General features: G+C 68.0%; 57 protein-coding genes (2 of these 57 only partly in view). 33 read left to right on the top strand and 24 right to left on the bottom strand.

The window, feature by feature from the left end; genetic code table 11:
- On the top strand, positions 1–213 hold the 3' portion of the coding sequence (locus BLR19_RS07150; protein ID WP_255366486.1) for a TraB/GumN family protein. The gene continues 717 nt to the left of window position 1, outside the view; only the last 213 of its 930 coding nucleotides appear in the window; its start codon lies off the left edge, out of view; the stop codon is at positions 211–213.
- Between the two features lie 3 nt (positions 214–216).
- Here the strand turns inward: BLR19_RS07150 and BLR19_RS07145 are convergent, their stop codons facing one another.
- Genes BLR19_RS07145 through BLR19_RS07125 form a run of 5 tightly spaced genes read right to left on the bottom strand, consistent with a single transcriptional unit; the run spans position 217 to position 4,867 of the window.
- Positions 217–504, bottom strand: coding sequence for a hypothetical protein (locus BLR19_RS07145; RefSeq protein WP_045809440.1), 288 nt, complete (start codon positions 502–504; stop codon positions 217–219).
- Positions 505–563: 59 nt separating this feature from the next.
- Complete coding sequence (gene tldD / locus BLR19_RS07140; protein ID WP_066552576.1) at positions 564–1,994, bottom strand: metalloprotease TldD; 1,431 nt, start codon at positions 1,992–1,994, stop codon at positions 564–566.
- A gap of 60 nt (positions 1,995–2,054) precedes the next feature.
- Entirely contained in the window at positions 2,055–3,128 is a 1,074-nt protein-coding gene (locus BLR19_RS07135; RefSeq protein ID WP_091748837.1) for a hypothetical protein, read from the bottom strand.
- A 42-nt stretch (positions 3,129–3,170) separates the two neighbouring features.
- The gene (locus BLR19_RS07130; protein WP_091748835.1) at positions 3,171–3,938 is read right to left on the bottom strand and encodes an ABC transporter permease; all 768 of its coding nucleotides are present in this window, start codon (positions 3,936–3,938) and stop codon (positions 3,171–3,173) included.
- Positions 3,935–4,867, bottom strand: a complete 933-nt coding sequence (locus BLR19_RS07125; RefSeq protein ID WP_091748833.1) for an ABC transporter ATP-binding protein — start codon at positions 4,865–4,867, stop codon at positions 3,935–3,937. Before BLR19_RS07125 ends, BLR19_RS07130 begins: the two co-directional genes overlap by 4 nt.
- Positions 4,868–5,032: 165 nt before the next feature.
- Between BLR19_RS07125 and BLR19_RS07120 the strand changes: the two genes are divergently transcribed.
- From BLR19_RS07120 to BLR19_RS07060, 13 genes are all read left to right on the top strand, one after another.
- The gene (locus BLR19_RS07120) at positions 5,033–6,388 is read left to right on the top strand and encodes a hypothetical protein (RefSeq protein ID WP_091748830.1); all 1,356 of its coding nucleotides are present in this window, start codon (positions 5,033–5,035) and stop codon (positions 6,386–6,388) included.
- A 44-nt stretch (positions 6,389–6,432) separates the two neighbouring features.
- Positions 6,433–7,251 carry a c-type cytochrome biogenesis protein CcmI gene (ccmI, locus tag BLR19_RS07115; protein WP_091748829.1) on the top strand — a complete coding sequence of 273 codons (819 nt, stop codon included), beginning with the start codon at positions 6,433–6,435 and terminating at the stop codon, positions 7,249–7,251.
- 70 nt (positions 7,252–7,321) lie between these two features.
- Positions 7,322–7,807 (top strand): cytochrome c maturation protein CcmE, encoded by a 486-nt coding sequence (ccmE, locus tag BLR19_RS07110; protein ID WP_066552566.1) that lies wholly within the window; start codon positions 7,322–7,324, stop codon positions 7,805–7,807.
- Positions 7,804–9,792, top strand: coding sequence for a heme lyase CcmF/NrfE family subunit (locus BLR19_RS07105; RefSeq protein ID WP_091748827.1), 1,989 nt, complete (start codon positions 7,804–7,806; stop codon positions 9,790–9,792). Before ccmE ends, BLR19_RS07105 begins: the two co-directional genes overlap by 4 nt.
- Entirely contained in the window at positions 9,789–10,295 is a 507-nt protein-coding gene (locus tag BLR19_RS07100) for a cytochrome c-type biogenesis protein (RefSeq protein WP_091748824.1), read from the top strand. Before BLR19_RS07105 ends, BLR19_RS07100 begins: the two co-directional genes overlap by 4 nt.
- 108 nt (positions 10,296–10,403) lie before the next feature.
- Positions 10,404–11,942, top strand: coding sequence for a Do family serine endopeptidase (locus BLR19_RS07095; RefSeq protein ID WP_091748820.1), 1,539 nt, complete (start codon positions 10,404–10,406; stop codon positions 11,940–11,942).
- Positions 11,943–12,026: 84 nt separating this feature from the next.
- Entirely contained in the window at positions 12,027–12,698 is a 672-nt protein-coding gene (locus tag BLR19_RS07090; protein ID WP_017504381.1) for a response regulator transcription factor, read from the top strand.
- A gap of 143 nt (positions 12,699–12,841) precedes the next feature.
- Positions 12,842–14,269: a sensor histidine kinase gene (locus BLR19_RS07085; RefSeq protein ID WP_091748818.1), complete on the top strand. Its 1,428-nt coding sequence runs from the start codon at positions 12,842–12,844 to the stop codon at positions 14,267–14,269.
- A 4-nt stretch (positions 14,270–14,273) separates the two neighbouring features.
- The gene (locus tag BLR19_RS07080) at positions 14,274–17,210 is read left to right on the top strand and encodes a bifunctional [glutamine synthetase] adenylyltransferase/[glutamine synthetase]-adenylyl-L-tyrosine phosphorylase (protein WP_091749192.1); all 2,937 of its coding nucleotides are present in this window, start codon (positions 14,274–14,276) and stop codon (positions 17,208–17,210) included.
- Between the two features lie 47 nt (positions 17,211–17,257).
- Entirely contained in the window at positions 17,258–17,899 is a 642-nt protein-coding gene (locus BLR19_RS07075) for an EF-hand domain-containing protein (protein WP_218119331.1), read from the top strand.
- Positions 17,900–17,964: 65 nt separating this feature from the next.
- Positions 17,965–18,537, top strand: a complete 573-nt coding sequence (locus BLR19_RS07070) for an RNA polymerase sigma factor (protein ID WP_091748812.1) — start codon at positions 17,965–17,967, stop codon at positions 18,535–18,537.
- The gene (locus BLR19_RS07065) at positions 18,534–18,935 is read left to right on the top strand and encodes a hypothetical protein (RefSeq protein WP_091748808.1); all 402 of its coding nucleotides are present in this window, start codon (positions 18,534–18,536) and stop codon (positions 18,933–18,935) included. The genes BLR19_RS07070 and BLR19_RS07065 overlap by 4 nt, the downstream gene beginning before the upstream one ends.
- Positions 18,932–19,444 carry a periplasmic heavy metal sensor gene (locus tag BLR19_RS07060; protein WP_091748806.1) on the top strand — a complete coding sequence of 171 codons (513 nt, stop codon included), beginning with the start codon at positions 18,932–18,934 and terminating at the stop codon, positions 19,442–19,444. Before BLR19_RS07065 ends, BLR19_RS07060 begins: the two co-directional genes overlap by 4 nt.
- Before the next feature lie 14 nt (positions 19,445–19,458).
- Here the strand turns inward: BLR19_RS07060 and BLR19_RS07055 are convergent, their stop codons facing one another.
- The gene (locus tag BLR19_RS07055; RefSeq protein WP_091748803.1) at positions 19,459–20,139 is read right to left on the bottom strand and encodes a bifunctional 4-hydroxy-2-oxoglutarate aldolase/2-dehydro-3-deoxy-phosphogluconate aldolase; all 681 of its coding nucleotides are present in this window, start codon (positions 20,137–20,139) and stop codon (positions 19,459–19,461) included.
- 148 nt (positions 20,140–20,287) lie between these two features.
- On the opposite strand from BLR19_RS07055, the gene BLR19_RS07050 reads away from it, so the two are divergent.
- Complete coding sequence (locus BLR19_RS07050) at positions 20,288–20,644, top strand: hypothetical protein (RefSeq protein WP_091748801.1); 357 nt, start codon at positions 20,288–20,290, stop codon at positions 20,642–20,644.
- A 101-nt stretch (positions 20,645–20,745) separates the two neighbouring features.
- Here BLR19_RS07050 and BLR19_RS07045 read toward each other — a convergent pair whose 3' ends face one another.
- Positions 20,746–21,612 carry an alpha/beta hydrolase gene (locus tag BLR19_RS07045; RefSeq protein ID WP_091749189.1) on the bottom strand — a complete coding sequence of 289 codons (867 nt, stop codon included), beginning with the start codon at positions 21,610–21,612 and terminating at the stop codon, positions 20,746–20,748.
- Here BLR19_RS07045 and BLR19_RS07040 point away from each other — a divergent pair.
- Positions 21,599–21,856, top strand: a complete 258-nt coding sequence (locus BLR19_RS07040) for an Lrp/AsnC ligand binding domain-containing protein (RefSeq protein ID WP_039244189.1) — start codon at positions 21,599–21,601, stop codon at positions 21,854–21,856. The genes BLR19_RS07045 and BLR19_RS07040 overlap by 14 nt on opposite strands.
- Here BLR19_RS07040 and BLR19_RS07035 read toward each other — a convergent pair.
- Positions 21,853–22,356, bottom strand: a complete 504-nt coding sequence (locus BLR19_RS07035; RefSeq protein WP_091748798.1) for a GNAT family acetyltransferase — start codon at positions 22,354–22,356, stop codon at positions 21,853–21,855. The two genes, BLR19_RS07040 and BLR19_RS07035, sit on opposite strands and share 4 nt — an antisense overlap.
- A gap of 114 nt (positions 22,357–22,470) precedes the next feature.
- Here BLR19_RS07035 and hmgA point away from each other — a divergent pair, with 114 nt between their 5' ends.
- Together hmgA and BLR19_RS07025 are read left to right on the top strand one after the other, a co-directional pair.
- A complete protein-coding gene (gene hmgA, locus BLR19_RS07030) occupies positions 22,471–23,766 on the top strand; it encodes a homogentisate 1,2-dioxygenase (RefSeq protein WP_176758283.1) in 1,296 nt (431 codons plus the stop codon).
- Positions 23,763–24,125, top strand: a complete 363-nt coding sequence (locus BLR19_RS07025; protein ID WP_055803365.1) for a hypothetical protein — start codon at positions 23,763–23,765, stop codon at positions 24,123–24,125. Before hmgA ends, BLR19_RS07025 begins: the two co-directional genes overlap by 4 nt.
- Positions 24,126–24,205: 80 nt before the next feature.
- On the opposite strand, the gene BLR19_RS07020 is transcribed toward BLR19_RS07025, so the two are convergent.
- The 13 genes from BLR19_RS07020 to BLR19_RS06960 form a co-directional block, all read right to left on the bottom strand.
- Positions 24,206–24,511, bottom strand: coding sequence for a hypothetical protein (locus BLR19_RS07020; RefSeq protein ID WP_055752822.1), 306 nt, complete (start codon positions 24,509–24,511; stop codon positions 24,206–24,208).
- 89 nt (positions 24,512–24,600) lie between these two features.
- Positions 24,601–25,572, bottom strand: coding sequence for a glucokinase (gene glk, locus BLR19_RS07015; RefSeq protein WP_066623911.1), 972 nt, complete (start codon positions 25,570–25,572; stop codon positions 24,601–24,603).
- Positions 25,573–25,602: 30 nt separating this feature from the next.
- Positions 25,603–27,492, bottom strand: coding sequence for a phosphogluconate dehydratase (edd, locus tag BLR19_RS07010; protein WP_091748793.1), 1,890 nt, complete (start codon positions 27,490–27,492; stop codon positions 25,603–25,605).
- A gap of 1 nt (position 27,493) precedes the next feature.
- Positions 27,494–28,210, bottom strand: a complete 717-nt coding sequence (gene pgl / locus BLR19_RS07005) for a 6-phosphogluconolactonase (RefSeq protein WP_091748790.1) — start codon at positions 28,208–28,210, stop codon at positions 27,494–27,496.
- Positions 28,203–29,663, bottom strand: coding sequence for a glucose-6-phosphate dehydrogenase (gene zwf, locus BLR19_RS07000; RefSeq protein ID WP_091748787.1), 1,461 nt, complete (start codon positions 29,661–29,663; stop codon positions 28,203–28,205). Before zwf ends, pgl begins: the two co-directional genes overlap by 8 nt.
- Positions 29,664–29,711: 48 nt before the next feature.
- Complete coding sequence (gene hisIE / locus BLR19_RS06995) at positions 29,712–30,335, bottom strand: bifunctional phosphoribosyl-AMP cyclohydrolase/phosphoribosyl-ATP diphosphatase HisIE (RefSeq protein ID WP_091748784.1); 624 nt, start codon at positions 30,333–30,335, stop codon at positions 29,712–29,714.
- Positions 30,332–31,099: an imidazole glycerol phosphate synthase subunit HisF gene (hisF, locus tag BLR19_RS06990; protein WP_091748781.1), complete on the bottom strand. Its 768-nt coding sequence runs from the start codon at positions 31,097–31,099 to the stop codon at positions 30,332–30,334. Before hisF ends, hisIE begins: the two co-directional genes overlap by 4 nt.
- Positions 31,096–31,833 (bottom strand): 1-(5-phosphoribosyl)-5-[(5-phosphoribosylamino)methylideneamino]imidazole-4-carboxamide isomerase, encoded by a 738-nt coding sequence (gene hisA / locus BLR19_RS06985; RefSeq protein ID WP_091748778.1) that lies wholly within the window; start codon positions 31,831–31,833, stop codon positions 31,096–31,098. The genes hisF and hisA overlap by 4 nt, the downstream gene beginning before the upstream one ends.
- Complete coding sequence (gene hisH / locus BLR19_RS06980; protein ID WP_091748775.1) at positions 31,827–32,429, bottom strand: imidazole glycerol phosphate synthase subunit HisH; 603 nt, start codon at positions 32,427–32,429, stop codon at positions 31,827–31,829. Before hisH ends, hisA begins: the two co-directional genes overlap by 7 nt.
- Complete coding sequence (gene hisB / locus BLR19_RS06975; RefSeq protein ID WP_091748772.1) at positions 32,426–33,850, bottom strand: imidazoleglycerol-phosphate dehydratase HisB; 1,425 nt, start codon at positions 33,848–33,850, stop codon at positions 32,426–32,428. The genes hisH and hisB overlap by 4 nt, the downstream gene beginning before the upstream one ends.
- A gap of 202 nt (positions 33,851–34,052) precedes the next feature.
- On the bottom strand, positions 34,053–35,360 hold the full coding sequence (gene hisD, locus BLR19_RS06970; protein WP_091748769.1) for a histidinol dehydrogenase: 1,308 nt from the start codon (positions 35,358–35,360) through the stop codon (positions 34,053–34,055).
- Positions 35,360–36,241 (bottom strand): ATP phosphoribosyltransferase, encoded by an 882-nt coding sequence (hisG, locus tag BLR19_RS06965; protein ID WP_055752833.1) that lies wholly within the window; start codon positions 36,239–36,241, stop codon positions 35,360–35,362. The genes hisD and hisG overlap by 1 nt, the downstream gene beginning before the upstream one ends.
- A gap of 10 nt (positions 36,242–36,251) precedes the next feature.
- On the bottom strand, positions 36,252–36,542 hold the full coding sequence (locus BLR19_RS06960; RefSeq protein ID WP_017504407.1) for a YerC/YecD family TrpR-related protein: 291 nt from the start codon (positions 36,540–36,542) through the stop codon (positions 36,252–36,254).
- A 150-nt stretch (positions 36,543–36,692) separates the two neighbouring features.
- On the opposite strand from BLR19_RS06960, the gene BLR19_RS06955 reads away from it, so the two are divergent.
- The 12 genes from BLR19_RS06955 (at position 36,693) to BLR19_RS06900 (ending at position 49,957) form a co-directional block, all read left to right on the top strand.
- On the top strand, positions 36,693–37,898 hold the full coding sequence (locus BLR19_RS06955; protein ID WP_091748766.1) for an NAD(P)/FAD-dependent oxidoreductase: 1,206 nt from the start codon (positions 36,693–36,695) through the stop codon (positions 37,896–37,898).
- A gap of 231 nt (positions 37,899–38,129) precedes the next feature.
- The gene (locus BLR19_RS06950; RefSeq protein ID WP_017504409.1) at positions 38,130–39,551 is read left to right on the top strand and encodes a circularly permuted type 2 ATP-grasp protein; all 1,422 of its coding nucleotides are present in this window, start codon (positions 38,130–38,132) and stop codon (positions 39,549–39,551) included.
- On the top strand, positions 39,551–40,489 hold the full coding sequence (locus BLR19_RS06945; RefSeq protein ID WP_091748762.1) for an alpha-E domain-containing protein: 939 nt from the start codon (positions 39,551–39,553) through the stop codon (positions 40,487–40,489). The genes BLR19_RS06950 and BLR19_RS06945 overlap by 1 nt, the downstream gene beginning before the upstream one ends.
- 2 nt (positions 40,490–40,491) lie before the next feature.
- On the top strand, positions 40,492–41,334 hold the full coding sequence (locus tag BLR19_RS06940; protein ID WP_091748759.1) for a transglutaminase family protein: 843 nt from the start codon (positions 40,492–40,494) through the stop codon (positions 41,332–41,334).
- A 61-nt stretch (positions 41,335–41,395) separates the two neighbouring features.
- Complete coding sequence (locus BLR19_RS06935) at positions 41,396–42,181, top strand: proteasome-type protease (RefSeq protein WP_091748756.1); 786 nt, start codon at positions 41,396–41,398, stop codon at positions 42,179–42,181.
- 95 nt (positions 42,182–42,276) lie between these two features.
- Positions 42,277–44,637 carry a TonB-dependent receptor gene (locus BLR19_RS06930; protein ID WP_091748753.1) on the top strand — a complete coding sequence of 787 codons (2,361 nt, stop codon included), beginning with the start codon at positions 42,277–42,279 and terminating at the stop codon, positions 44,635–44,637.
- 74 nt (positions 44,638–44,711) lie between these two features.
- Positions 44,712–45,398, top strand: coding sequence for a Fe2+-dependent dioxygenase (locus tag BLR19_RS06925; protein WP_091748750.1), 687 nt, complete (start codon positions 44,712–44,714; stop codon positions 45,396–45,398).
- Positions 45,399–45,465: 67 nt separating this feature from the next.
- A complete protein-coding gene (locus tag BLR19_RS06920; protein WP_091748747.1) occupies positions 45,466–46,143 on the top strand; it encodes a PepSY-associated TM helix domain-containing protein in 678 nt (225 codons plus the stop codon).
- A gap of 11 nt (positions 46,144–46,154) precedes the next feature.
- A complete protein-coding gene (locus tag BLR19_RS06915) occupies positions 46,155–46,667 on the top strand; it encodes a DUF2271 domain-containing protein (RefSeq protein ID WP_055752840.1) in 513 nt (170 codons plus the stop codon).
- 11 nt (positions 46,668–46,678) lie between these two features.
- Positions 46,679–47,479, top strand: coding sequence for a DUF4198 domain-containing protein (locus BLR19_RS06910; RefSeq protein WP_091748744.1), 801 nt, complete (start codon positions 46,679–46,681; stop codon positions 47,477–47,479).
- A 10-nt stretch (positions 47,480–47,489) separates the two neighbouring features.
- Positions 47,490–48,596, top strand: a complete 1,107-nt coding sequence (locus tag BLR19_RS06905) for an FAD:protein FMN transferase (protein WP_091748741.1) — start codon at positions 47,490–47,492, stop codon at positions 48,594–48,596.
- Positions 48,593–49,957: a sulfite reductase subunit alpha gene (locus BLR19_RS06900; protein WP_091748738.1), complete on the top strand. Its 1,365-nt coding sequence runs from the start codon at positions 48,593–48,595 to the stop codon at positions 49,955–49,957. Before BLR19_RS06905 ends, BLR19_RS06900 begins: the two co-directional genes overlap by 4 nt.
- A 22-nt stretch (positions 49,958–49,979) precedes the next feature.
- On the opposite strand, the gene murC is transcribed toward BLR19_RS06900, so the two are convergent.
- The gene (murC, locus tag BLR19_RS06895) at positions 49,980–51,377 is read right to left on the bottom strand and encodes a UDP-N-acetylmuramate--L-alanine ligase (protein WP_091748735.1); all 1,398 of its coding nucleotides are present in this window, start codon (positions 51,375–51,377) and stop codon (positions 49,980–49,982) included.
- Between the two features lie 69 nt (positions 51,378–51,446).
- On the opposite strand from murC, the gene BLR19_RS06890 reads away from it, so the two are divergent.
- Entirely contained in the window at positions 51,447–52,283 is an 837-nt protein-coding gene (locus BLR19_RS06890; protein ID WP_091748731.1) for an LD-carboxypeptidase, read from the top strand.
- A gap of 222 nt (positions 52,284–52,505) precedes the next feature.
- Here the strand turns inward: BLR19_RS06890 and BLR19_RS06885 are convergent, their stop codons facing one another.
- Positions 52,506–52,883: a winged helix-turn-helix domain-containing protein gene (locus BLR19_RS06885; protein WP_091748728.1), complete on the bottom strand. Its 378-nt coding sequence runs from the start codon at positions 52,881–52,883 to the stop codon at positions 52,506–52,508.
- On the bottom strand, positions 52,778–53,431 hold the full coding sequence (locus BLR19_RS14805; RefSeq protein WP_176758240.1) for a hypothetical protein: 654 nt from the start codon (positions 53,429–53,431) through the stop codon (positions 52,778–52,780). Before BLR19_RS14805 ends, BLR19_RS06885 begins: the two co-directional genes overlap by 106 nt.
- A 110-nt stretch (positions 53,432–53,541) precedes the next feature.
- Between BLR19_RS14805 and dnaG the strand changes: the two genes are divergently transcribed.
- The gene (gene dnaG, locus BLR19_RS06875; RefSeq protein WP_091748722.1) at positions 53,542–55,401 is read left to right on the top strand and encodes a DNA primase; all 1,860 of its coding nucleotides are present in this window, start codon (positions 53,542–53,544) and stop codon (positions 55,399–55,401) included.
- Between the two features lie 74 nt (positions 55,402–55,475).
- Positions 55,476–55,620 carry the 5' end (the start) of an RNA polymerase sigma factor RpoD gene (gene rpoD, locus BLR19_RS06870; protein ID WP_091748719.1) on the top strand. 1,802 nt of this gene lie beyond the right edge of the window, so the window shows 145 of its 1,947 coding nt (coding positions 1–145); the start codon lies at positions 55,476–55,478; its stop codon lies off the right edge, out of view.

Here is a 55,620-nt window from a genome sequence, read left to right as displayed (position 1 = left end):
TACTGGTCGGTGATGGCCCAAGCGGACGATCTGCGTCGGATATGGAATAGGGCGGTGGACAAGGCGCTGGCCGAGGCCGGGGTCACCGTCGCTATCGCGCCCTTGCGGCTATTGGCCGAGCCGAACGGCGTATTGGATCGGTTGGAGGCGGAGGGGCTGGAACCGATCGGTCCCGAATGGCGCCCCTCCGCCCCCGCTCAATCGGCGCGCTAGAGCTTACTTGCGTTCCGGAACGGCGTCGCGGGCGGCTTCGCCGATGTTGTCGGCGGCGTTGCCAACGCTCTCGGCCGCACCGGCGATGGCGTTGTCCTTCACCGCGTCGCTGCGGTTCATGTTCATCAGGAAGTAGCCGATCACCAGCACGGCCAGCAAGCCGACGATCAGGGCGACGATGGCGCCCATTCCGCTGCCGCGACGCTCGACGACCGTGGTGGGCGCCGCGCTGGTTTCAGTGATGCGTTCAACCCGGCCATCGGGATGTTGGACTTCGCGTTCAGTAGGCATGGTGTTTCCTCTCCAGTGTGGCGGGGAAACACCCTTTGCAGCGATACGGTTCCGCTCGCTCAGACGGCGGTGCCGCCGACCGTCAGGCCGCCGATCTTGAGGCTGGGCTGGCCGATGCCGACGGGGACGCCCTGTCCGGCCTTGCCGCAGACGCCGACGCCCGGATCGAAGGCGAAGTCGTCGCCGACCATCTGGATCTTGGTTAGGGCTGTGGCCCCGTCGCCGATCAGGGTGGCGCCCCGAACGGGTGCGGTGATCACCCCGTCCTCGATCAGATAGGCCTCATTGCACTGGAACACGAACTTGCCGTTGGTGATGTCCACCTGGCCGCCCGAGAAGTTGGCGGCGTAGAGGCCGCGCTTCGTATTGGCGATCATGTCGGCCTTGGAATCCTTGCCCCCTTCCATGAAGGTGTTGGTCATGCGCGGCATCGGCATATGGGCGAAGGACTGGCGCCGGCCGTTGCCCGTTGCGGCGACGCCGAGCTGCCGCGCCGACAGCCGGTCGTGCATCAACCCGACCATGATCCCGTCCTCGATCAGCACGGTGCGCGAGGTGGGCGTGCCCTCGTCATCCACGGACAGCGATCCGCGCCGTCCGGCGATCGAGCCGTCATCGACCACGGTGACGCCGGGGGCGGCGACCCGCTGGCCCATCATGCCGTTGAAGACCGACGAGCCCTTCCTGTGGAAGTCGCCCTCGAAGCCGTGGCCGATGGCCTCGTGCAGCAGGACGCCGGGCCAGCCGGCGCCCAGGACCACGTCCATCTCGCCCGCCGGACAGTCGACAGCGTCCAGATTGACCAGGGCCTGACGCAGGGCCTCGTCCACCTGGGCCTGCCAGCGTTCGGGCGCGACCCAGGCCTCGAATCCGGCCCGGCCGCCGGCGCCGGACGAGGCGCTCTCGCGCTTGCCGTTCTGTTCGACGGTAACGGAGACGTTCAGCCGAACAAGGGGGCGAACATCGCGCACCGCCCGTTCGTCGGCGCGCAGGATTTCGATGGCGCGACGTTCGCCGATCAGGGAGGCGGATACCTGAACCACGCGCGGATCGCGGGCGCGGGCCCAGGCGTCAATCTCGGCCAGCAAGGCGATCTTGTCGGAGAAGGCGGGCGAGGCGAGGGGATCGACCTCGCCATACAGTTTCTGATTGGTGGCGCGGGGGCCTTCGGCGACTCGGGCCTCATGCCCCTGTTTGGCCAGGGCGGCGCTGTCGGCGGCGCGACGCAGGGCGGCGGCCGAAATCTCGTTGGCGTGGGCGTACCCGGCGGTCTCGCCCGCCACGACCCGCAGGCCGAAGCCCTCGGTCGCGTCATAGGCGGCGGACTTCAGCCGGCCGTCGTCGAACACCAGGCTCTCGCTCTCGGACCGCTCCAGGAACAGTTCGCCGTCGTCGGCGCCGGCCAGGGCCGTCTTCAGGATCGACAGGGCTTCATCGGTGTCGACGCCGGCGGCGTCGAGGATGGGCGGCGGGGAGGCGTGAACGGTCATGGCCTGTAGGTAGGGGCTGAAGGCCGTTTCGTCACCTGCCCCGGCGCGCGAAACCGCCGATCAGTCCAGCGGCTGAGGCCGCGTCACCACCGGACCGTCGGGATCGCTGATCGACGGGCGTGCAGCGGTCGGGGCGGGCGTCGGGGCCGTCGGCACGATCACCAGCGGCTCGGTCGTGACCGTCGGCGCCGGCGTGGACGGCGCCGGGGTGGCCGTCGTCGGCGCACGCGTCGTCGGTTGCGTCGTTGCGGCCGGCGCCTGGGTCTGGGTCTGGGTCTGGGTCGGCGTCTGCGTGCGGGGCGCGGCCGTCGTCGCGCGCGGCGTCGTCGTCGTTGCCGGCGCGGAAGCGGCGGGGGCGGGCGTCGCGGGGGTCGTCGCAGCGGGCGCGGGTTGTTCGGTCGCGACGACAGGGGCGGCGTCGGCAGGAATCGTATCGGCTGGCGGGGCGGTCAGAGGCGCATCGGCGACCATGGCGGGCGTGGACGCCGGCGGGGTCGAGGCGGGACGCATCGCGAACCACAGGCCGCCTCCGGCGACCAGAAGGGCGACGACCCCGACTCCGACATAGAGCGGCAGGCGCGAGGTCTTGGCGGGCGCACGGGCGAAGCTGGGCGTGATCGGCGCAGCCGCAGGCGAAACAGCGGGTCTGGCCGCGACCGCTGGGGCGGCGACAGGTTCGGCCGCGACCGGCTTCGGCGCAGGGGCGGGCGTCGTCTCTGGCGCGGGCAGGGGCCGCACGGTCAGATCGGGTTGAGCGGCAAGCGCCGGCTGCGGCCTGGACTGCGGCGGCATCGGAGCCTGGGGTTGAGGCTGGGCTTGGGCCGGGCGCGCCGTCGGGATCAACGAACCGCCCAAGATGCTTGTCCCCTGCGGACGGGGCGCCGGACGCGGGGCGGGATTGGCGGGCGTCGTCTGACCCTTGGCCGGCGCGACGCCAGAGGCCAGGCTCTGGGTGTGGATCGAGGCCTGCTGCTGTTGCGGCGTGGGCTTGCGCGGCGGCGGATTGGGAATGCGGTCCAGCGGATTGGGCGCGACCGGCACCGGCCCGACGTGGAAGGTCGTCGCGGGCATACGGCCCCAGGTCACCGGCTTGCGGGCGAAGGGCTGGGGCGGGGTCTTCTGGTCGTCGGACATGGTCTTCTCAATCGCTGGCGATCTGGCCCGTTTCGTGACGGATCAGTTCTTGAGCCGGTAGCCGGTCTTGAACATCCACATGACGATGCCCAGGCAGACGGCGAAGAAGGCCAGGGTGGCGGCGACGCTGACGCCGATGGCCACATCCCCCTGACCATAGAAGGCCCAGCGGAAGCCCGAGATCAGATAGACCACAGGGTTGAACAGGGTCACCGTGCGCCAGCCGTCCGGCAGCATGTCGATGGAATAGAAGGCGCCGCCCAGGAAGGTCAGGGGCGTCACGACCAGCATCGGGATCATCTGAAGCTGCTCGAACCCATTGGCCCAGACCCCGATGATGAAGCCGAACAGGCTGAAGGTCACCGAAATCAGGACCAGGAAGGCCATCATCCAGACTGGATGCAGGATCTGCAGCGGCACGAAGAAGGCCGCCGTCGCCAGAATGATCAGGCCCAGCACCGCCGACTTGGTCGCCGCCGCGCCGACATAGGCCAGCACGATCTCCAGCGACGACACCGGCGCCGACAGGATCTCGTAGATCGTCCCCGTGAACTTGGGGAAATAGATGCCGAACGAGGCGTTGAAGATCGACTGTGTGAACAGGCTGAGCATGATCAGCCCCGGCACGATGAAGGCGCCGTAGGGCACGCCGTCCACTTGCTGCATCCGGCTGCCGATCGCGCCGCCGAAGACGACGAAATACAGGGCCGTGGTGATGACCGGGGTGACCACGCTCTGCCACAGGGTGCGCAGCGCACGCGCCATCTCGAAGCGATAGATGGCCCAGACGCCGTATCCGTTGAAGGTCATGCCGCGGCTCCGTTCTGGTGAACCAGGCTGACAAAGATGTCTTCCAGCGAGCTCTGGCGGGTGTTCAGGTCCTTGAAGCCGATGTTCAGCGCCTCAAGCCGGCGGATCAGCGACGGCACGCCTGTGTCGTCGGCGTTGGCGTCGAAGCTGTATTCCAGCTCGCCGCCCTCGTTCTTCAGCGTCAGGTCCCAGTCGGACAGGTCGGCGGGCAGGGCGCCCAACGGCTCGATCAGGTTCAGCGTCAGGGTCTTCTTGCCCAGCTTCTTCATCAGGGCCGACTTTTCCTCGACCAGGATCAGCTCGCCCTTCAGGATCACGCCCACCCGGTCGGCCATTTCCTCGGCCTCCTCGATGTAGTGAGTCGTCAGGATGATGGTGACGCCGCGCTCGCGCAGCTTTCTGACCATAGCCCACATGTCGCGGCGCAGCTCGACATCGACCCCGGCGGTCGGCTCGTCCAGGAACAGGATGTCCGGCTCGTGGCTCAGGGCCTTGGCGATCATCACCCGCCGCTTCATCCCGCCTGACAGGGTCATGATCTTGGCGTCACGCTTGTCCCAAAGCGACAGGTCCTTCAGCACGCCCTCGATGAAGGCGGGGTTCGGCGCCTTGCCGAACAGGCCCCGACTGAAGGTGACGGTGGCCAGCACGGTCTCGAAGGCGTCGGTGGTCAGCTCCTGCGGCACCAGACCGATCTTGGTGCGGGCCGCGCGGAAATCGGATTGGATGTCATGGCCGTCGGCGACCACGGTCCCGGTGGTGGGCGTGACGATGCCGCAGACGATGGAAATCAGCGTGGTCTTGCCCGCGCCGTTCGGTCCCAGCAGGGCGAAAATCTCGCCCTTGTTGATCGTCAGGTCGATGCGCTTCAGCGCCTGATGCCCCGACTTGTAGGTCTTGGTCAGGCCGTCGATCTCGATTACGGGCATGGGCTTTCCTTTCCGGCGCGCGCGGCGGCGCGGGCCGGGTGTGGCGGCAATATGGCGTGCCTGACGCCTGACTCAAGTGGCGGCGCCGTCTCAATAGACGCCAAGTCGTTGTTAACCCGATTGTCGCACGGTGCCGGCCTGAGTTGAGTTTTGGCAGGAGCTTTCGTGCCGTCCCTGTCCGCCGCCCACCACGCCGCTCTGACGGCGATCGTCGAGGCCTGTCCCGACGCATCGCTGGGGATGCTGGGCGCGGCTGTGGCGGCGCTGAAGGGCGACAAGGCGGCCGAACTGGCGAACATCGTCGCCGCAGAGGCGCGCGATCGCGCCCGTCGCGGCACGGCCTTCGCCCCACTGCTGCCGCTGTTTCAGCCGCGCGCCGACGGCGTGCCGGCCCTGGCCTTTCCGCCTCTGGTCCTGAAACGGGTCTGGCGCGAGGCGGTGCGGGGCGAGGAGGATTTCCTGCCCCTGCTTGACGGCGCCGTGGCCGTGGACGGGGAATGGACCCTGGCCGCCGATCGGCTGTGCGCAAAGGCGGCCGCCGTGCTGCGCGACCGGCCGCGCGACGTCTGGCCGGAGTTTCAGCGCCCCGCCGACGACCAGCCCCCATCCACCCCGGTCGAACTGGCCGGCTGTTTCGACCTGACGCCTCTGGCCCGCAGCGCCTTGCCGCGCCTGCCCGTCTGGCTGGAACGCCCCGACGACAACCAGCTGGCGGGGCTCAGGCTGCTGATCCAGGACTGTCTGGCGATGTCGCAGGACGGAGGGCGGCGCATGATCGACATCCTGTTCGCCCATGTGGCGGACGCCGAGCGGATGCTGCGAGTCGTGACGCGGACCAGCCGCCTCGCCGACCGTGAAATCACCCTCAGCCATTCCGACATGGGCGTCTTTGTCGAGCGGCTGCTGACCTCCGTGCAGGCGCGGGTGCAAAAGATCGCCGCCGTGGTCCGTTCGTCGCTCGGCGAGACCGCGATGCTGGGCGTGGTGGACGACGTCAACTGGTGCGCGGGCGTGCTGGCCGAGATGGACCACAGCCTGCAGGTGCGGCCCGACTCAAGCTGGGGCAAGGCGGCGCGGATGGCGCGGGTCCAAGTGTCGGGCCAGCTTTCGGGTCTGATGAAGTCCGCCTCCAGCGCCGTCCACGCCGCCCTGCCGATGAAGCGTCAGGTCATCACCGGACGCATGACGCGTATGTCGCCCTGGCTGGAGGCGCCGGCCGAGGGCGAACCGATCGAGGCGGCGGCGGCCCTGCTGGCGGCGGTGGCGGCCCTGCGCGGCGCGGCCGTCACCTTCGGTTGCGAAGCCGATCGCTCGGGATTGAAGGCCGACCTGACCGACTACCTCTCCACCTGGTCCGACGAGGCGCTGAACAGTCTGTCGGACGGCGAGGCCGAAAATCCCGACCATGTGCTGCGTCTGATCGGGGTCGCGGCGCGGTTCCTGACCGTGATCGAGGCGCTGGAGGCGGCGCGCGCCGTCAGGCGACGCGCAGCTTCAGCGGAAATGGCGCGGCTGGGCTGAAACGACGCCTCGCCGGACGTTCGCGGATGGGTTAGACGGCGAAGATGATCGTGTTCTGGATAATGACGGGACTGGCGGCGGCCCTGGCCGCCCTGCTGGTGCTGACCGGCGCGCGACGCGGCGCGGATCCGGCGGCCGGGGCTGAAACCCAGGCCGGCTCGCGCGAGATCGAGGAACTGGATCGGCTAAAGGCGCGCGGCCTGCTGGACGAGGCGGCCTACGTGGGCGCGCGCGCCGAGGCGGGGCGGCGGCTTCTTGCCGTTTCGGCGACCACGACCCCGGTGGCCGGCGCCCGAGATCGGTTCTGGGTGCTGGGCGGGATCGGCGTGACGGTCGCGGGCGCGCTGGGCCTCTATGTCTTCACCGGCTCGCCCGGCCTGCCGGATCAGGCCTATGAGCGGCGCGTCGACGATTGGGCCGCCAATCTGGATCGGCTGGAGCCAGCGCAACTGGCGGCCGTGACCGCGCGGGTCGTTCAGGAACGGCCCAAGGATCGGCAGGCGCTGGCCATGCTGGGCGCGGCCCGGTTCGCCGCCGGCGATCCGCTGGGCGCCGCCTCCGCCTTTCGCCGTCTGATCGCTCTGGACCCCCGTGACGCCCAGGCCTGGGCGCGGCTGGGCGAAAGCCTGGTCGTCGCCAACGACAACCAGATCGGGGGCGACGCCGAAGCCGCCTTCCGCGAAGCCTTGAAGCTGGACGCTGATCAGCTCGGCGCGCGTTTCTTCCTGGGCGAGGCCGCGTTGCGGCGCGGAGACGCCGCCGGGGCGCGCACCCTGTGGACGCCCCTGATCGCCGCGCTCGACCCGGCCGATCCGCGCCGTCTGGATCTGGAACGCCGACTGCCGAAGGGCGGCGCGCAATGACGCGTTGGTCCTGCGCGACGACGGCGGTATATGCCGCCGGTCCGTCCCTGGAATCCGGAATGTCCCTCGCATGAGCTGGCTGCCCAAATCGCCGAAGGCGCGTCGCCGCCTGTGGGTCGTCGCCGCCGTGGCGCCGATCCTGGCGCTGGCGGTCGGCCTGTCGCTGTGGGCGATGCAGGACAGCGTGACCTTCTTCTACTCGCCCTCCGAGGCCACCGCCGACAAGGCGCCGGAGGGCCGCAACATCCGCCTGGGCGGTCTGGTCGAGGCCGGCAGCGTGCAAAAGACCGGTGACGGCGTGGTCGCCTTCGTCGTCACCGACAACGCCGCCACGACCCGCGTCGTCTATCACGGCGACCTGCCCGACCTGTTCCGCGAAGGGCAGGGGATCGTGGCGCAAGGGGCCTTCGGCGCCGACCGCACCTTCCACGCCAGCCAGGTTCTGGCCAAGCACGACGAGAATTATATGCCGCGCGAGGTCGCCGACCGTCTGAAGGAAAAGGGCGAGTGGCGGCCTGAGACGGCGCCGGCCGCGACCAAGTCCGTCCCCCTATGATCGCCGAGCTTGGGGCCTTCGCCCTGGCGCTGGCGCTGGCGCTGTCGATTCTGCAGACGGGGCTTTCGGCGGCCGGACGCGCGAGGCGCAGCCCGGTCCTGGCCGGGGCCGCCCAGGGCGCAGCTCTGGCGGCTGCGGCGGCGGTCGCGCTCAGTTTCGCAGCCCTGATCTACGCCTTCGTCGTGTCGGACTTTTCGGTCTCCAACGTCGCGGCCAACAGCCACACCGACAAGCCGATGCTCTACAAGGTCGCCGGCGCCTGGGGCAGCCACGAGGGGTCGCTTCTGTTGTGGTGTCTGGTGCTGACCGTCTTCGGCGGGGCGCTGGCGCGGGCGCGCGGCCTGCCGTTCGGGCTGAAGGCCTCGGCCGTGGCGGTGCAGGGCGCGCTGGGCTCGCTGTTCCTGGCCTTCGCCGTCTTCACCTCCAGCCCCTTCACCCGCCTGGACCCCGCGCCGTTCCAGGGCGCGTCGCTGAACCCGCTGTTGCAGGACCCGGCCCTGGCCGTGCATCCGCCGCTGCTCTACGCCGGCTATGTCGGGTTCTCGGTCTGCTTCTCCCTGGCGGTCGCGGCGCTGATCGAGGGACGGGCGCAGACCGCCTTCTGGCCCGCCTGGGGGCGCTGGGTCCGACCCTGGGCGCTGGCCAGCTGGGCCTTCCTGACCGTCGGCATCACCCTGGGTTCGTTCTGGGCCTATTATGAGCTGGGCTGGGGCGGTTGGTGGTTCTGGGACCCGGTCGAGAACGCCTCCTTCATGCCGTGGCTTGCGGGCGCGGCCCTGTTGCACAGCGCGGTCGTGACCGAACGGCGCGGGGCGCTAGCGGGCTGGACGGTGTTTCTGGCCCTGCTGGCCTTCACCTTCTCCATGCTGGGCGCCTTTCTGGTGCGCTCGGGCGTGCTGACATCCGTCCATGCCTTCGCCGTCGATCCCCAGCGCGGGCTGATGCTGCTGGCCATTCTCGGGATCGCAGCCGGCGCCGCCTTCGCCCTGTTCGCCTGGCGCGCGCCCCAGCTGAAGGGCGGCGGTCTGTTCGCGCCGGTCAGCCGCGAGGGGGCGCTGGTCCTGAACAATCTGTTCCTGACGGCGGCGGCCGCGACCGTCTTGCTGGGCACCCTCTATCCGCTGATCCTGGAAGCGGCGTCCGGCGCGACCATCTCGGTCGGCCCGCCCTATTTCGCCGCCACCTTTACCCCGCTGATGATGGTCGCCTTCCTGATCTTGCCGGCCGGTCCGCTGCTGGCCTGGAAGCGCGGCGACCTGCCCGGCGCGATGCAGCGTCTTGCGGTCGCGGGGGGTCTGGCGATCGTCGGCGCGCTTGCGGCCTACGCCCTATGGGAGCCCAGGAAGGTCTTCGCCGCCGCCGGCATCGGCCTGGGTCTGTGGCTGATCCTGGGATCGCTGTCGGAAGTCGCCGAGCGCACGCGCCTGTTCCGCGCCTCGATGGCCGAGACGCTGCGCCGACTGAAGGGGCTGCCGCTGGGCGCCTGGGGCATGACCCTGGCGCATTTGGGGCTGGGCGTCTTCATCCTGGGGGCGGTGGTCGAAACGAGCTTCAAGGCCGAGGCCGCCCGCGCCGTCTCGTTGGGCCAGAGCGTGTCCGCCGGGCCCTGGACCGTCACGCTTGACGACGTGCGCGTCGTCGAGGGGCCGAACTATCTGGCCGAGCAGGGTCGACTGACCGTGCGCGCCACGAACGATCAGGGCCGCGCCAGCACCGTGACGGCCGAGCGCCGCTTCTTCCCCGCCGGCGGCCAGACCACCACCGAGGTCGGGCTCGATTTCCGAGGCCTGGACGACGTCTATGTCGTGATCGGCGAACGGGCGGGCAGTCCCGAACAGCCGGCCAGGGTCGTACGTGTTTATTGGAACCCCTGGGCGCGACTGATCTTCCTTGGGCCGATGATCATGGCCTTGGGCGGGGTGTTGTCGCTGCTGGATCGCCGGCTCCGGCTCGGGATCGGCGCGCGCCGACGCAAGACCGCATGAGGCGCCTGGCGATCCTGCTGGCCGCGCCGGTCATGGCGCTGATGCTGACGGCGGCCGAACCGCCCGCCGCACCCGACCGCCCCTTGGCCGATGCGACCCAGGAGGCCCGCGCCCAGGCTTTGTTCAAGGACGTGCGCTGCGTCGTCTGCCAGCACGAGGCCATCGCCGACAGCCCGGCGGGCGTCGCCGGCGACATGCGCCGCCTGATCCGCGAAGAGATCGCGGCCGGCGCGTCGGATCAGGCCGTGCGCGACGATCTGGTGCGGCGCTTCGGCGACTATGTGCTCTTTACCCCGCCGGTTCGGGCGGGGACCTGGCTGCTGTGGTTCGGCCCGTTCGCTCTGTTGCTGCTGGCCGCCGCCGTTCTGGCCCTGCGCGCACGTCGTCGTCCGGTCGAGGCCGCTCCCCTGACGCCGGAAGAAGAACGCCGACTGGACGAAGTTCTACGAAATGAGAAGCTTCGCCGCGATCCTGACGCAACCTCGCCTCACGACGGGCGCTAGTCGAGATCAACGATCGGCGGTCGGGATTGGCGCAAAGCCGGTTCGGCCTATATCAATCGCGAAACCGGCGCCCGTCTGGCGCTGGACAAGAGGATCGCAAGGACCACGATGCTGAAGCGCAAGGAGTTCATTCTCGGGGCCGCGGCCGGCCTGACCCTGGCGGCGGCGGCGACCGCCGGCGGCGTCATCACCTGGCCCGGCGCGCACGCGGAACCGCAGGCGGTGAACCGGATCACCCCTGTCCCGGCCAACGGCGACGCCTTCACGCCCCCGCCGGGCGCGCCCAGCAGCTTTGCGACCATCTTCGACCAGGTCTCGCCCGCCGTCGTCCAGATCGACGTGACGGTCAAGGTGGACCAGCCCCAGGGCGGCGCCTTCCAGATCCCCGGCCTGCCGTTCCAGTTCGTGCCGCCGCAAGGCCGCGGCGGTCAGGGCAATGATGAGCCGCAGACGACCCAGGGCGCCGGCTCGGGCTTCTTTATCTCGCAGGACGGCTTCATCGTCACCAACAACCACGTCGTCGCCGACGCGACCGAGATCAAGGTCAAGATGTCGGACGGCCGCGAACTGCCGGCCCGCCTGATCGGCCGCGATCCCGGCACCGACCTGGCGGTGATCAAGGTCGAGGGCAACGACTTCAAATACGTCAGCTTCGAAGAGACGGCCGAGCCGCGTGTGGGCGACTGGGTCATCGCCATCGGCAACCCCTTCGGCCTGGGCGGCACCGCCACGGCGGGCATCGTCTCGGCCAAGGCCCGCGACATCGATCCGTCGGGCTATAACGACTACATCCAGATCGACGCCGCCATCAACCGGGGCAACTCGGGCGGCCCGACCTTCGACATCCACGGCCGCGTCATCGGCGTGAACTCGGCCATCTATTCGCCCACCGGCGGCTCGGTCGGCATCGGCTTCGCCATTCCGGCGGACACCGCCAAGACGATCACCGAACGCCTGATGCGCGGTCAGTCGATCGAGCGCGGCTATGTGGGCCTGGGTCTGCGCACCCTCAGCCCCGACGGTTGGGAAGCCCTGGGCCAGCCCAAGGACTTCAAGGGCGCTCTGATCGAAAGCGTGACTGAGGACGGCCCCGCCTCGCGTGCCGGCGTCCAGATCGGCGACCTTCTGGTCGGCGTGAACGGCCAAGCGGTGGCGAACAGCCAGGAAGCCACGCGTCGGGTCGGCGCGGCCAAGCCGGGCGACACCATTCGCCTGGAAGTGATCCGCGACGGTCGCCGCCAGACCTTGAACGTACGCTCGGGCACCCGTCCTTCGGAAGAGGAACTCGCCGCATCGGAAGAGGGCGGAAGCGCCAACCCCGGCCAGAGCCAGCCTGGACAGGCTGACACGATTGAAGGGCTCGCCGTCACTGCGATCACGCCGGCCGCGCGTTCGCGGTTCAGCCTGCCGGCCAGCGTCAACGGCGTCGTGATCACCAACGTCGAACAGGGTTCGGCTGCGGCGCGCCTCGGGTTCCAGCCGGGCTTTGTCATCACCCGCGCCAATGATCGCAACATCACGTCCGCCGCCGATCTGCGCGCGGCGGTGGCGGCGGCCAAACAGGCGGGTCGCCCCAGCATCCTGCTGTTCGTGCGCACGCCGCAGGGCACGAGCCCGGTGCCGTTGAAGTTCGCCGCCGGCGAATGATCGGCATTCTGACCAAGCCTTAACTCGTCAATCGCCGCCGATGCGCTACCATCGGCGGCGATTTTGATTCCGGGAGGGGTTTCGATGCGGATTCTGGTGGTCGAGGATGACGCCGAGGCGGCGACCGCCATGGTGCGGGGCCTGTCCGAAGCCGGACATGAGGTCACCCACGCCGTGGACGGCGCCTTTGGCCTGCTGGAGTCGCAAAAGGGCGGCTACGACGTCTATGTGGTGGACCGGATGATGCCGCGCCTGGACGGCGTCGGCATGGTCGAGACGGTGCGCAAGGGCGGCGATCAGACGCCGGTCCTGTTCCTGTCGGCCCTGGGCGAGGTCGAGGACCGGGTCACGGGCCTGAAGGCCGGCGCCGACGACTATCTGGTCAAGCCCTACGCCTTCGCCGAACTGATCGCGCGGGTCGAGGCCCTGGCGCGTCGTCGCGAGACCGGCGGGGTGCAGACCGTGCTCAAGGTCGGCGACCTGGAAATGAACCTGATCGGCCGCACCGTGCATCGCGGAACGACCGAGATCGATCTTCAGCCGCGCGAGTTCCAGCTGCTGGAGTTCCTGATGCGCCACGCCGGCCAGTCGGTGACGCGCACCATGCTGCTGGAAAAGGTCTGGGAATATCATTTCGACCCCCAGACCAACGTCATCGACGTCCATATCAGCCGCCTGCGCTCCAAGATCGACAAGGGCTTCGACCGCGCCATGCTGCAGACCGTGCGCGGGGCGGGGTATCGGTTGGAGGCGTGAGCCTAGTGGCTAGTGGCGAGTAGTGAGTGGCGGGTGGCGAGGGGGTGAGACAAGCGGGGCGAACTTGGCTGCATAAAGCGCTGCGCAAAGTTTTGCGTCGGCTTGCTCGCCACTCGCCACTCATCACTCGTCACTAAAAACCCATGCACCTTCCCTCCCTCCTTCGCCGCACGCCGTTTCGGCTGACGCTGCTCTTCCTTGCGCTGTTCGTGGCGGCGGCGGGGGCGATCCTGGCCTATGTCTATTTCGCCTCGGCTTCGGAGGCCCAAGGTCGGGCCAGGGCGGATGTGGAGATCGAGCTGGGCGCCCTGACGGCGATCCACCGCACGCGCGGCATCGACGCCCTGAACCAGGCCTTGGTCGAACGGTCGATCCGCGGCGGGCCGTATCTCTATCTGCTAACCGACAAGGCCGGAAAAACGATCACCGGCAACATCACCGAATCCCCCATCGACATCGACCTCAGCCTGCCGGCCGGCGCCAGCGACTGGGAGACCTTCCGCCTGACCGACACGGACGCCCAGGGCAAGGTCCAGCGGCGTCGCTCCATCGGGGTGATCACCACCCTGGCTGGCGGCGAACATTTGTTCGTCGGTCAGGACATCGGCGACATCGAGGCCTATCTGGCGCGCCTGACCCAGGCCCTGTGGGGCGCCATGGCCCTGGTCATGCTGCTGGGCCTGGCGGGCGGTCTCTACATCAGCCGGCGGGTCGAAAACGCCATGGCCGGGCTGAACCGGGTCGTGCAGTCGGTGCAGGAGGGCGACCTCAAGGTCCGTGCGCCCGTGCGTCACACCGGCGACGAACTGGACGAGTTGGGCCAGGGGCTGAACACCATGCTGGATCGGCTGGAGGCGTCCATGTCCTCGATCCGCCACGCCGGCGACGCCATCGCCCACGACCTGCGCTCGCCCCTGACGCGGATGCGGGCCAAGCTGGAGGTCGCCCTGATCGACGCCGAAGCCGGCAAGATCGACGGGGTCGACGCCCTGGGCATCGCCCTGGACGAGGCGGACCATCTGCTGAAGACGTTCAACACCGTCCTGGCTATCGCGCGACTTCAGGCGGGCGGGGCGCCGGATCCCAAGGTCATGGACGCCTCGGACCTGGCCGCCGACATGGCCGAACTTTACGAACCGGCGGCCGAGGACAAGGACATCGACTTCTCGTCCGAGGTCGAAAAAGGTCTGATGATCGAGGGCAACCAGCCCTTCCTGGCCCAGGCCCTGGCCAACCTCATCGACAACGCCATCAAATACACACCCGCCGGCGGGGCGGTGAAGCTGCGCGCGCGCCGCCGCTCGTCGGGCGAGATCGAATATTCCGTCACCGACACCGGACCGGGCGTGCCCGAGGAGGACCGCGAGCGGGTGGTCCAGCGGTTCGTGCGCCTGGACAACAGCCGCACCGAACCCGGCTCGGGCCTGGGTCTTTCACTGGTGACGGCGGTCGCTGAGGCGCACGGGGGTCGGGTGGTGCTGGACGAAGGCCCCGGCGCCTACGGCGACTTCGGACCAGGGTTGCGGGTGGCGCTGGTGCTGCCGCCGGCCTCGACCGGGATGAGCGGATGATGTGATGGCCCATGCACAATCCTCGATCCCGTTGGCTGACAGCCTTATCGCCGCCGGTCCGGTTACAAATATCGCCGCCGCCGACCGCCTGCACGAAACTCTGACCACAGCCGCAGCCGCAGCCGCTGACGCCGACGGCTGGCGCGAGACTCTGGACGTCGCCTGGCCCGCCCTGGCCCCCGTCGCCGGCGCCTCGCCCTATCTCGCCGGTCTGATGCGGCGTCGCCCCGCCCATCTGCGAAGCCTGCTGGAAGCCGATCCGGTCGAGGCGCTGGAGCGGATCATTCGCGACACGGACGCGCTGGACGCCGAACCGGACGAGGTGCGCGCCCCGCTGCGGGTGCTGAAGGCCGACCTGCACCTGCTGACCGCCTTGGCCGATTTGGGCGGGGTGTGGGATCTGGATCAGGTCACCGACGCCCTGTCCCGGTTCGCCGACGCCTCTTGCCGGGCCGCCCTGCGCGCCGTCGCTGCCGAACAGAGGGCGCGCGGCCGGCTGACCTCGCCGCCCGGTGATCCGCGCGGCCCCATTCCCGGCCTTTTCGGCCTGGCCATGGGCAAACATGGGGCCAACGAACTGAACTATTCGTCCGACATCGACATCTCGCTCTTCTTCGAGCCGCGCCTGATGGGCCTGGCCCTGCGCGAGGGCGAGGAGATGCAGGACTTCGCCAATCGCGTCGGCAAGGGGATCGCCACCCTGCTGACCGAGCGGACGGGCGACGGCTATGTTTTCCGCGTCGATCTGCGGTTGCGGCCCGACCCATCCTCGACCCCGCCGGTCGTCGCCGGGCCGATGGCCCTCGCCTATTATGAGAGCGTGGGTCAGAACTGGGAGCGGGCGGCCTTCATCAAGGCGCGGCCGGTGCTGGGCGACATGCGCGCGGCGGGCCGGTTCCTGAAGGCCATGATCCCTTTCATCTGGCGGCGCAGCCTGGATTACGCGGCCGTCCTCGACATCCAGTCGATCAAGAAACAGATCCACGTCCACAAGACGGGCGAGGGACTGCAGGCCGCCGGGGCCAATCTGAAGCTGGGTCGCGGCGGCATCCGCGAGATCGAATTCTACGCCCAGACCCAGCAGCTGATCCTGGGCGGCCGCGATCCGGCTTTGCGCAAACAGCGCACGCTGGAGGCGTTGAAGGCCTTGGCCGACGCGCGCCATGTGCCCCAGGCGGTCTGCGAGGAACTGTCGGCCGCCTATGTCGAGCTGCGCGGGCTGGAGCACCGCGTGCAGATGCTCGACGACGAGCAGACCCATCGCCTACCCGAGGACGCCGAGCGCCGCGCCGCCGTCGCCGCCCTGGCCGGTTCGGACGATCTGGCCGCCTTCGATGCCCAGGTCGAAGCCCTGCTGGCGCGGGTCAACGCCCGCTACGGCGAACTGTTCGAGGGCGGCGAAGATCTGGACTCCAGCTACGGCAGCCTGGTCTTCACCGGGGTCGAGAACGATCCCGAGACGCTGGAAACCCTGCGTCGCATGGGCTTTTCCGAGGCGCCGTCGGTCGCCGACACGATCCGCAGCTGGCACCACGGCCGCATCCCGGCGACGCGCACGGCGCGGGGACGCGAACTGTTCACCCGCCTGGCTCCGCGCCTGCTGGAGGCCCTGGCCCGATCCGGTGCGCCCGACGAGGCGTTCCGGCGTTTCGCGGTCTTCTTCTCCGGCCTGGCGGCGGGCGTGCAGGTCCAGGCCCTGTTCCTGAACCAGCCCAAACTGTTCGAGATGGTGCTGGGCGTCATGGCCTTCGCACCGCGTCTCGCCCGGACCCTTGGCCGGCAACCGGCGGCGCTGGACGGTGTGCTGGACGCCCGCTTCCTGGTCGATCTGTCCGAAGAGACCGGCCTAACCGAACAGATGCTGCGCGAGGCTGGCGAGACCGAAGATTTCGAGGGGGCCATGAACGCCGTGCGCCGCCTGCACCGCGAGCAGATGTTCCGCATCGGCATCCACGCCCTGACCGGCCGGGCGGGGGCCGAGACGGCGGGTCGCGCCTACGCCGCCCTGGCCGACGCCGCCATGCGCACCCTGTCGCCCGCCGCCTTGGCCGAGACCGAACGGCTGGGCGGCGCCTTTCCCGGCGCGGTCGCCGTGGTCGCCTTGGGCAAGGCCGGATCGCGCGAGATGACGGCCGGATCGGATCTTGATCTGATGACCCTGTACGAGGCGCCGCCCGAGGCGACGTCCGAGATCAAGGGCTGGACCGCCGATGTCTTCTACGCCCGCTTCACCCAGCGGCTGATTGCGGCCCTGTCGGCGCATACGGCGGAGGGCGGACTTTATGAGGTGGACATGCGCCTGCGCCCCACCGGCTCCAAGGGCCCGGTTTCGGTGCGGCTGAAGGCGTTTGACGCCTATTACGCCAAGGAGGCCGAGACCTGGGAGTTCATGGTTCTGACTCGCGCTCGCGTGGTCTGGGCCAGCGATCCCAAGTTCGGCGCCCAGGTTTCGGCCGCCATCGAGGCCGCCCTGCGTCGCCCGCGTCCCGGCGTCGATGTGGCCGCCGACATCCGAAAGATGCGCAGCCTTATGGATCGCGAGCGTCGCCCGCACGGCTTCTGGGACTTGAAGCTGTCGCCGGGTGGGCAGGTGGACGCCGAGTTCGCGGCCCAGTTCCGCCAGCTTCAGGCCGCCGCCATCGGCGAGCCGTTGACCCTGTCGACGCTTGAGGCCCTGCACGACGACCCGGTCCTAGCCGAGGCCTGGCGCGTGCAGCAGCGGCTGGCCCACCTTCTGGCCGCCGCCTTCGAGGGGCGGGTCGATCCTGAGGGCGAACCCGGCGTCTTCCAGCTGCGCCTGGCCGAGGCCGCCGGCGCGCCGGACTTCGACACGCTGAAGACCGAGTTGACCGACTTGCGCGCGCGGGCGCGAAAGGCCTTCGAGCGGGCGGTGCCAGCAGGCCGCGACGGAGAATCCGCAACGCCGCGTTCAATCTCCTGACAGGGCAATGTCAAAGGGCGCCAAACGCGCCCGTGGAGATGATCGAGATGAGAAACACCTTTCTGACCGGCCTGGGCGTCATCGCTCTGGCCGCCGCCGCCGGCGCCGCGACCGCACAGGTTCCGCCGGCCCCCGCCGCCGGCGCCCCCGCGCCGCATCATTCGCGCGCGGATCCGAACCGCCAGATCACCCGCGCCGAGTTCGTCGATGCGCGCATCGCGCGTCTGACCGCGCTCGATACGAACCGCGACGGCGTGGTCAGCCCCGAAGAGCGTGCCGCCGCCATGCAGGCCCGTCGCGCCGAACGCGCGGGCGAGCGCTTCGCCAAGCTGGATGCGAACGGCGACGGCTCCATCAGCCGCGCAGAGTTCGACGCCGGCCATGCCGCACGCCCGGATCGCGGTCCGCGCGCCGAACGCGCCGGTCATCGTGAGGGACGTCGCGGGGGCGCGCATCACGCCATGCGCGGACAAGGACGCGAACGCGGGCCGGTGGTGATCGCCGAAGCCTCCGCCAAGCTGGGCGAGCGTTTCGATAAGATGGACGCAGATCGTGACGGCGTGATCTCCGCCGATGAGCGCCGGGCGGTCATGTCCGCTCAGCGTGAGCAACGTCAGGAACGCCGCGCGGCCCGCCAGACCCAGCATCAGGCGCAACAACCCGCTTCCCCCGTCCCGGCTTCGGAGTAAGACGGTGTCGGGGTCGGCCGTCGTGAACGCACCGGTCCCTTTCGTCAGCAGCGGAAGAGGCAGGATTGGTCGCCATCGTCGACCCCGACGAGGATCTGGTGCGACGCGTTGGGCAGGGCGACCCGGCGGCGGCGCAGACGCTCGTCTCGCGCAAGCTGCCGCGCATCCTGTCGCTGGCCCAGCGCATGTTGGGCGATGCGGTCGAGGCCGAAGACGTGGCCCAGGAGACGATGCTGAAGGCCTGGCGTCAGGCGCCCAAATGGATGCCCGGCAAGGCCCGGTTCGACACCTGGCTGCACCGGGTCGCGCTGAACCTCTGTTACGATCGGCTGAGGCGTCGGCGCGAAATCCCGACCGACACGCCGCCGGATCGTCCCGACGAAGGCCCGGCGCCGGATCGCGGTCTGCTGGCGGCCGAGACGGGCGCACGGGTCACGGCGGCCCTGAAACGGCTGCCGGACCGACAGCGCGAGGCCATCGTCCTGTGCCATTATCAGGAGCTGTCGAATATCGACGCGGCGGCCCTGATGGAGATCAGCGTCGAGGCCCTGGAGAGTTTGTTGTCGCGCGGTCGTCGCGCATTGCGTCTGGCCCTTTCGGACATCGGTCCGGGGTCGATTAGAGGAGACGGACGATGAAGGCGGAACGGTTGCACGAACTGGCGGACGCCTATGGCGCCGACCTGCGTCGGTGGCCCGCGTCCGAGCGCGCCTTCGCCGAAAGCCTGATCGCCGCCGATCCGTCGTTGAAGGCGGTGCTGGACGAGGCGGCCGCGCTGGACGCTCTGCTCGACGCCGCGCCCAGACCTGTCCCGTCCGCCGCCCTGACGGCACGTATCCTTGCGGCGGCGCCCCGGGCGAAAAACCGTCTGGACAAGGCGATCTGGTATCTGGGCGCCGGTTGGGCCGCCGCGGCCTGTGCGGGCGTGATCGCCGGCGTCGGCCTGACCACACATCTGACCGCCGACGCGCGCGCCGATGCGGTGCTTTATCAATCCTCGCTGACGAGCGTGGATGACACGGAACTGCTGGGATGACGTCCAAGAGCCTGAAGATCGCCCTGGCCGTCTCGGTGGCCCTGAACCTGTTCGCCGTGGCGGGCGGGGTCACCTATGTCGTCAATCGCGACCGGATCGAACGCCGGATCGAGGATCAACGCCGTCCGGGCCGCGAGGGACCGCTGGCCGAGGTGCTGGCCGATCTGGATCCGGCCGTGCGCCAGCGCGTGCGCACCGCGCTGCGAGAATCGGCCCTGGCGGCGCGTCCTGATTTCGAGGCGGCCCGCGCCGCCCGGCGCGAGGCCATAGACATCGCCGGTCAGCCGACCCTGGACGCGGCGCGCGTCCAAAGCCTGCTGGAACAGTCGAGAGCCGCCGAGATGCGGGGTCGCACCCGCCTGGAAAACGGCGCAGTCGCCGTGCTGGCGACGCTGACGCCCGAGGAGCGCAAGGCCCTGGCCCCGATCCTTCAGCGTAAGGGCAATGCTCGTCGCGCCGCAGCCCAGGGGCCGGATCGCCGTCATCCGGACGACCGCGCGCCCCGCTGACGGCGCTTGGGCGCTCAGCCCTTCCTGGACGCGCGGAAGGCGGCGACGGCGTTCACCGCCGCGCGCACCGACGCCTCGATGGCGGCCCAGTCGCCCGACTTCACGGCGTCATCGGTCACCAGCTTGGAGCCCATGCCCGCAGCGACGATGCCCGCGCCGAACCATTTGGCGATCGACGCCTCGTCCGGATCGACGCCGCCCGTCGGCATGATCTTGACCCAGGGCATCGGGCCTTTGACCGCCTTGACGAAGTCCGGGCCGCCGACCGACGAGCCGGGGAACAGTTTGACGATGTCGCAGCCCAGTTCGTGCGCCTCGCCGATGTCGGTCACCGACCCGCAGCCGGGGAAATAGGCGACCATGCGACGGTTGCAGACCTTGGCCACGTCGGGGATCAGGCAGGGGCTGACCACGAACCGCGCGCCCCGGTTCAGATAAAGCGAGGCCGTTCCCGCATCAACGACCGAGCCGATGCCCAGCACCACGTTCGGGTCGGTCTTGATCAGTTCGCGATTGATCTCGCCGAACAGGTCGCAGGCGAAGTCGCCGCGATTGGTGAACTCGACCACCGGCGCTCCGCCGCGCGCGCAGGCGCGGATGACGTTCAGGCTGACCTCGGCGTCGGGATGATAGAAGACCGGGCACACGCCCTGGGTCTGAAGCGCCTGAAGCACGCTGACGCGATCATGGGCCATGGACGGGTTCCTCTGCGATAGGTTCGCGTCCGACCTCCGCTGTCGCGAACGCGAGGTCAAGTCAAACCGCGTTAGCGCGGACGTTCTCTTGACGGCATGTCGCGAAAGGCGGACCGTTGTTCGGTCAATCGCCTGTTGGAGAAGCAGGATGTTCGCCGCCCTCGCCGTCGTCGCCCTTCTGACCGTTCAGGATCCGCCGCCCGCCGCCGACATGGACGGCGCCTGGTCCGTCGATCTGGCGACCGATCCGGCCCAGCCCTACCACCAGCCCATGAACGTGAGGCTCCAGCCCGATGGCGTCGTGACGGGCGACTTCTACAACAGCCGGATCGAGGCGGGCCGATGGAAGCGCCAGCACGGCCGGCTGTGCGTCTCGTTCCGAACGACCGACGGCGCAGGCCCCTATCACACGGCGGCCTGCCTTGCGGGCGACCATGTGGAGGGTCAGACCTGGGCCGAACACCGCAACTTCGTCTTCATCTGGCGCGCCGACCGCCCCTCTTGAAGCCTCGCCGCTCAAGCCCATCTGTTAGGGAGGGGAGCGGGGGATTTCATACGAATTAGACGAATTAGACTCTATTTTTCGCTGCTGGGTCTGATCGCCGCTCAGCGTCGATGGGCCAGGTCGGCCAGCCGTTTGACCAGGGTGCTCTGCGCATCGAACAGCGGATCCAGAACCGTGAAATGGTTCAGGCCGGGCAGGGCCTCGAACCGCGTCCCGGCGCCGGCGTCGCCCCAGCGCGCGGCCATGTCGCGGCTTTGATCCACGAAGGCCTCGCTTTCCGCACCGCCCACGATGCAGTCCAGAACCGCGCCGACGGGCGGCGGCCATCGGATTGGCGACAGGGCCTGGGCCTCGGTCGTATTCAGGTCCAGGGCGACGTTGAGCGAGGTGGGGATTAGCGGCTCCAGATCGAACACGCCCGAGAGGGCGACCGCCGCCGAAGCCCGCCCGTCCGCCAGCAGGCAGGCCGCCATATGCCCGCCTGCCGAATGGCCGCTGACGACAGGCGCGGCGCCGGTGCGGTCGCGGATCAGATCGACCGCCGCCCGCGCCTGATCGACGATCCGGCCCAGCCGCGCGCTCGGCGCCAGGTCATAGGTCGGGATGGCGACGCTGACGCCGTGGGCCAGCAGGGGGGGCGCGACGAAGCTGAACCAGCCCGCATCCAGCGCCTGCCAGTATCCGCCGTGCAGGAAGACGACGACAGGCGCGCCGTTCCCGGCGTCGAACCAGTCGATCCGCTCGCGCTCGCCTGGGCCGTATTTCAGGACCTGGGGCGGATGGGCGGCGCGGGCGGTCTCCGATCCCGTCTTCCAGCGCGCCATGACGGCGGGATGGTCGGGGACCAGGGCGCGGTTGTTGTATTGCGCCTCCAGCACGGCGTCTGTGTCTTGCGGCTTACCCGTCACGTCTTCGTCCGCTAGAAGCGCCCTCGAACCAGAGGACTGATCCGCCATGATGACCGCCATCTTCGTCTTCATCAAATGCGAGCTGGGCTACGCCAACGACGTCGCGGCCGATATCGTGGACAATGTCGAGAACGTCTCGGAGGTCTATTCCACCTCGGGTCAGCACGACCTGCTGGCCAAGTTCAACCTGCCGCGCGACGCCGACATCGGCACCTTCGTGACGAAACAGGTCCAGACGCGGCCGCACGTGCGCGACACCTTCACCGTCATCACCTTCTCGCCCTTCCTGCCGAGCAAAGGCTAGGGCGCGGCCTTTCGCCTGACCTTGTCCTTGCGGTCCTCGGCCTCGTCGTCGTCGCCGACCTTTTCCTCGACCGTGGCCGACAGGCGCTGGAAGACGCCCAAGCCCACCAGCACCAGCACCGAGGCGATCAGCAGGGCGGTGGGATAGAGCAGCTGCGCCACGTCCTCTCGCGCCGTCTTGAACACCACGACTAGCGCTTCCAGGAACAGGGCGATGACGATCGTCGACAGGAATTTGGTCAGGCTGCGCCGGGCCTCGGCGGCGCTGCGCTTTTCGTTGCCGCGCCGCACCTCGTCCTCGAAGATGTATTTGGCCACGTCGAAGACGGCGATGGCGACGATGACATAGCCCAGCACGTCCAGAACCGCGTCGGCGCCGGACTTGTCGGGCGAGCCGATGCCCGCCAGCGCATCCTTCACCCCGAACCCGATCAGGGCCATGGCCGCCAGCAACAGCAGCAGGCTGGCGAAGGCGAACACCGCCCGGGTCAGATAGGTCATGGAAATCCCTCCGCGAGGCCACAGCAACGCACCAACCGCCAAGCTGTTGCCTGACGGGCAAAGGGTGACGCTGGCGCCGGGGACGGCTAAACGAGGGGCATAGGGAGACACGACATGACGCGATCCAACGCGCCCGCCTACATGACCGGTTTCGGCAATCATTTCGCGACCGAGGCCGCGTCCGGCGCCCTGCCGGTGGGCCGCAACTCGCCGCAGAAGACGCCGATGGGCCTGTATGCCGAACAGCTGTCCGGCACGGCCTTCACCGCCCCGCGCGCCGAGAACCGGCGCAGCTGGCTGTACCGCCTGCGTCCGTCGGCCCAGCATGGGCCTTACGCGCCCTTCGATCAGGGCTGCGTCCGCTCCGGTCCGTTCGACGAGACGCCGCCCAATCCCAACCGGATGCGCTGGGACCCGCTGCCCATGCCGCAGGCTGCGACCGACTGGGTTGAAGGGCTGACGACCTATGGCGGCAACGGCGAACCGGACGGCGGGGCCGGGGCGGGCATTCACCTGTATGCCGCCAACCGATCGATGACCGATCGGGTCTTCTATGACGCCGACGGCGAACTGCTGATCGTGCCTCAGGAAGGGGAGCACCGCTTTGTCACCGAGTTCGGCGTGATCGAGGCCCAGCCGGGTCACATCGTCCTGATCCCGCGCGGCGTGCGGTTCCGCGTCGAGGTCGAGGGGGACGTGCGCGGCTATGTCTGCGAGAACTACGGCAGCCCGTTCCGCCTGCCGGATCTTGGCCCCATCGGTTCGAACGGCCTGGCCAATCCGCGCGATTTCGAGACCCCGATCGCGGCCTATGAGGACGTGGATCGCCCGACCGAGTGCGTCCAGAAATACGGCGGCCGCCTGTGGGCCACGACCTTCGATCACAGCCCGCTGGACGTCGTCGCCTGGCACGGCAATCTGGCGCCCTGCCGCTATGACACGGCGCGCTTCAACACGATCAACACCGTCAGCTACGACCACCCCGATCCGTCGATCTTCACGGTCCTGACCAGTCCGTCCGAGACGCCGGGCACGGCCAATATCGACTTCGTCATCTTCCCGCCGCGCTGGATGGTGGCCGAGGACACCTTCCGCCCGCCCTGGTTCCACCGCAACGTAATGAGCGAGTTCATGGGTCTGGTGACCGGCGCCTACGACGCCAAGGCCGGCGGATTCGCGCCGGGCGGCGCATCGCTGCACAACCGCATGAGCGGCCACGGCCCGGATCAGGCCAGCTATGACGGCGCGATCAAGGCCGAGCTGAAGCCGCACAAGATCGAAAACACCCTGGCCTTCATGTTCGAGACGCGCATGCCGATCCGCGTCACGAAATGGGCGTCGGAATCACCGCAGATGCAGCTCGACTACGACGACGTCTGGTCAGGTTTCACCAAAGGACAGATCTCATGATCCGCATTTCCCTCATCGCCGCCGTCGCGCTTCTGGCCGCCGCCTGCTCGCCCCAGACCACGGGAGCGGCGTCGGACGCGCCGATGCAAAGCGCCGACGCCGCGTCCTGCGCCACGCGCGGCGGCACGATGAAACAGGTCGGGCGGATGCAATCCTGGCAGTGCGTCATCAGCTATGCCGACGCCGGCAAGCGCTGCACCGACGGCGATCAGTGCCAGGGCGACTGCCGCATCGAGGGCAACAGCGGCGTGGCTCCGGGGACGGCGGCGACCGGCGTCTGCCAAGCGACCAGCGACCGTTTTGGCTGCAATACGACGGTCGAGGACGGCAAGGCCGGCCCGACCCTGTGCATCGACTGAGGTCGCAGGCACGAAAAAGCCCCCGTCGCGAACGACGGGGGCTGATCCATCCGTAAACGGATTTAGTCGGTCGCCAGATCTTAGTGGGTCGAAGGCGTGTTGGCCGTCGTAGCGCCGCCATCAGCGTTGCCGGCTTGCTGCTCGACCATGTCGGCCTTGCGGTCGGCGTTCTTCTCGACCTGGTCGGCCTGGGCGTTCAGGGCGTCGGCCTGAGCGGCGGTCGGAGCGGTCGCGGCTTGCGATTCGAGCTGGTCGGCGCGGGCTTCGCCCGTGGCTTCGATGGCGTCGGCTTGCTTTTCAGCGGCCTTGTCGGCGGCGCTTTCACCGCAGGCGGCGACGCCGGCCAGCATGAAAACCGAAGCGGCGGCGATGGCGAACTTTTTCATTTGAGTTTCCTCTCCTAGGTGGAAACTCTCAAACGCTACGGTGACGGTTCGGTTCACGCCGCCGTGAGATTTTCGTGATCGTCGTCGCGTCAGCCCTCCGACTGGGCGAAGGCGACCCGCGCAGCGCCCAGCAGGGCGGCGTGTTTGTGCATGATCACCTTGGTCGGAATGTCCTGCATATACTCCTTGAACCGGCCCTTGCGCTCGAACCGCTGACGGAAGGGACTGGCCTTGATGAAGGGCAGGATGCGCGGAACGATGCCGCCGGCGATATAGACGCCGCCGCGCGCGCCGGTGGTCAGGGCGATGTCGCCGGCGACCGCGCCCAGGATGGCGCAAAAGCGGGCCAGGGTCGCGCCGCACGGGCTGTTCGGATCGGCCAGGGCCGTTGCAGTGATCTGAGCGGGATCGTCGATGTGGGTTTCGCGCCCGTCGATCTCCGCCAGGGCCCGGTGCATGTTCAGCAGGCCAGGCCCACAGATCAGACGCTCGATCGACACCCGGTCATAGCGGCGACGCAGGATGCGCAGGATTTCGTCCTCGACCGGATCGCCGGGGGGGAAGCAGGCGTGCCCGCCCTCGGACGGCATGGCCATTTCCTTGCCGGCCGCATCGCGCACCAGGGCCGAGACCCCGAAGCCGGTGCCGGGGCCGAGCACCGCGACGGTGCAGTGCGGATCGCCGTCGACCGGACCGCCCAGGCTCTCCAACTGATCTTCCGGCACGATGGGCGCGCCCCAGGCCAGAGCCTCGAAGTCGTTGATCAGCTTGACCGGCTTCAGGCCCAAGGTCTGAAGCTCCGCCTCCGACACCTGCCAGGGCGAGTTGGTCAGGTCGATGGCGCCGTCCGTGACCGGGCCGGCGACGGCGATCACGCCGCCCGTCGGCTTGACCTCGCAGCCGTCGATGAAGGCGGCTACGCCTTCCAGGAAGGTTGGATAGGTCTCGGCCGGAAAGCTCTCGTGATGGTCCAGCACGGGCTTGCCGTCCACCATGCGGGCCACGGCGAAGCGGGCGTTCGTGCCGCCGACATCGCCGACGAGAAGGGTCTTGTCATTCATTGGGGCGTTTCCTGCGCTCGGTTCGGTGGATCAGGCGTCCACAGTCCGATCGACGAAGTTGGGATTGGGCGGGGTGTCGTCGTTGCCGCGCGAACCGGTCGGCAGGGCGAAACAGACCGTCGCCCCCTGTTCGGCCGTCGTGACCACATGGCGGAAGGCGCCGAACAGTTCACGGCCATAGCCCCAGGACGAACCCTCGGCGTTGGCGGCGGACCGGGCGGCCAGCGGACGGGCGGTCAGGTCGGGAACGCCGACGGTGGTCAGAACGCCAGCCTCGGCGTCCAGGCGGATGATGTCGCCGTCCTGAACATGGGCCAGCGGACCGCCGGCCAGGGCCTCGGGCGAGACGTGGATGGCGGCCGGCGTCTTGCCGCTGGCGCCCGACATGCGGCCGTCGGTGACGAAGGCGACCTTGAACCCCTTGTCCTGAATGACCGACAGGGCCGGCGACAGGCTGTGCAGTTCCGGCATGCCGTTCGCCTTGGGCCCCTGGAAGCGCAGGACCACGACCACGTCGCGGAACAGCTTGCCGTCCCGGAAGGCTTGCAGTGCGTCTTCCTGGGTCTCGAACACGGCGGCGGGCGCCTCGACGATGCGGTTCTCAGGCTTGACGGCGGAGATCTTGATGACCGCGCGACCCAGGTCGCCCTGAACCAGACGCAGGCCCCCTTCCCTGTCGAAGGGGTCGGAGGCCGGGCGCAGGATGTCGAGATCGAGGCTTTCCTGGACCCCGTCGCGCCAGACCAGTTCGCCGTCCACCATCGACGGTTCCTGGAAATAGGCCTCGATTCCGCGACCCATGATGGTCGTCACGTCGGTATGGATATTGCCCGCCATCGCCAGCTCACGCGCGATGAAGGCGACGCCGCCAGCGGCTTGGAAGGCGTTCACATCCGCCGAGCCGTTGGGATAGACCCGCGCCAACAGCGGCGTGACCGATGACAGCTCGTCCATGTCGGTCCAGTCGACCAGCACGCCCGCCGCCCGCGCCATCGCGACCAGGTGGATGGCGTGATTGGTCGAGCCGCCGGTGGCCAGCAAGGCCACGATCATGTTGACGATGGACTTCTCGTCGATGACGTCGGCCATGCGGCACTCGCCGCTGCGGGCCAGTTCGACCGCCCGTTTCGCCGCCGCCGCCGTCAGGGCGTCGCGCAGGCCGGTGTCGGGATGGACGAAGGCGGTGGAGGGCATGTGCAGCCCGCCCAGCTCCATCATCATCTGGTTGGAGTTGGCGGTGCCGTAGAAGGTGCAGGTGCCGGGCGAGTGATAGCTGCCGATCTCGCTTTCGAGCAGCGTCTGACGATCAACCTTGTTCTGCGCATATTCGGCCCGGACGCGGGCCTTCTCCGCATTCGGAATGCCCGACGGCATCGGCCCTGCGGGTGCGAAGACGACAGGCAGATGGCCGAAGGCCAGGGCGCCCATGAACAGGCCCGGAACGATCTTGTCGCACACGCCCAACATCAGGCCGGCGTCGAAGGCGTCATGGGTCAGAGCGATGCCCGCCGACATGGCGATCAGGTCGCGGCTGAACAGCGACAGCTCCATGCCGGGACGACCCTGCGTGACGCCATCGCACATGGCGGGGGTGCCGCCCGCGACCTGGGCCGTGGCGCCGACCTCGCGCACGGCCTTGCGCACCACGTCGGGGAAGCGCTCGAACGGCTGGTGGGCCGACAGCATGTCGTTATAGGCGGTGACGATGCCCAGGTTGGGCTTGGACCCATCCATCGCCGTCAGCTTGTCGGCGATGGTCTGGCCCGCGAAGGCGTGGGCCCAGTTGGCGCAGCTCAGCTTGGCGCGTCCGGCGCCGCTGTCGCGCGCGGCGTCCATGCGACGGATGTAGTCGGCGCGGGTCTCGCGGCTTTTTTCGATGATGCGGGCGGTGACGGCCGCCACGGTGGGATGAAGCGCCATTTCAGCCTTCCTCCGTCCACAGAACTTCAAGGGGAACGCCGGCGGCGATCAGGGCGGCGATGGGTTGAATCTTCGGATTGCCCTGGGCCTGTTCTTCGAAGACGCGACGCTTGGCGGCGCCCTTCAGGCCCAGGATCACCCGGCCTGCCGACATCAGATAGGGCAGATTGATCGACAGCCGTTCAATCGTCGGCGCCATGCCGTCGCGCCCATGCGGCACGCCCAGCACCGTGGGCTTCAGCGTCGGCGTCAGAAGGGTCTTCAGCGTCGGGCTTTCGGGGAACATGGAGCAGATATGGCCGTCCTCGCCCATGCCCAGCAGCACCGCATCGAACCGCCCGCCCGCGTCGGCCAAGGCCTTGGCCGCCACGATGGCCGCGCGGTCCACGGTGACCTCGGGCGTATAGAGCGGGATGAAGCGGGCCGTCGCCGCCTTGTCCTGAAGAAGCACGTCGCGGATCAGCCGGGCGTTCGATTCCGGCGAAGTCTCGGGCACATACCGCTCGTCCACCAGGGTCACGGCGATTTTGGACCAGTCCAGATCGGTCGCCGCCAGGCGGCGATAGACGGGCGCGGGCGTCGAACCGCCGGGACCGGCGAACAGGGCCTGGCCATGGTCGCGCACGGACGCGCCAAGCGTTTCGGCCAGACGCGCGGCGATGGCTTCGGCCCAGGTCTCGACGGACGCGAAGGCTTCGATGGCGGGGGTCTCAAACATCTGTGGTGTTCCAGTCGCGGCCGGTCCGCATCATCAGCATGTCGGCGCTGTCGGGGCCCCAGGTTCCGGCGACGTAGTCGTCGGGCTTCAAGCCGGATTCGGCCCAGGCCTCGGACACCTCGTCCACCCATTTCCAGGCCTGCTCGGCCTCGTCGCGGCGCACGAACAGGGTCGAGTCCCCCGCCATCGCGTCCAGCAGCAGACGCTCATAGGCGATGCGGCGACGCGGCGGGGCGGCGGACTTGCCGTCCACACCCCACGACAGGCTCATCTTGATCGGTTGCAACTGCATGCGCTGATCCAGGCCCGGTCGCTTGTTCATCACTGTCAGAGAGATGTCTTCCTCGGGCTGCAGCTCGATGATCATTCGGTTGGCCTGCACTTCTCCACGGTCGTCGCGGTCGAAGATCGAGTGCGGTACTGGCTTGAACTGGATGACGATCTCGGTGCGCTTCTCGGGCAGGCGCTTGCCGGTCCGCATGAAGAAGGGCACGCCGGCCCAGCGCCAGTTGTCGATGTCGGCGCGAACGGCGACGAAGGTTTCGGTGTCCGACGGCTGGCCGCGTTCCTCGTCATAGCCCTTGGCCGGCTTGCCCTCCGAGACGCCCGCCACATACTGACCCCGCACGGTCACGCGCTCGGCTTCGTCAGGCGTGATCGGGCGCAGGGAGCGCAGCACCTTGACCTTCTCGTTGCGCACCGAGTCGGGGTCCAGGTCGCTGGGCGGCTCCATCGCCACCAGGCACAGCAGCTGCAACATGTGGTTCTGCAACATGTCGCGCAGGGCGCCGTATTCGTCATAGTAGGGCCAGCGATCGCCGACCCCTACCGTCTCGCCGATCGTGATCTGCACGTGGTCGATGGACAGGTTGTTCCACAACGGTTCGAAGATCGTGTTGCCGAACCGCAGGGCGATCAGGTTCTGGACTGTCTCCTTGCCCAGATAGTGGTCGATGCGGAACACCTGGTTCTCGCTGAAGGCGTGGGCCACGGCGTCGTCGATTTCGAGGAAGGACTTCAGATCGCGCCCAACCGGCTTTTCCAGCACGATGCGGCAGTTCTTTTCGGCCAGACCCGCCGCCTTCATCGCCGTGACGATGCGGGCATAGAGCGAGGGGGAGACGGCCAGGAAGGAGGTGACCTCGCCGTCGCCGACCTTGTCCTTCAGCGGCTTGAGGCTTTCGGGCGAGGTGGCGTCGACCGCCAGATAGTCCAGGCGGGCCTTCATCCGCGACCAGCTGGCTTCGTCCCAGACCTTGTCCGCCTCGGCGCGCGCCTTCACCGCCTCGTGCACCTTGGCGATATAGTCGTCGGCGCTCTCTTCGGAACGCGCGGCGCCGATAATCTTCAGCCCTTCAGGCAGCAGGCCGTCGTGTTCGAGGAAATAGAGCGACGGCAGAAGCATGCGCATCGCCAGATCGCCGCCGCCGCCAAACAGAATGAGAGCCGCCATGTCTTGTCCCTCGATGATCCCATTTGTCGGGACGCACACCTTTACGGTCTAGCCGCTGTCTTTGGCCGCTTCCGCTCGCGAGGCCAACACGTCCAGCACGTCCTGAAACACCATGTTACGGGCATGGAGAAGAACGAGCAGGTGATAGATCAAATCCGCAGCCTCGCTGGCGAGTTCCTCGTCCGGGCCGGCGACGCCGGCCAGCGCGGTCTCCACGCCCTCCTCGCCGACCTTCTGGGCGATGCGTTTGGGCCCCTGTGCGATCAGTCGGGCGGTCCAGCTTTCGGACGGATCGGCGGCGGCCCGTTTGGCGATGGTTCGCTCCAGCCGGGCGATCCGACCCAGGCCCGGCGCGTCGGCCTTTCCGAAACAGCTCGTTCGGTTCAGGTGGCAGGCGTTTCCGACCGGCCTGACGCCCAACACGATGGCGTCGGCGTCGCAGTCGGCCGTGATGGAGGCGACGTAAAGCCGGTCGCCCGAGGTCTCGCCCTTTCTCCAACGCCCCCCGCGCGAGCGCGAGAAGAAGGTGGCCTCGCCGGATGCGATCGTCTCGTCCAGCGCAGCGCGATCCATATAGGCCAGGGTCAGGACCTGCAGCGTGGCGGCGTCCTGCACCACGACGGGGACCAGGCCGTCGCCCTTGGCGAAGTCGATGGTGTTCGGGTCGATCACAGTCTCATCTCCAGGCCTTCGTCGGCCAGGTATTGTTTCAGGTCCGGAATGGCGATGGCGCCGGTGTGGAAGACGCTGGCGGCCAGGGCGCCGGAGACGTTGGCCTGCTCGAACACAGCCTTGAAATGCTCGGGCGCGCCGGCGCCGCCCGAGGCGATCAGGGGGATGGTCAGGCGTGCCCGTGCGGCGGACAGTTGCTCGATGTCATAGCCGCGCCGAACCCCGTCCTGATCGATGCAGTTCAGCACGATCTCTCCGGCGCCCAGGCTCTGCGCCTCGTCCAGCCAGTCCAGCGTGCGTTTGCCGGCATGACGGCGTGCATCGGGGTCGCCGGTATATTTGTGGACCACCCAGTCGCCGTCCTCAAACCGGCTGTCGACGCCGACGACGACGCACTGGCTGCCCAGCCGCGCCGCCATCTCGGCGATCAGTTCGGGCCGTTCCAAGGCCGGGGAGTTGATCGAGACCTTGTCCGCTCCGTGATCCAGGCAGCGCGCCGCCTGCTCCACGCTGCGAATGCCGCCGGCAACGCAGAACGGAATGTCCAGCAGTCGGGCGATGTCCTTGATCCAGCCGTAGTCCAGCGTCCGCCCTTCGGGACTGGCGGTGATATCGTAGAAGACCAGTTCGTCGGCGCCTGCGTCGCGATAGCGGGCGGCCAGCTCGGCCGCATCGCCCATGTCCGTATGGCCGACGAATTTCACGCCCTTGACCACCCGGCCGTCCTTCACGTCCAGGCAGGGAATGATCCGCCGCGCCGTCACGAGCGTTTGGCCGCCGCGATCGCCTCGGGCAGGCTGAAGCAGTTCTCGTAGAGCGCGCGTCCGACAATGGCGCCGTGACAGCCCAGCGCCTTGACCGCAGCGATGTCGTCCAGCGAGGAAACGCCGCCCGAGGCCTGCAGCACCAGATCAGGCCGACGGCTGCGGATTTCGGCCAGCAGATCCAGGTTCGGCCCGGTCAGGGCGCCGTCGCGACCGACATCGGTCACCAGCAGGTGTTTGGCCGTCCCCTTGGGATACCGATCCAGCGCCTCCCAAAGCGTCATGCCCGAGGACTGGGTCCAGCCCTTGAGCGCCGGGACCGGCACGCCGTCCTCGATCTTGACGTCCAGGGCCAAGGTGATGCGCTCGACGCCGAAGGTTTCCAGCCAGTTGGCCACCGTCTCAGGTTGGGTCACCGCCAAGGAGCCTACGACGACGCGCGACACGCCGGCGTCCAGCAGCTTTTTCACATCGTCGGCGCTGCGCACGCCGCCGCCCGACTGAACCTTGACGTCGATGGCCTGGGTCAGTTCGCCGATCAGGGCGTGCTGACGCGCCTCGCCCGCCTCGGCTCCGTCCAGGTCGACGATGTGGATCCACTCCGCGCCCTCGGCCGCAAAGGTCGTCAGGCGGGCGGCCGGCTGCTGGTCGTAATGCGTCACCTGGGCGAAGTCGCCGTGCATCAGGCGCACGCAGACGCCGTCCTTCAGGTCGATGGCGGGGTAGATCAGCATGACAGGCCCAGGAAGTTCTTGAGGATGGTCGCCCCGGCCTCGGCCGAGCGTTCGGGGTGGAACTGGCAGCCCCAGCGGTTGGCGGATCGAACCACAGCCGGAACGACGCCGCCATAGTCGGCGCGCGCCAGGGTCGCCGGTCCGTTGGGACAGACGAAGCCGTGGACGAAATAGGCATAGGCGCCGTCGGCGACGCCCTCCAGCAAGGGGTCGTTGCGGTCGCGCGTCAACCGGCTCCAGCCCATGTGCGGCACCGGCAGATCGCCCGCAGGCTTTAGCCGGCTCACCGCACCGGGCATCAGGCCCAGCAGATCGACGCCGTCGCCCTCGTCGCTCGATCCGAACAGCAGTTGCTGACCCAGACAGACACCCAGCAGGGGGCGCGGGAAGGCGCGGATCGGCGCGATCAGACCCAGGTCCGACAGGCGCTTCATGGCGTACCCGGCCGCGCCTACGCCAGGCAGGATCACCCGTTCAGCCTCGGCGATGACGGCGGGATCATCGGTGAGGCGCACGATCGCGCCCAGCCGCTCCAGCGCGAACTGGACCGAGGCGACATTGCCGGCGCCGTAGGCGATGACGGCGACCTCGGTCACAGAACACCTTTGGTGGACGGCACGGCGTCGCCCTCGACGCGTATGGCCTGGCGCAAGGCGCGGCCGAACGCCTTATAGACGGCTTCGGTCTTGTGGTGGTCGTCCTGGCCCGTGACCTTGATGTGGACGGCCGCGCCCATGGCCTCGGCCAGCGACCGGAAGACGTGGGCGGTCAGGTCGGTGCGGTAGTCGCCGATGAAGGGCGTCTCGAACGCTCCCTCGAACAGCGGATAGGGGCGGCCGGACAGGTCGATGGAGACCGTCGCATTGGCCTCGTCCATCGGCAGGACGAAGCCGTAGCGGGCGATGCCCTTGCGCTCCCCCAGCGCCTGTTTCAGCGCCTGGCCCAGGGCGATTGCGCTGTCCTCGATCGTGTGGTGCGGGTCGGTGTGCAGGTCACCCTCGCACTGAAGCCGCAGGGAGAAGCCGCCGTGGGCCGCGATCTGCTCCAGCATGTGGTCGAAGAAGCCGACGCCGGTTTCGATTTTGATGGGGCCTGGGGCGTCCAGATCGACGGCGCAGACGATGCGGGTCTCTTTGGTGTCACGCACTGCCTGGCCGACGCGGGCCGGGCGGCGCTTGGCGGGCGTCAGGCCGAAGGCGGCGAGCAGTCGGTCGTTGACCTCGGGCTTGATCGAGACGGGCAGACGCAGGCGGTCACCGGACAGATCGGCCTCGACGCCGTAGGCTTTCAGACCAGCCAGGGCGGCGGCGGGCTCCTCTGGGCGAGCCATGATGATGGGACCGACGCCCGGTTCGACCGGCATCTGGCGACCCAGTTCGCGCACGACCCGTTCACGCTCACGCCGGACCGAGGCGATTCGCTCGGCGGTCTCGATCATCCGCGACGGATCGAGCGCCTGCATCGCCAGCTGCACCAAGGGTTCGGGCAGGGCGTAGGGTTCCAGCACCGCCGCCAGCCGCGCCAGGGTCTGGGCTTGGGCGATCGCCGCGCCGATGCGGGCGCCGGCCAGACCATAGGCCAGGGACAGGCTGCGCAGGACGACCAGGTTGGGCTGGTCGGCAACGACCGTGACGGCCGAGACGCTGTCGGAGAACTCGATCAGGCCCTCGTCCACCACCAGCAGGGCGGGGGCGACGCGGGCGGCCATTTCGGCGACGGCCTCGGGCGAGCCGAGGGCGCGGATGACGACGACCGCAGGTGGGCCCTTGGCCGGGTAGATGGCGGCGAGGCTGTCGTAGGGTTCGGCCTTGGGCGCCTCGACCGAACCGCCGTCGCGGGCGGCGAGGCGCCAGGCCACTTCCAGCCCGTGGGTTAGGCCGCGCACCGGCAGCACCTGGTCGGCGGGCACGGCGTAGAGGGCGGCCATGCGGGCGCCGAGGGCTGAGGCGTCGCCAGGATAGCGGTCCAGGCCCTCGCCGCCGGAGACCAGCGGGGGATAGGGGGCGGGCAGGGTCATTGGATGGCGCCCCGGACAAAACGAGGTGCAATCAGTGCAATTGGTCTCAAATCGGCGCCCAAAAAACAGGGTGCAATGTGTGCAGTTCGCCTAGATGCGCTCACGATAAAAGAGGGTGCAATCAGTGCACTTCGTTCATTCAGGGCTGGGCGACGCACAGGAGGTGGGGCGAGGGCGGGGCCTTGTCCAGAGGCTGCGGCGTTCATCCCTCGCTCCTCAGATCGGCGGCGCGGGCGTGGGCTTCGAGGCCCTCCATCCGGGCCAGGCGGGCGGCGATGGGGGCGAGCGCACGGGCGCCGGCCTCGGTCACTAGCTGGACCGACATGGTGGTCATGAAGCTGGACGTGGTGACGCCGCCCAGGGTGCGGGCGCCGCCGTCGGTCGGCAGGACGTGGCTGGGACCGGCGGCATAATCCCCCAGTGTCTCGGCGGCGAACCGGCCGACGAAGACGGCCCCGGCGGCCTTGATCGAATCGACCAGCTGCTCGGGATCGTCGATCTGGATCGCCAAGTGTTCGGGGCCATAGAGGTTGGCGACTTCTGCGGCCGCGTCGAGGTCGCGGACCAGGATGGCGCGGGCCTCGTTCAGAGAGGCGCGAGCGATGGCTTCGCGGGGCAGGGTTGCGACCTGCACCTCGACCTCGCTCAGGATGTAGTCGATGGTGGCGCGGCTGGTGGAGACCAGCAGAACCTGCGCATCCGCATCGTGTTCGGCCTGGCTGAGCAGGTCGGCGGCGGCGATCTCGGGCGCGGCGTCGCGATCGACGATGACCATCAACTCCGACGGGCCGGCGGGCATGTCCACGGCGGGGCCGCCGGGAAGGGCCGAGGCCTGCTTCTTGGCCTCGGCCACATAGGCGTTGCCGGGTCCGAACAGCTTGTCGCAGGCGGGAATGACCCCGTCCTCCAGTTCGACGCCGAATGTCAGGGCGGCGATGGCCTGGGCCCCGCCCATCAGCCAGATGGCGTCCAGCTCCGCCTCTGCGGCGGCCAGGATCATGGCGGGGTGAATGCCGCCATCCTTGTTCGGAGGCGTGACGGCGACGCGCTGGCCCACGCCCGCGACGCCGGCCGGAATGGCCAGCATCAGCAGCGAAGAAAACAGCGGCGCGGTGCCGCCGGGAATGTAGAGGCCGGCCGAGGCGATGGGACGCCAGGCCAGTTTGGACCGCACGCCGGGCGTCGTCTCGATAAAGGGAGTGTCCTCGGGCCGGGTCGCCTGGTGGAAGACGCGCACATTGTCGGCCGCCATGCGCAGGGCGCGCACGTCGCCGGGCGGCAGGGCGTTGCGCGCCTCGGCCACAGTCTCGGGCGTGATGGCGATGCGACGGGGCGGCGCCTTGTCCAGCTTCAGGCACCAGTCAGTCACGGCCGCGCCGCCGCGCTGGCGCACGTCGTCCAAGATGGTGCGCACGACCTCGGTCACGTCGCCGGCGGTGCGTTGGGCCGGGCGGGCCAGGGCGGCCGTCTTGCCGGCGGCGTCGAGGGAAGACCAGTCGATGCGTTTCATCACATCATCTTCTCGATCGGCAGGACCAGGATGGCCGAGGCGCCGGCGGCCTTCAGCTTTTCAAGCGTTTCCCAGAAGACCGCCTCCTGACAGACGGCGTGGACGGCGACCGCGTCGTCGCGCCCCATCAAGGGCATAACGGTCGGCGAGCCGGCGCCGGGCAGGATGGCGGTGATCTCGTCCAGGGCCGAGCGCGGGGCGTTCAGCATGACGTATTTGGCGCCCTGCGAGGACACCACGCCCGCCATCCGCTCGATGACGCTGTCCAACAACTGCTGCAGCGCGGGCTCGGGCGCGACGGGCGACTGGATCAGCACGGCCTGGCTTTCCAGAACCGTATCCTTGGCGCCCAAGCCGTTGGCCTCCAGCGTCGCGCCGGTCGAGACCAGGTCGCAGATGGCGGCGGCCAGTTTCAGCCGGGGCGCGACCTCGACGGCGCCGCGCATAACCACGATGTCGGCCTTGACCCCGCGTTCGTCGAGGAAGCGGCGCAGGATCTTGGGATAGGAGGTGGCGATGCGCAGACCGTCCAGCGAGGCCGGACCGTCATAGGCCAGCGTCGGAGGCGTGGCGATCTTCAGCGTGCAGCGACCGAAGCCCAGCGGCATGACGATCGAGGCGTTCGGCCCGCCGTTGCGGCCTTCCTCCAGCACGTTCTCGCCGACGATGCCCAGGTCGCAGACGCCGTCCGCCACGAAGGTGGGGATGTCGTCGTCGCGGACGCGCAGCAGGTCGATCGGATAGTTCTCGACCCGGTACAGCAGGTCGTTGTGACCCTTGACCCATTTCAGGCCCGCGTCGCGGATCAGGTCGAGGCTGCGATCGGCCAGACGGCCGGATTTCTGGACGGCGATGCGAAGCCGGCCCTGCACGGTGCTCATATTCGGATACTCAGTTCTTGTTCTTCAGGCGGTCCAGGGCGAGGCGATAGCCCTGATGCGGCATGTCTTTCAGATAGCGGGCGACGCGAACGACGGTGGTGGGGCTGGCATGGGCCTCTGCGGCGATCTCGCGATAGGATTTGCCGCCGGCGTCGAGCAGGCGCGCGACCTGCCAGCGCTCGGAGAAGGCGCGCAGTTCCGCAGGCGTGCAAAGATCGGCCAGAAAGGCGTCGATCTCGGCGCGCGTCTGCATCGACAGCAAGGCGTCATGCAGGTCGTCACGGGCGGGCGGGGTCGTCATGCGTGTTTCACTATGCTGTAACGGTGGAACAGTCAAGAGCTCGTGAGACGTGACGCGTGACTCGTGATTGAACGGGCAGACGTCAGTCCCGGCTCACGATTCACCAATCACGACTTACACCCGCCCGCGCACCGCTCTATCTGTCCGCCCATGACCAAGGTTCTCATCATCGGCGCGGGACACGCTGGCGGCTCCGTCGCGGCCTTCCTGCGGCAGTATGGGCATGAAGGCCCCATTGTGCTGGCGGGCGAGGAGGGTGCGCCGCCGTATCAGCGGCCTCCATTGTCCAAGGCCTGGCTGAAGGGAGAGGCGGATCTGGAGGCGCTGCTGCTGCGGCCTCTGAGTTTCTACGCCGAGCAGAATATCGACTTCCGACCCTCGATGGTCGCCGTGGCGGTGGACCCCGCAGCGAAGACGGTAGCCTTCCACGACGGGTCATCGGAGACCTACGACATCCTTGTGCTGGCGACCGGATCGACGGCGCGCAAGCTGCCGGTTCCGGGCGGGGACCATCCCGATCTGCTGGAACTCCGCACGATGAAGGACGCCGAGCGACTGAAGGCGGTCCTCGGGCCCGGCAAGCGTCTGGCGGTGGTCGGCGGCGGCTATGTGGGGCTGGAGGCGGCGGCGTCGGCGCGGGCTCTGGGCGCCGAGGCGGTGGTGATCGAGCGCGCGCCGCGCGTGCTGGCGCGGGTGGCGTCCGAGACCCTGTCGGCCTTCTTCACAGCGCAGCACCGGGCGCACGGCGTCGAAATCCTGACCGACGCGGAGGTGGTCGCCGTGGCCCGCGACGGCGTGAGCCTGGCCGACGGATCGGTGGTGTCGGCGGATGCGGTGTTGGTGGGGGTCGGCGCCTTGGCTTGCGACGCCCTGGCGCGATCGGCCGGCCTGACCTGCGACGATGGTGTGGTGGTGGACGCCGAGGCGCGCACCAGCGACCCGGCGATCTTCGCCATCGGCGACATGACGCGACGACCGATTCCGGTCCACGGCGGCGTGCATCATCGGCTGGAAAGCGTGCCCAACGCCCTGGAGCAGGCCAAACAGGCGGCCGCCGCCATCGTCGGGCGGGCCGGACCCACGCCGGAAGTGCCGTGGTTCTGGTCGGACCAATATGAAGTCAAACTTCAGATCGCCGGCCTGCCGTTCGACGCCGACCGACAGGTGGTGCGTGGCGACCCGACGGCGTCGGGCTTTGCGGTCTTCCATCTGAACGGCGACCGGATCGTCTGCGTCGAGGCCGTCAACGCTCCGCCCGAGTTCATGGCCGGCAAACAGTTGATCGCCAAGGCGACGCCTGTGGACGTGGACAAGCTGGCCGATCCAGCGGTGTCGATGAAGGCGGTGGCGGTCTAATCGTCTCTTCCCTGCGAAGCGGGGAGGGGGACCACGCATAGCGTGGTGGAGGGGCTCTTGAAGTCACGCAGGCGCTGGTGATGCGGTGAAGAGCCCCTCCGTCACGGCGCAAGGTGCGCCGCGCCACCTCCCCGCTCCACGGGGAGGAGACAACGTCGCCGCAGTGCAACAAAACTGTTGCGCTTTACGTTCGTGACCGTTCAAGCTGCGACTTCAACGCGGCGGGGGCGGATGACGAGAGCTTTCGACGAAATGAATGGCGGTGGATCGGGTGCGATCCGCGACAGCTACAAGACGCTGGCGGCGTGGCTGGAAAACGCGCCGGCCGATCTGTTGCAGGCGCGCTCGCGCCAGGCAGAGCTGTTCTTCCGCCGCATGGGCGTGACCTTCGCCGTCTATGGCGACGAGGAATCCAACGAGCGGCTGATCCCCTTCGATGTCGTGCCGCGCATCATCGGCGCGGACGAGTGGGGCGGTTTGGAAAAGGGGCTGAAGCAGCGGGTCACCGCCATCAACGCCTTCCTGAAAGACATCTATGGGCCGCAGGACTGCATCAAGGCGGGCATCGTCCCGGCCGATCTGATCCTGACCAATCCGCATTATCGGCCGGAGATGCAGGGGCGTCGTCCACCGGGCGATGTCTGGTGCCATATCTCGGGTGTGGATCTGGTGCGCACGGGCGAGGACGGCTTCTACGTTTTGGAAGACAACTGCCGCACGCCGTCGGGCGTCTCCTATATGCTGGAGAACCGCGAGATGATGATGCGGCTGTTCCCCGACCTGTTCGCGGAACACGCCGTGCGTCCCGTCGAGATCTACACCGACATGCTGCTGCGCTCGCTGCAGGCCTCAGCGCCGGCAGGGGCGGGGGCGGATCCGACCATCGTCGTGCTGACGCCCGGCCCCTTCAACTCGGCCTACTATGAGCACAGCTTCCTGGCCGACAAGCTGGGTGTCGAGCTGGTCCAGGGCACGGACCTGTTCGTCAATGACGACACGGTCTTCATGCGCACGACCGAGGGGCCCAAGCGCGTCGATGTTATCTATCGCCGCATCGATGACGACTTCCTCGATCCCCTGACCTTCATGCCCAACTCCACCATCGGGGTGCCGGGGTTGATGTCGGCCTATTTCGCTGGACGGGTGACCCTGGCCAATGCGGTCGGGACGGGCGTGGCCGACGACAAGGCCGTCTATACCTACATGCCCGAGATCATCCGCTTCTTCACGGGCGAGGACGCCATCCTGCAGAACGTGCCGACCTGGCGCTGTCGCGAGCCGGACGCCCTGAAGGAAGTGTTGGATAAGCTGCCGGAACTGGTGGTCAAGGAAGTCGGCGGATCGGGCGGCTACGGCATGCTGGTCGGGCCGACCTCGACCAAGGCCGAGATCGAGGATTTTCGCGCCAAGCTGATCGCCGATCCCGACGACTTCATCGCCCAGCCAACGCTGAGCCTGTCGACGGCCCCGACGCTGAACGGCGGCGCCCTGTCGCCCCGCCACGTCGACCTCAGGCCGTTCGTCCTGTCCAGCCCGGCCGGGGTGCGCGTCGCGCCCGGCGGCCTGACGCGGGTGGCGCTGAAGGAAGGGTCGCTGGTGGTGAACTCCAGCCAGGGCGGCGGAACTAAGGACACCTGGGTGCTGGACAACTGATGCTTTCACGCACCGCAGACAGCCTCTATTGGACCGGCCGCTATATGGAGCGGGCGGACTTTCTTGCCCGCATTCTGGAGGCGGCGATCCGTCTCGCCGCCCTGCCGGCGAAAGATCAGGCCGCCGTCACCGCCTGGGCGGGGGCCATCGCCTCGTCGGGGGTCAAGGCCGGCTTTGACGCGACCGGCCGGACCGTGTCGGAAAAGTCCGTGCGGGAATATCTGGCCTTCGGCTTCGACAATCCGACCTCGATCAAGGCCTGCATCACCAAGGCGCGGACCAATGCGCGCTCGGTGCGCACCGCCCTGACCATCGAACTGTGGGAGGCGATCAACGGCGCCTGGAACGGTCTGAACGAGCTAGGCGAACCGACCAAGCGCGACGACTTCACCAACTTCCTCGACTTCGTGAAATCGACGTCCCTGGCGGTTGAGGGCGCGTCGTCGCGGACCATGCTGAGGAATGACGCCTACTGGTTCCTGCGACTGGGCATGGCGATCGAGCGGGCCGACAACACCGCACGCCTGCTGGACGTGAAATATCACCTGCTGCTGCCGCCCGGCGAACGGGTGGGCGGGCAACTGGACTACTTCCAGTGGACGACCCTGCTGCGCGAGGTTTCGGCATTGACCGCCTATCGCTGGGTTTACCGCGAAAGCGTTCGGCCTTGGCTGGTGGCGGACCTGTTGGTGCTGAACCGCCAGATGCCGCGCTCGCTGGCCTCATGTCAGGGCATGATCGTCAGCTATCTGGAGAAGCTGGCCACCGATTACGGCCGGCGCGGCCCGGCGCAACGGCTGGCCTCCAATCGCCTCAGCCAGTTCAACGAGGCCAAGATCGAAGACATTTTCCAGTCCGGCCTGCACGAATACATCCAGAGCTTCCTGAACGAGAACAACGCCCTGGCCGCGGCCGTCCACGAACAGTATCTGGTCTGACCATGCGGATCCGGATCGATCACTCCACCCGCTACGCCTACGCCAGGCCCGCGCGGTTCATCGTCCAGATGCTGCGCCTGACGCCCAAGTCGTGCGAAAGCCAGCAGGTCCGCGACTGGCGGATCGAAACCGATGTGGACGCCCGGCTGCGGCGCAGCGAGGACGCCTTCGGCAACATCGTTCACAGCCTCTATACCGAGCGGCCGACCGATGCCCTGACCATCCGCGTCACCGGCGAGGTCTCGACAGTCGAGACGGGCGGCGTCGTGAAGGGTCAGGCCGAGCGGCTGTCCCCCTTGGTCTATCTGCGCGAAACCCCGATGACGAAGGCCGACGCCGGCATCGTCGACTTCGCCCGCTCCATCCCCGATGGCCCGACGCTCAATCGGATGCATCGGTTGATGAGCGCGCTGAAGGATACGGTGGCGTTCGAGGTCGGCTCGACCTCGGCCTCCCACACCGCCGCCGACGCCTTCGCCCAGAAGCGCGGCGTCTGTCAGGACCATTCGCAGATCTTCATCTCGGCCGCGCGCCTGCTGGGCGTGCCGGCCCGCTATGTTTCGGGCCACCTCAGCCGTCAGGACGGACGCCACGATCAGGACGCCGCCCATGCCTGGGCCGAGGCCTGGGTCGAGAATCTGGGCTGGGTCGGGTTCGATCCGGCCAACGGCATCTGTCCCACCGAACACTATGTCCGGGTCGCGGTCGGCCTGGATGCACGGGGCGCCACCCCGATCCGGGGCACGAGCTATGGCGGCGGCCAGGAGCAACTGACCGTCGCCCTGAATGTGCGGCCGGTGCAACAGAGCCAGCAACAACTGCAATCCAGTGGATGGCCCCGATAGGCATGACGCGCGAATCTGTTAGCGTCTGGGGATTCGCAACGCGGGGAGCGAATAGAGCGAAGTGACCTATTGCGTAGGCATGCTGGTGGACGACGGGTTGGCGATGATCGCCGACACGCGCACCAATGCGGGCGTGGACAACATCTCGTCCTATCGCAAACTGCACATCTACAAGTCGCCGGGCGAGCGGATCCTGGCGGTCGCGACGGCCGGCAATCTGTCGGTCACCCAGACGGCGCTGGCCATGGTCGCTGCCGGGGTCAAACTCCCGGACTCCACCGAGCTTGAAACGCTACAGACCGCCCCGACCCTTTTCCGCGCCGCCCAGCTTCTGGGTCATGCGATGGCCAGCGTGCGCGCCAGCATCAATACGCCGCCGACGCCGACCGCCGATGGGCTGAACGTCACCGCCTCCATGCTGCTGGGCGGTCAGATCGCCGGCGGCAAGATGGGGCTGTATCTGATCTATGGGCAGGGCAACTTCATCGAGTGCGGGCCCGATACGCCCTATCTGCAGATCGGCGAGCTGAAATACGGCAAGCCCATTCTGGATCGCGCCCTTCACAGCTCCACCTCCCTGTCCGAGGCGGTGAAGCTGGGACTGATTTCGTTTGACTCGACCATCCGCTCGAACATCGCCGTCGGCCCGCCGCTGGACCTGATCGTCATGCCGCGCGACCGGCTGACGGGCACGGCGCGGCGCATCGAGGCGGATGATCCCTATTTCCGCGACCTGGGCCGGCGCTGGTCCGAAGCCCTGGCCGCCGCCCACCGCGCCATGCCCGATCCGACCTGGTTGGATATCGACACGTCGGCGCCTCAGAGGAGCATCAGCGCCGTTGGCTAATTAAGATTGCGATTTGTTCGCAATTGTCTTGTGCCTTCCTGTGGAGCTGGTTATTGCGAGCGCATCGCAAAATCAGACCAAAAGGTCGCAAGACTATGTCCGAATCCCGCGCCGCCGCGCTCCGCTCGCTTCTGTTCGCCTCCAGCGCCGCCGGCATGCTGGTCGCCGCCCCCGCCATCGCCGCTGACGTGACCGCCGAGGACGGCGTGGTCGTCACGGCCGACCAGTCCCAGCCCGCCAATCTGGGCACGATTGACGTCAACGGTCAGTTCAAGAAGCCGGCCCCCGTCAGCCCCGAGTTCGTCGCGCCCCTGTTGGATACACCGCGCGCTGTGACGGTCATACCCCAGGCCATCATCGAACAGACCTCGGCCTCGTCCTTGCAGGACCTGCTGTCCAACTCCCCCGGCATTACTTTCGGGGCAGGCGAGGGCGGTCAGCCGCTGGCCGATCGTCCCTTCATCCGGGGTCAGTCGTCGGGCAACAACATCTTCGTGGACGGCATTCGCGACACGGGCGGCCAGCAACGCGAGGTCTTCAACCTGGAGCAGGTTGAGGTCATCAAGGGGCCGGACGCCGTCTATTCGGGACGCGGCTCGGGCGGCGGCAGCATCAATCTGGCCTCCAAATCGCCCAAGCTGAACGCCTTCACCAATGTCAGCGCGGGCGCGGGCACCGACGGCTATTTGCGCGGCACGGTCGATGCGAACCTGCCGCTGGGCGAGACCGCCGCTCTGCGCATCAACCTGATGGGCGCCCAGGGCGACGTGCCTGGCCGCGACGCCGTGGACTACGACAAATGGGGTGCGGCCATCAGCCTGGGCGCCGGTCTGGGCACGCCGTCGTCTATGGTCTTCAGCTACTATCATCTGACCAGCGACCAGATGCCCGACTACGGCATTCCGCTGTTCACCAAGATCCAGTCACGCACGACCGACAGCGGCGTTCTGGATGTGCCCTATGACAGCTTCTATGGGCTGAAGGCGCGCGACTACCTGACCAATGGGGTGGATACCTTCACCTTCAAGGCCGAGCATCGCCTCAACGATTTCGCCACGATCCGCAACGTGAGCCGCTATTCGCAGACGCTGAACGACTACATCGTCACCAACCCCGGCGACGGCGGATATGTCGGACGCGCGGCGGACGGGACCTACTGGATGAAGCGGGGCACCAAGACTCGCTGGAACCCGGTCACCACACTGGCCAATGTGACGGATGTCTTCGGTCAGTTCGCCACCGGTTCGATCAAACACAGCTATGACGTCGGCGTGGAGCTGTCGCGCGAGCACAACAGGAACGCCTCCTATTCGACCTACACTACCTCCGGCTCGGCCTGTCCGACCGGTCTGACGACCGTCAGCGGGTCGTATCCGACCGCCGCCGGGTCGCTGGGCGCGGGAGACTGCACCTCGGTCTACAACCCCAATCCCGACGACGCCTGGACCGGCGTGATCAATCGCGGCCCGACCAGTTCGAACACGACCGAGGCCATCGGCGTCTATGCCAACGACAGCATCACCCTGACCGAGCGACTGATCCTGAACCTGGGCGTTCGCTGGGACCAGTATTCGGTCAAGGGCGTGAACGCGGCGGCGACCCAGTCAGCCGGGGTCTGGACGACGACGGGCTATACGGCCGTTCCGGAACAGACCTGGGAGTTCACCAACTATCAGGTCGGTCTGGTGTTCAAGCCGACCCAGAACAGCAGCGTCTATGCGTCCTGGTCCACCTCCTCGACGCCGCCGACCATTTCGGCGGGCGACCAGAACGCCTCTGGCGGCACGGGCACGGTCAATGGCGTCGCCAACACCGTTCTGGATCCGGAAGACACCGAAAGCTTCGAGATCGGCGCCAAGGCCAATGTCTTGAACGACCGTCTCGCCCTGTCGGCGGCCGCCTTCCACCTGACCCGCAAGAACGCCCTGATCCTGGTCGAGCCCAACATCTTCCGTCAGGAAGGCGAGGTGGAGGTCAACGGCTTCGAGCTGGGCGTGTCAGGCAGCATCACGCCGAAGTGGACCGTGTTCGGCGGCTACACCTACATGGACTCCGAACTGACCAAGGCGGCCGTGATCGTGTCGGGCACGCCGCCAGTCGCAACCGTCAATCCGCTGCAAGGCCTGCCGCTGGCCAATACGCCCAAGCACAGCGCCAGCCTGTTCACCACCTATCGCGTCCTGCCACGGCTGACGGTCGGCGGCGGCGTCTACTACACGTCCAAATCTCTGGGCGGGAATCAGGGCGGCGCGGGCGGCGGGAACAACCGCATCTATGCGCCCGAATGGACTCGCGTGGACGCCTTCGCCGCCTATGATCTGACGGATCGCGCGACACTTCAGCTGAACGTCAAGAATGCGACGGACGAGGAATACATCATGCGCACCAACGGCGTTCACCACGCCGATGTGGCCGCAGGTCGCCAGGCCATCCTGGCCTTGAACCTGCGCTTCTAACGGCCGTTTCCCCGGCCTAGTCTGACGGTCCCGCGATCCCCGCGGGGCCGTTTTGTCTTTCAGCGAGAACGCCCGTGCTGCTGCAGATTCCGGAAGTCTTCTCCAAGGCCGAGGTCAAGGCTCTGCGGGCGCGGCTGGACGCCGGGCCGTGGGCGGACGGCAACGCCACCTCGGGCCATCAATCGGCGACGGCGAAGAAAAACCTGCAACTGCCCGAAGAGTCGGACGTGGCGAAGGAGGTCTCCGCCCTTGTCGTCCAGGCGCTGAACGCCAATCCGATGTTTGTGGCGGCGGCCCTGCCGCACACGATCTTTCCGCCCTTGTTCAACCGCTACGAAGGCGGGGGTGAGTTCGGCCTGCACGTCGACAACGCCATCCGCCAGTCCCGCACCGGCGGGGCGATGCGCATTCGCAGCGACCTGTCGGCGACCCTTTTTCTGTCCGAGCCCGAGGACTACGATGGTGGCGAACTGATCATCGAGGAGATGTACGGGTCGCAGGCGATCAAGCTGCCGGCTGGCGATCTGGTCCTCTATCCCTCCAAGAGCCTGCACCGGGTCACGCCCGTGACGCGCGGCGCGCGGGTGTCGTCCTTCATGTGGATGCAGAGCCTGATCCGCGATGACGCCGATCGCGAGACCCTGTTCCGTCTGGACATCGCCACCCAGCGCGTGGCGTCCGAGAAGGGGCCGAAGGATCAGGCGGTGATCGAACTGACCGGCGTCTATCACAATCTGCTGCGGAGCTGGACCGAGGTCTGACGCCCGCCTCACCACAGCGCCGCTAAATGCTATTGCAACCCGTTCGCAACAATGGCACAGCGAGCCCGTGACCGAACTCGCCACACAGCGTCAGGCCGAAACCGCAGCCAAGGGCTCCAAACCCAAGGCGGCGCTGAACGGCGCACGGTCGTTCTGGCTGAAGCAGCTTCACAGCTGGCACTGGATTTCAGCGGCGGTCAGCCTAGTCGGCATGATCCTGTTCGCGGTCACCGGCATCACCCTGAACCATGCGGCCTCAATCCCCGGCGATCCGGTCACGGTCGAACAGACCGCGACCTTGCCGGCGCCCCTGTTGCAGCGGCTGGCGAGCTTCCCGCAGGAGACGACTGATCCTGTCCCCGACGCGGTCGCACGCTGGGCGTCCGACGCTCTAAAGGTCGAGATCGCCGGCAAGCCGACCGAGACAACGGCGGAGGAGGTCTATGTCGCCCTGGCCATGCCCGGCGGCGACGGCTGGGTCACCATCGACCGTTCGACCGGCGAGACGCTGCACGAGAAGACGACACGCGGCTGGATCGCCTACCTCAACGACCTGCACAAGGGTCGCAACGCCGGCGTGGTCTGGTTCTGGTTCATCGACGTGTTCGCGGCGGCCTGCGTCATCTTCGCCGTCACGGGCCTGGGCCTGATGTTCCTGCACGCCAAGGGTCGGCCCTCGACTTGGCCGCTGGCGGCGCTGGGCCTGCTGATCCCCGTCGTTATCGCCCTGATCTTCATTCACTGACGAGTTTTCCGATGCGCCTTCTTCCCGTCGTCATCACCACCGTCGGCCTGGCCGCCGCCGCTGCGCCCGCCATGGCCGCCGACCTGACGGTGTCGGTCGAGATTCCGCGTCTGAACACCGCCTCCTATCATCGCCCCTATGTCGCGGTGTGGATCGAAAAGCCGGACCAGTCCGCCGAGCGCACCCTGGCCGTCTGGTATCAGCAGACTCGCAACAACGAAGGCGACGGCAAGGACTGGCTGAAGGATTTGCGCACCTGGTGGCGCAAGGGCGGTCGGGCCATGAGCCTGCCGGCCGACGGCGTATCCGGGGCCACGCGCGCGCCGGGCCGCCAGACCGTCACCGTGCCCGCCGCCCGGCTGCGCAACCTTCAGCCCGGCCAGTACAACATTGTCGTCGAGGCGGCCCGCGAACTCGGCGGGCGTGAAGTCGTTCGCGTGCCCTTCCGCTGGGGCGCGGCCAACACCGGCGCCGGAACCGGCTCCACCGAACTGGGCGCCGTGCGCGTCGCCGTCTCTCGCTGAGGATCAAGACCATGAAGAAGACGATCGCCCTGCTGACGCTGGCCGCAGCGCTGGCCGCCCCCATGGCCGCCCAGGCCCACCGCGCCTGGCTGGCGCCCACCGCCACGACCCTGTCGGGCACGGACGCCTGGGTCGGATTCGACGCCGGCATGTCGAACCAGGTGTTCAACCCTGACCACGCCGCCATGCGCCTGACCGGCCTGACCATCACCGCGCCGGACGGCTCGGCGGTCCAGCCCGAGAACGCCATGCAGGGCCGCTATCGCTCGACCTTCGACGCCCATTTGACCCAGAACGGCACCTACAAGATCGCCAACGTCATGAACGGCGTGATGGCCAGCTACAAGCTGAACGGCGAGCAGAAGCGCTGGCGCGGCGCGGCGGCTGAATACCTGGCCGCTCTGCCTGCTGGTGCGACCGAGGTGCAGGCGACCCGCACCGCCAGCCGGATCGAGACCTTCGTCACCCTGAACAACCCGACCGACACCGTCTTCAAGACGACCGGCGAAGGACTTGAGCTGGTGCCGGTCACCCACCCCAACGACCTGGTCGTGGGCGAACCCGCCACCTTCAAACTGCTGAACAATGGCCAGCCGGCGGCGGACATCGACGTCACCGTGGCGCGCGGCGGTTTGCGCTACCGCGACAACCCCGAAGAATCGACGCTCAAGACCAACGCCGAGGGCGCCTTCACCATCACCTGGCCGGAAGCGGGCATGTACTGGCTGAACGCCTCGGTCCGCACCGAAGGCCAGGGCGAAACGCTGGATTCCAACGCCAGCTATGTGGCGGCGATGGAAGTCCTGCCCTAAGCGAAGGGCCATGTCCGACATTCCCCCCTCGCGCGGTTCCCGCGCCGCCCCGCCCACGGTCAATATCGGCGACGCCGCCCCTCTGGGCGACCGCGCCGACAACCGCGTCCTCGTGCCCGCGATCGAAGGCGCGCCGCCCCGTCCGCCCAGCGACCTGATCCGCTCGCTGGGCGGCGAAACCATGGGCACGACCTGGAGCGCGCGCGTCATCGCCCCGCCAGGCGTGGGCGAGGCCGAGATCCGGTCTGCGATCGAAGAGGAACTGGCGACCGTCGTCGGTCTGTTCAGCCCGTGGGAGCCGTCCAGCGAAATCAGCCGCTTCAACACCGCGCCGGCCGGCGTCTGGGCGGTGTCCCAGCCGTTCTGGGATCTGCTGGATGCGGCGATGACCCTGGGTGACGAGACCAACGGCGCGGTCGATCCGACCCTGGGTGCCTTGGTCGATCTGTGGGGCTTCGGCCCGCCCGGACCGCGCTCGGCCTTGTTGCCCGTCCCGTCCGAGGACGAGATCGCGGCGGCTGCGGCCGTCTCGGGCTGGCAAAAGCTGCGGCTGAACGGCGATGCGCGCGCGGTGATGCAGATGGGCGGGATGAGGCTGGACTTCTCCGGCATCGCCAAGGGTCATGCGGTGGACCGCGTGTCCGACCGCCTGATGGCCATGGGCGCGACCTCGCACCTGATCGAAATCGGGGGCGAGCTGAAGGGGCGCGGCGTCAAGCCGGACGCCCAGCCCTGGTGGGTCGAAATCGAGCGGGTCGAGGGTTCGCCTGCGCCCCACACCGTGGCGGCCCTGTTCGATCTCGCCGTGGCGACCAGCGGCGACTATCGCCGCGCGTTCCGCCATGACGGGCGCATTTATCCCCACACCATCGACGGATCGGCCGGTCGGCCGGTCAGCAACAATCTGAGTTCGGTGACCGTCCTGCACCCCTCTGCCATGATGGCCGACGCCTACGCCACGGCCCTGACCGTCATGGGACCGTTCGACGGACCGGACTACGCCGAGGCCGTCGGCCTGATGGCCCATTTCGTCGAACGCACCGAGCGCGGCCCGGTCGAGCGGATGTCGCCGGCCTTCGCCGCCCTGCTCGACGACGACGGAGATCGTCCGGGGTGACAGCCGATCCGCAGCGCTGGCTGTGGGCGGTCGGGGCCTTGGCGCTTTGGCTGGCCCTGATCGCCGTCATCGTCTGGCGTGAGCGCAAGGCGAGGGCGGCGGCCCGCGCGCGGTCTGATGCCCTGGCGGGCGCAGGCGATGGCCAGCCGGTGCTGATCGCCTTCGCCAGCCAGACGGGCTTCGCCGAAGAACTGGCGTGGATGACGGCGCGCGCCTTAAGCGACGGCGGCGTGGGCGCGCGGGTGCTGTCCCTCGCCGATCTGGATGTGCAGACCCTGAAGGCGGCGGACCGCGCATTGCTGATCGTCTCGACGACCGGCGAGGGCGATCCGCCCGACAGCGCGGCCCGGTTCGTACGCAAGGTCATGGGCGAGGCGACGGACCTGTCGGAACTGCGCTTCGGTCTGCTGGCGCTGGGCGACCGCAGCTATGACCAGTTCTGCGGCTTCGGCCATGCGGTCGACGGCTGGCTGCGACGCGCCGGCGCCGAACCGCTGTTCGACATGGTCGAGGTCGACAACGGCGAGGCCGGCGCCCTTCGCCACTGGCAGCACCAGTTGAACCAGATCACGGGCAGCGTCACGGCTCCCGACTGGACTCCGCCCGCCTACGCCCCCTGGCGGCTGGTCGAACGCACCCTGGTCAATCCGGGCAGTCCCGGCGGCGAGGCCTATCATCTGGCGTTCGAGGCCGTGGGCGCGACGTCCGACTGGTCGGCCGGCGACATCGCCGAGGTCGGCCTGCCTGAGCGTGATGGCGTCACGCCGGGTTCACGTGAATATTCCATCGCTTCCCTGCCGTCGGACGGCCGGGTCGAGTTCCTGATCCGACTGATGCGCCATCCTGACGGCGCGCCGGGCCTGGCCTCGGGCTGGCTGACGCAAGACCTGTCGCTCGGCGGCGAGATCGGGATGCGGCTGCGCACGAACCGCAGCTTCCACGGCCCGGCGGACGAGACGCCGATGATCCTGATCGGCAACGGCACGGGCATCGCCGGACTGCGCGCGCACCTGAAGGCGCGCACCGACACGGGCGGGGCCTGGCTGCTGTTCGGTGAACGCACCCAGGCGCACGACGCCTTCTTCGATGCGGAGTTGCAGGCCTGGCTGGCGTCGGGCGTGCTGCGGCGGCTGGACCGGAGCTTCTCGCGCGATGCGGGCGACGGCCGATATGTGCAGGACTTGGTCGCGGCGGCGGCCGACGAGCTTCGAGATTGGATCGCGCGCGGCGCGGCGATCTATGTCTGCGGCAGTCTGGACGGCATGTCGCAAGGCGTGCATGCCGCGCTGGAAAGCGCGCTGGGCGCGGACGTGGTGCTGACCATGCTGGAAGACGGCCGCTACCGCCGCGACGTCTACTGAACCCCGTCTTTGCCGATGGGGGCTACTGGCCTAGTCGCCCCAGCAGTTCCGCCGCGAAGGTCGACAGGGTGTCGTCGCGCGCGCCCATGACGATGATCCGGTCGCCCGGCTTGGCGATCTCGACGATCCGGTCGCCGCAGTCGGCGCGCGTCGCCAGCGCCTCGGCCTGACGGCCGGCGGCGCGGACGCCGGAGGCGATGTCTTCCGATCCCACGCTGCGGTCGGTGGTGCCGCCGTAATAGACCGGCTCGGGCATCAGCAGCACGTCGTCCTCGCGCATCAGGCCGGCGAAACCGTCGATGAACTCGGACTTCATCAGCTTCAGCGGCCCGAACCCATGCGGCTGAAACAGGATCAGCAGCCGCCCGTCGAAGGCGTGCAGGGTCTTCAGCGTGGCGGCGATCTTGTCCGGGTTATGGGCGAAGTCGTCGATGACGGTGATGTCGCACGCCGTCCCGACGACCTCCATCCGGCGCCGGATGCCGGCGAAGGTCTCCAGCGCCTTGACCGCTTCGGCCGTCGGCACGCCCAGCGCTCGCGTCGCGCCCAGCGCGGCCAGGGCGTTGGCGACATTGTGCGCGCCGGGCACGTTCAGGACGACGTCGTGTTCGCTCCAGCCCTCGATCAGGCGGAACCGCATGCCCGTCGGCAGAGGCTGAAGATCATGGGCGGACAGGTCGGCCTTCTCTTCGCCCAGGCCGAAGGTGATCGCCTTGCCAACCGGCAGGGTCTGGACCAGCGCCGCCGTCTCGGGATTGTCCAGGTTCAACACGGCCGTCGTCGCCCGCGCGGTGAAGCCGCCGAACAGGTCGCGCAACTCCTCCATCGACTTGTGGTCCAGCGAGATGTTGGACACCACCGCCACCGTCGGATCGTAGCGGGCGATGGAGCCGTCGCTTTCATCCACCTCCGACACGAACACGTCTGGCCCGCCGATCAGGGCGCTGGCGAACGGATGGTCGGCGTCGGCGAAGTTCTTCATCACCGCTCCGTTCATGACGGTTGGCTCGCGGCCTGTCTGATGCAGGATCCAGGCGATCATGCCGGTGATGGTGGACTTGCCGCTGGTGCCCGCGACCCCGACCGAGGTCGGGGCGTCGTTGAAGAGTTCACTGAGCAGCTCGGGCCGGGTCTTGATGGTTGCGCCGGCGCGCCTGGCCGCGCCGATGTCGGGCACCGTCTCCTCGATGGCGCCGGTGGCGATGACGGTCTGATCCGCGCGGGTCACGCCCGATCCGTCCTGGGGATACAGGGTCACGCCGTGGGCGCGCAGCCAGTTGAACTTCTCGGGCGTGCGGCCCTGGTCCAGCGCCCGGTCCGACCCTTCGATCACGGCGCCGCGCGCCTGGACGATCATGGCCAGGGGCAGCATGCCCGACCCGCCGATGCCGCAGAAGAAATAGGAGGCGTCTTGGTTCATGCCCCCTTAGAACAGGGGATCGGGCCGGTCCGCCAGTAGGGGATCGCAAAAACGACGAAGAAGACGGACGTGACCACCAATAGCTTCAAGATCGGCGTCGTCTGCGCCAGTTCGCGCTTTGCGAAAGAGCGCGCCGAGGCCGTCGAGGCCTGGATGGCGCACAACCATCCCGACCGCGATGTCGCCGTCGTCTTTCACCCCGCCTGTTTTCTGAAACACGGTCATTTCGCCGGAGACGACCGGGCGCGCGCCGACGCCTTCGTCGAGTTCGCCAACGACTCCCGCATCGACGCCATCTGGTTCGCGCGCGGCGGCTACGGCTCGTGCCGCATCGCCGATGCGGTGATCCCGCGCCTGGACGCCGTCGCCCGCAAGAAGCGCTATATGGGCTATTCCGACGCCGGCAGCCTGTTGGCTGGAATGTACAAGGCCGGATTTAAGCATCTGGCGCACGGACCGATGGCTTCGGACGCTGTGCGCGACGACGCGACCGTGCGCGGCGCCCTGTCTTGGCTGACCACGGGACGCACCGACTGGATCGAGCCGTCGCTGGCGACCGATCCGCGCCCGGCCGTCGCCTTCAACCTGACCATCCTGAACGAACTGACCGGCACGCCGCTGGAGCCTGATCTGTCCGACCACGTCCTGATGCTGGAGGAGGTGTCCGAGGCCGCCTACCGGATCGACCGGATGATGTTTCACTTGACCAGCCAGGCCAGCATCCGTCGCGTGGCCGGGATTCGCCTGGGACGAGTCTCGGACGTCACGCCAAACGATCCCGATTTCGGTCAGACTCCGGAGGAAATCGTTCGATACTGGTGCCTGCGTTCGGGTATACCCTTTCTGGGAAGCGCCGATATCGGGCATGACGCCGCCAATAAGGTCGTCCCGTTCGGTCGCCCGTAAGGCGAACGACGCGCGACGAAAAGGACACAGTCTCGCCTCTATTCGCTATGCCGGGGCCGCCCGCCTCTCGACAGAACGGCGGTCCTGACCTCAGATGCCGTTCCGCGAGGCGTTAGGACTTCGTTAGCCAAGGCGTTGGGGGACGCTGCGGTTTGCGCCTTCTGCGATGCGGCGGTTCGTTCGGATATCGGGGGATGCCCGGACGAGCCGCCTGATCGTCCTTCAGCCCAACGCGCCCAGATATCGTTCCCATGCCGCCCGTCCAGTGACGGTCAGGACGACGCGGGTGCGAGGCTTGCGGCCCAGAAAACCCCGTCGCAATTCAATGTAGCCGGCGGTTTCCAGTCGGCTCAGGTGACTGGACAGGCTGTTGTTCGGGGCGGCCAAGGCGAGGGCGAGCTCGGTGAAGTCGGCGGCTTCGGCGGTCGAGAGATAGGCCATCACCCCTGTTCTTAATCGATGGGAAAAGGCGGGATCGACGCTGGGCTCGGCCGTCACCTGCGCGTCTCGCGTATCAGGATCATCGCAGGAGCGAAGGCCAGAAGTATCAGACTGGCGCACATGACAACCAAGGCGGCCAAAGACGCTGTGCCGACCCATGCCAAGGCAGCGGCTGCGCCAAAACTTCCGATCGCAACGGCGATGAGCCACCTCCGGTCGCTGGCGATGGCGGTGGTCCACCACGCTGCGCCCCATAGGATCAACACGACCGGCCAGATGACCTGGGCGATTTTAGTCGCATCCGGCGCGGCTTCGTTTCGCGTAACCAGGTGGAAAATGACAAAGGTGGCGACCAGCGCGATGAAGCTGCCGGACCATGTCGCTGTGGCCGATCGGCTAAGGCGGACTCGGTTTGGACCCAAAGTTCTCCAGATCGTCCACGCGACGGTGGCGAAAAAGATCACGTGCGAACCTGTAATCACCCACGATCCCAGGAAGTTAGAGATCGGTCCTGTCACGGGTGTACCGGGTTGCGGCAATCCTTCGATCACGAAGGCCGTCAGGATGGCCAATAGGGCAAAGCCATAGGCGCCTCCGAACACGGCGATCAAGAGCAGGAAAGGGGCGGGCTGCCCGCGTCCCGCTACCGCCAATCGTTTCAGGTAGGCCAGGTCGGCTTCGTCCCTTGACGAAGAAGAATGGGTCATTTTTGGCTCTCCCGCGATTTGACTACTTTAGAATACAAACTTGTCGAGTCAAGGAGGGTATTGCGCTCATTCGATTCGCTTGTGAGGCCCGCAGGGCTTAAGGATCGCGGGTGCGTTTCGACGAGAGATTCATCGATGAACTGAAGGCCCGCCTTCGGCCGTCCGACGTGATCGGGCGGACGGTGAAGCTGAAACGTCAGGGGCGGGAATACGTCGGCCTGTCGCCCTTCTCGAAGGAGAAGTCGCCGTCCTTCTTCGTCAACGACGACAAGGGCTTCTTCCACGACTTCTCGTCCGGCAAGCATGGCGACATCATCTCCTTCCTGCAGGAAACCGAGCGGCTGAGTTTCGTCGAGGCGGTGCAGCGTCTGGCGGGCGAGGCGGGGATGCAGCTTCCCGCCGAAGACCCCAAGGAGGCCGAGCGCGAGCAGAAGCGGGCGGGTCTGTCGGACTGGATGGACCTGGCCCAGAAATGGTTCGCCGCCAATCTGCGCCGCACGCCGGGCAAGGCGGCGCGCGAATACCTGGACAAGCGCGGGCTGCCCGAGGATCAGTGGGAGCGGTTCGGCCTGGGCTATGCGCCCAACGACCGCGAGGGGCTGAAGCAGGCCTTGGTCCAGCGCGGCGCCAAGCCCGCCGAATTGGTCGAGGCCGGGCTGCTGATCTCGCCCGAAAGCGGCGGCCAGCCCTATGATCGCTTCCGCGACCGGCTGATGTTCCCGATCCTGGATGCGCGCGGCCGGATCGTCAGCTTCGGCGGCCGGGCCATGAACCCCGACGACCGGGCGAAATATCTGAACGGCCCGGAAAGCCCGCTGTTTCACAAGGGCGCGACCCTGTATGGCCTGCCCGAGGCGCGGCGGATTCTGGGCGCGGAATCCAAGAACGACCAGGCCATCATCGTGGTCGAAGGCTATATGGACGTCATCGCCTGCCAGCGCGCGGGCCTGCCGGCCGTGGCGCCGATGGGCACGGCCCTGACCGAGGAGCAGATGGAACGGCTGTGGCGCGTGTCGCACGAGCCGATCCTGTGCTTCGACGGCGATGCGGCCGGACTGCGCGCCGCCTATCGCGCCATCGAACGCTCGCTGCCGCTGCTGAAGCCGGGGCGGTCGTTCCGATTTGCGCTGCTGGGCGCCGGTCAGGATCCCGATGACATTCTGCGCGACAAGGGCGCGCCCGCCCTGCGTCAGGCCCTGGCCGAAACCCATGGGTTCGCCGAGGTGCTGTTCCGCCGCGAACAGGATCTGGAGCCGCTGGACACGCCGGAACGCAAGGCCGGCTTCAAGGCGCGGCTGCGGAACACCGCCTCGGCTATCCAGGACAAGGATCTGGCCGAACAATACCGCCGCGACCTGTTTGACCGTTTCGACGCCCTGTTCCCGCGCAGCCCTCAACGCGCGCCTTGGACGCCGGCGCAGGGCAAACGCGGTTTCGGCCCGCCGCCCAAACTGGGTCAGACGGCGGAGGGGGCCCAGGCGATGCAGTCGCTGTTTCGCGCCATCGAGCCCGTGCCGGCCGCTCTGGCCCACGGCGCCATCGACGACCCCGAACGGATGGACGACCATCTGGAAGAGATCGCCGCCCACGGATTCGGCGACAAGGGGCTGGATGGACTGGCGCAGGAGCTGGTTCGCCTGCGTCTGTCGGGACATAGCCTTGACTCCGCCGCCCTGCGACGCCATCTGGCGCAATCGGGTCATGATGCCTTAGTGCGCGAGGTCGAGAAGGCGGCGGCAAAGTCCGGCGCGCCATTCCTGGCCGCAAATGCGCCCCTCGCCGAGGCAAGGGTCCGATGGTCGCAGGCGTTCGACGCTTCGACGCGGGTCGCCGCGTTGGAGGACGCCTTGGCCCATGCACGTGATGTGCCTGGGCAGGATGAGGCGTTCCGCCGGCTGAAGGCCGAGCGGGATGCGCTTCGCCGTGCGATCAAAGCCGGGACGATTTGGGAAGACAGCGCGGGCACGTAACCTTACGGCACGCCAAGCATTGTATTTTTCGCCGGGGCGGACTGATCACCCTCTCGGCTGGAGACAGACTGACTATGAACGCACAGACCGAGACGCAGGACACCGAGGTTTCGACCGATGGGCCCCTGCTCGATCTGACGGACGCCGGCGTCAAGAAGTTCATCAAGCAAGCCAAGGCGCGCGGCTATGTGACGATGGAGGAGCTGAACAAGGTCCTGC

Source organism: Brevundimonas sp. 374, from assembly GCF_900102995.1.
Lineage (GTDB): Bacteria > Pseudomonadota > Alphaproteobacteria > Caulobacterales > Caulobacteraceae > Brevundimonas > Brevundimonas vesicularis_C.
Note: the sequence above shows the minus strand (reverse complement) of the source record. Positions and strands in the feature narration are given on the sequence as shown.

What these genes read in the sequence shown, in the direction of transcription:
- BLR19_RS07145 (WP_045809440.1), bottom strand. Translation starts at nt 504, where the DNA reads ATGCCTACTGAACGCGAAGTCCAACATCCCGATGGCCGGGTTGAACGC.
- tldD (WP_066552576.1), bottom strand. Translation starts at nt 1,994, where the DNA reads ATGACCGTTCACGCCTCCCCGCCGCCCATCCTCGACGCCGCCGGCGTC.
- BLR19_RS07135 (WP_091748837.1), bottom strand. Translation starts at nt 3,128, where the DNA reads ATGTCCGACGACCAGAAGACCCCGCCCCAGCCCTTCGCCCGCAAGCCG.
- BLR19_RS07130 (WP_091748835.1), bottom strand. Translation starts at nt 3,938, where the DNA reads ATGACCTTCAACGGATACGGCGTCTGGGCCATCTATCGCTTCGAGATG.
- BLR19_RS07125 (WP_091748833.1), bottom strand. Translation starts at nt 4,867, where the DNA reads ATGCCCGTAATCGAGATCGACGGCCTGACCAAGACCTACAAGTCGGGG.
- ccmI (WP_091748829.1), top strand. Translation starts at nt 6,433, where the DNA reads ATGATCGTGTTCTGGATAATGACGGGACTGGCGGCGGCCCTGGCCGCC.
- ccmE (WP_066552566.1), top strand. Translation starts at nt 7,322, where the DNA reads ATGAGCTGGCTGCCCAAATCGCCGAAGGCGCGTCGCCGCCTGTGGGTC.
- BLR19_RS07105 (WP_091748827.1), top strand. Translation starts at nt 7,804, where the DNA reads ATGATCGCCGAGCTTGGGGCCTTCGCCCTGGCGCTGGCGCTGGCGCTG.
- BLR19_RS07100 (WP_091748824.1), top strand. Translation starts at nt 9,789, where the DNA reads ATGAGGCGCCTGGCGATCCTGCTGGCCGCGCCGGTCATGGCGCTGATG.
- BLR19_RS07095 (WP_091748820.1), top strand. Translation starts at nt 10,404, where the DNA reads ATGCTGAAGCGCAAGGAGTTCATTCTCGGGGCCGCGGCCGGCCTGACC.
- BLR19_RS07090 (WP_017504381.1), top strand. Translation starts at nt 12,027, where the DNA reads ATGCGGATTCTGGTGGTCGAGGATGACGCCGAGGCGGCGACCGCCATG.
- BLR19_RS07085 (WP_091748818.1), top strand. Translation starts at nt 12,842, where the DNA reads ATGCACCTTCCCTCCCTCCTTCGCCGCACGCCGTTTCGGCTGACGCTG.
- BLR19_RS07080 (WP_091749192.1), top strand. Translation starts at nt 14,274, where the DNA reads ATGGCCCATGCACAATCCTCGATCCCGTTGGCTGACAGCCTTATCGCC.
- BLR19_RS07075 (WP_218119331.1), top strand. Translation starts at nt 17,258, where the DNA reads ATGAGAAACACCTTTCTGACCGGCCTGGGCGTCATCGCTCTGGCCGCC.
- BLR19_RS07065 (WP_091748808.1), top strand. Translation starts at nt 18,534, where the DNA reads ATGAAGGCGGAACGGTTGCACGAACTGGCGGACGCCTATGGCGCCGAC.
- BLR19_RS07060 (WP_091748806.1), top strand. Translation starts at nt 18,932, where the DNA reads ATGACGTCCAAGAGCCTGAAGATCGCCCTGGCCGTCTCGGTGGCCCTG.
- BLR19_RS07055 (WP_091748803.1), bottom strand. Translation starts at nt 20,139, where the DNA reads ATGGCCCATGATCGCGTCAGCGTGCTTCAGGCGCTTCAGACCCAGGGC.
- BLR19_RS07050 (WP_091748801.1), top strand. Translation starts at nt 20,288, where the DNA reads ATGTTCGCCGCCCTCGCCGTCGTCGCCCTTCTGACCGTTCAGGATCCG.
- BLR19_RS07040 (WP_039244189.1), top strand. Translation starts at nt 21,599, where the DNA reads ATGATGACCGCCATCTTCGTCTTCATCAAATGCGAGCTGGGCTACGCC.
- BLR19_RS07045 (WP_091749189.1), bottom strand. Translation starts at nt 21,612, where the DNA reads ATGGCGGTCATCATGGCGGATCAGTCCTCTGGTTCGAGGGCGCTTCTA.
- BLR19_RS07035 (WP_091748798.1), bottom strand. Translation starts at nt 22,356, where the DNA reads ATGACCTATCTGACCCGGGCGGTGTTCGCCTTCGCCAGCCTGCTGCTG.
- hmgA (WP_176758283.1), top strand. Translation starts at nt 22,471, where the DNA reads ATGACGCGATCCAACGCGCCCGCCTACATGACCGGTTTCGGCAATCAT.
- BLR19_RS07025 (WP_055803365.1), top strand. Translation starts at nt 23,763, where the DNA reads ATGATCCGCATTTCCCTCATCGCCGCCGTCGCGCTTCTGGCCGCCGCC.
- BLR19_RS07020 (WP_055752822.1), bottom strand. Translation starts at nt 24,511, where the DNA reads ATGAAAAAGTTCGCCATCGCCGCCGCTTCGGTTTTCATGCTGGCCGGC.
- glk (WP_066623911.1), bottom strand. Translation starts at nt 25,572, where the DNA reads ATGAATGACAAGACCCTTCTCGTCGGCGATGTCGGCGGCACGAACGCC.
- edd (WP_091748793.1), bottom strand. Translation starts at nt 27,492, where the DNA reads ATGGCGCTTCATCCCACCGTGGCGGCCGTCACCGCCCGCATCATCGAA.
- pgl (WP_091748790.1), bottom strand. Translation starts at nt 28,210, where the DNA reads ATGTTTGAGACCCCCGCCATCGAAGCCTTCGCGTCCGTCGAGACCTGG.
- zwf (WP_091748787.1), bottom strand. Translation starts at nt 29,663, where the DNA reads ATGGCGGCTCTCATTCTGTTTGGCGGCGGCGGCGATCTGGCGATGCGC.
- hisA (WP_091748778.1), bottom strand. Translation starts at nt 31,833, where the DNA reads ATGCTGATCTACCCCGCCATCGACCTGAAGGACGGCGTCTGCGTGCGC.
- hisB (WP_091748772.1), bottom strand. Translation starts at nt 33,850, where the DNA reads ATGACCCTGCCCGCCCCCTATCCCCCGCTGGTCTCCGGCGGCGAGGGC.
- hisD (WP_091748769.1), bottom strand. Translation starts at nt 35,360, where the DNA reads ATGAAACGCATCGACTGGTCTTCCCTCGACGCCGCCGGCAAGACGGCC.
- hisG (WP_055752833.1), bottom strand. Translation starts at nt 36,241, where the DNA reads ATGAGCACCGTGCAGGGCCGGCTTCGCATCGCCGTCCAGAAATCCGGC.
- BLR19_RS06960 (WP_017504407.1), bottom strand. Translation starts at nt 36,542, where the DNA reads ATGACGACCCCGCCCGCCCGTGACGACCTGCATGACGCCTTGCTGTCG.
- BLR19_RS06955 (WP_091748766.1), top strand. Translation starts at nt 36,693, where the DNA reads ATGACCAAGGTTCTCATCATCGGCGCGGGACACGCTGGCGGCTCCGTC.
- BLR19_RS06950 (WP_017504409.1), top strand. Translation starts at nt 38,130, where the DNA reads ATGACGAGAGCTTTCGACGAAATGAATGGCGGTGGATCGGGTGCGATC.
- BLR19_RS06945 (WP_091748762.1), top strand. Translation starts at nt 39,551, where the DNA reads ATGCTTTCACGCACCGCAGACAGCCTCTATTGGACCGGCCGCTATATG.
- BLR19_RS06940 (WP_091748759.1), top strand. Translation starts at nt 40,492, where the DNA reads ATGCGGATCCGGATCGATCACTCCACCCGCTACGCCTACGCCAGGCCC.
- BLR19_RS06930 (WP_091748753.1), top strand. Translation starts at nt 42,277, where the DNA reads ATGTCCGAATCCCGCGCCGCCGCGCTCCGCTCGCTTCTGTTCGCCTCC.
- BLR19_RS06915 (WP_055752840.1), top strand. Translation starts at nt 46,155, where the DNA reads ATGCGCCTTCTTCCCGTCGTCATCACCACCGTCGGCCTGGCCGCCGCC.
- BLR19_RS06910 (WP_091748744.1), top strand. Translation starts at nt 46,679, where the DNA reads ATGAAGAAGACGATCGCCCTGCTGACGCTGGCCGCAGCGCTGGCCGCC.
- BLR19_RS06905 (WP_091748741.1), top strand. Translation starts at nt 47,490, where the DNA reads ATGTCCGACATTCCCCCCTCGCGCGGTTCCCGCGCCGCCCCGCCCACG.
- murC (WP_091748735.1), bottom strand. Translation starts at nt 51,377, where the DNA reads ATGAACCAAGACGCCTCCTATTTCTTCTGCGGCATCGGCGGGTCGGGC.
- BLR19_RS06885 (WP_091748728.1), bottom strand. Translation starts at nt 52,883, where the DNA reads ATGGGTCGGCACAGCGTCTTTGGCCGCCTTGGTTGTCATGTGCGCCAG.
- BLR19_RS14805 (WP_176758240.1), bottom strand. Translation starts at nt 53,431, where the DNA reads ATGACCCATTCTTCTTCGTCAAGGGACGAAGCCGACCTGGCCTACCTG.